Below are 56,429 nucleotides of genomic sequence, written 5' to 3'. Positions count from 1 at the left end.
AAGCCCTTGTCCCGGCACATGTCGATCCGGGCCGCCATGAGCGGCTCCAGCACGTCGGTGCGGCGGATGTCGAGCCAGCGCTCGCCCTTCCAGCCGTTGCCGCGGCCCAGGACCGACGCGGGGAAGTCACCGGCGTCCGGGCGGAACTCCTCCCAGGCGCCGGTGGACAGGTAGCAGATGACCTTGCGGCCCTCGCGGTGCAGCCGGCCGACGGTGTCCTCGGAGTGGTCGAAGCCGTCGATGTCGTAGACGGGCACGTCGACGGAGGTGTCCAGGCGGCCGCTGAGCTGCCACTGCCAGGCGGTGCCGGGGCGGGGTCGCCAGCGGGGGCCGGGCTTGTCGTCGGGGGGCGGGGTGCAGCCCGCGAGCAGCAGGACGAGCAGGGCAGTGAGCAACAGCGGGCGTCTCACGGGGCGTTCTCCAGGGTGTGCGGTAGTGTGCCCCACGGATGATCTCCGGTTCCGGGCACCGCGCAGTACACCGCCGCGCCCCGCGCCCGGGCCAGGGTCTCCGGGTCGGCGCCGCGGGGCACGTCGTGGACGAGGTGGCACAGCCGTACGTCCGGGCCGCCGGGCCGGGGCTGCGGGGGCAGGGCGCGGTACGTGTCCCAGGTGCCCTCGAAGGTGACGAGGAGGTCGGCGATGCGGGCGTAGCAGGGGTGGGGTGTCGTGCCGTGGTTGAGGACGAGGGTGCCGCAGCCGACGCCCCAGGCGGCGACCGCCAGCCGCTGGTAGTGCTCGAACGGCTCGGGCCCGGACGGGACCTGGTCGAGGAAGGCGCCGTCCGCGCGGTACCAGTCGCGGTGCCGGGCGAGGTCGCGGACGACGTCACCGGCGGGCCGGCGGCCGTAGTCGGTGTCGGCGTACCCGAGGACCCGCACGCCCGCGGCCCGCAGCCGGCCGGCCACCTCGGCGAAGGCCGCGTCGGGGCGGTCGCCGGGGCCGTCGGCCGGGTTGAGGACGACCCCGTAGAGGCGGGGTGCCGCCGCCACGATCGCGTCCCACTCGGCGGGGCGGACGGACGGGTGCTCGTAGTAGGGGACCAGAAGAGTGCTCATCGGTGGGCGGTTGCCCTTCCCAGCAGGGTGCACACCAGGGCGGTCTGCGCGACGGCGGCGGCGCCGTACACGGCGGTCGCGCTCAGGTGCGGATCGCCGGTGCGGGTGACCAGCAGCAGCGTCTGGACGAGGGCCGCGGCGCAGCACACCGCCGTCGCGCCGGTCACCGCGCCGGACGACTGGAGCAGCAGGCCCGTCCACAGGACCACACCCAGCAGGAGCAGCCCGGCCGTCCGGAAGCCGCCCGGGGCCGGAGCGTGCGGCCACAGGGCGCAGGCGGCGAGGCTCAGCGCGAGCAGGACGAGGAGGTAGCCGGCCAGACACCGCAGGACCGTCAGGACGGTGCCGCGCCGGAAGGCCCGGGCGGTGCCGCTGGAGCGCAGCCCGGCGAGGCTGTGGCCGCGGAAGCGGTACAGCAGCCACTCGGCGGGGCCCATGCTGAGGGTGAGCGCCACGGCGGCGGGCGCGGCGATCGCACCGGCCGTCTCACCGGCGAGGACGTCACCGAGGTCCGCGTGCAGCACGAGGACGCCGGTGGCGAGCCCGAACAGCGCGTACGGCACGGAACCCGTGAGCCGGGGCGCGGCGGGGCGGCGCCGGGCGGGCGGGCGGCCGAACGCGCCGAAGGGGAGGAGGGCGGCGAGGCCGGCGCTCCAGCCGTGCCCGTCCTTGAGGGCGGGTGCCACCTCGCGCAGGGCGAGCACGGTCACCGCCGCCAGGCCGGCCACGAGCAGGGCCACGCTCACGGCCTCGGGCAGTGCGGCGGCCGGGGACAGGACCGCGCCCAGCGCCATCGGCGCGAGGGCGGCCGGCAGCAGTCGCTCGCGGCCCATCACCAGCACCACCGTCGCCGCGGCCAGGTAGCAGGACTGCCCGGCGGCGAAGGCGATCACGGCCGGGGAGGCGCTGCCCGCGCACGAGAGGGCGACCAGGGAGCCGAGCAGCGCGCCCGCCGGGGCGCCGAGCAGCAGGGTCCGCCGGGCTGCGGGCCGGTCGCCCAGCCCCAGCCAGACGTAGGCCCGGTGGGCGAGGCCCTGGTTCCACGTCCAGCCGCACAGGGCGCCGGCCAGGAGGGGGATCGTGCCCGCGGGGAGGCCGAAGTCGCCGGGGCCGGCGAGCAGCGGGGCCCCGAGGACGTAGGCGAGACCGGGCAGGGCGAAGACGACGCCGCGCAGCAGACAGCCGAGCAGGCCGGCACGCCACGGGCCGGGGGGCGGGGCGTCGGGCTCGGGGTAGCGGCGCTCGACGCGTTCGTAGAGGGTCTCGGCGAGCGCGAAGGAGTTCTTCAGGCCGTACCGCTCGCGTATCTGGTCGTCGGAGAGGCCGTCGGACTCCAGCAGGGCGGCTATCTCGTCCGGGTGGACGGCCGCCGCGGTGAAGTCCTCCAGCCGGTCGGCGAGTTCGTCGACCGGGTCGGGCCGGGCCCAGCTGGGGGTGCGCTGCCGGGGGATGCCGGGGAGGGTGCCGGGGCGGGGCCCCGGGGGTGTCCGCACGCTCTCGCTCACCAGCCGGTCCCTTCCCCGGACTCCGTCCCGGGGGACCCCGGGGCGGAGGTGGACGCGTACCAGGGGTCGCGCAGTTCCAGGGTCCAGTCGTCGACGGTCTCCAGTGTGGGTTCGTACACCTCGTCGTCGCCCGCGAGTTCCTTGTAGATGGTGCGGAAGGCGTCCACCGAGCGGCGCAGGGTGAACCGGTCGATGACGCGCTGACGGGACAACTCGCCCAGGCGCACCCGCCGTTGATCGTCCTTCAGCAGGGTCAGCGCGGCGGCGGCCATCTTCTCCGGCTCGCGCGGGGGCACCACCAGGCCCGTGTCGCCGACCGCCTCGCGCACCCCGCCGACGTCCGTCGACACCGTGGTCCGGCCGCAGGACATGGCCTCGATGATGGAGAACGGGAAGCCCTCGGAGATCGACGACAGCATGACCAGGTGGCCGGCCGCGTAGGCCCGCCAGACCTCGCTGACGCGGCCCTCGAAGGTCAGCCCGTCGGTGACGCCCAGTTCGGCGGCGAGTTTCTCCAGCCTGGTGCGGTAGGCCTCGCCGCCGGGCGGGACCGGACCGAAGAGCCTCAGCCGGGTCGCCGGGATCTCCGCGCGCACCGTCGCGTAGGCCCGGATCAGGGTCTCCAGGTCCTTGATGGGGTCGACCCGGCCGCACCAGGACAGGGTCGGCACCTCCGGCTCGGGGCCGGCGTGCGGGAAGGCGGCCGGGTCGACGCCGTTGTAGACCGTGCGGATCTTGTCGGCGTCGGCGCCGCCGCGCTCCTCCCAGCGGCGGTTGTACCGGTTGCACGGGGTGATCAGGTCGGCGGCGCGGTAGCCCTGGGAGTTCAGCTCGCGGTAGAAGCCCAGCATGAACGCCTTCACGGGCCAGCGCTGGGCGCCCTGGCGGTAGCCGAGGTAGCGCTCGCGCAGGTAGATGCCGTGCTCGGTGAGCAGGAACGGCACCCCGTCCAGGTGCCGGGCGGCGAGCGCGGGCAGGGTCGCGAGGCCGCTGCTGACGGCGTGGGCGACGGTGCCCTCGGTGTCCTCGGGTATGCGGAAGCCGAGCGGGCGCAGGGCGTGCTCCAGCAGGTCGGTGGCGGTCAGCGCGTCGTGCACGGTCGGGTGGGCGGGGGCCGTCGGCAGGTGCGGCATGGTCCAGATCCACATCAGCGACCGCAGCGCGGACTCGGTGCGCAGCGCGGCCGGCAGCAGCCCGTCCCGGGCGAGTGCGGCCAGCTCGTTCAGGGACTCGCCGAAGTCGGCGTGCGAGCCGGGGTCGAGGAAGGAGAGCAGGAACCGCTCGTAGGTCTCGGTGAACCGGCGGCGGGCCCTGCCGTACGGAGGCCTGCCGCGGCCCGGGCGCGGACCCCAGGTGGGGATCGAGGTGTGCGCCTGGACGTTGGGCGGCAGCTCCCAGGTGACGGGTTCGCGGCCGCTGCCGGTGAGCGAGACGATGTGGAAGCCGACCTCCGGCATGCCCTTGACGAGCTGGTCGCACCAGGTGCTGACGCCGCCGTGGACGTGTGGGTAGGTGCCTTCCGTGAGCATGGTGACATGACGGCCTGTACGCCTCATGCGGTGTTTCCCCCTGGGTGCGGACGGCGGGCGGGGAACTGCTGCCGGATCCCGGGCGCGGGTCCGTCGTGGCTGGTCGCGCAGTTCCCCGCGCCCCTTTAGGGCAGCTTCAAGGTGAGGGCCGACTGGAGGGCGGCCGGGGTCGTCCAGGCCGAGCGGGCTCCGGCGTACGGGGTGCCGAAGGCGCTGGTGCCGACCAGGAGTTGCTTCTTGGTGCCCTCGGGGGCGGTGACCGGGATCTGGGTGCCCGACGGGGCGGTGACCGTGACCGTGTTCCCGATGCGGTACGCCGTGACGCGGTTGTCCGCCAGGGCCGTCTGCCAGGCGGCGCGGCGCTGCACCTCGGTGCCGATGGCGCTCTGCCGGGGGTTCTCCAGCGGGGTGCTGTCCGTGAACAGCGCCCGGTAGTCGGCGAGCACCTTCTCCATGACCGGGTAGAGCAGCCGGTCCTCGGCCAGGTTGGACTGGTGCGCGTAGTGCGGCCGGGGATCGCCCGCCAGGACGTGCCCGAGGGCGGTGCGCGCCTCCTGCGGGACGATGTGCCCGGTGTAGCCGGTGGTGACGTCGAGCGGCTCGTCCAGGCATGTCGAGGTGGGGTTGTCCTCGCAGACGCCGCTGCCGCCGTCGGCGCGCGAGGTGTAGATCCAGTTGTACTCGTCGGCCATCTCGGCCGCCGTGCCCACGTTGTAGTACACGTTCATCGGGTGGCGCGGGACGGTCAGGGCGCCGCCGACCGGCCGCTGTTCGGGCTCGCGGGAGTTGTCCGAGGCGATCCACTTGACGCCGGTGTCGGCGAGGGCGCCGGCCAGGTTCGGGTTGTCGTCGGGCTGCTGGGGCAGGGTCCTCAGGCCCGAGTGCTCCCCGGTGACCAGCTCCGTGCGGTCGATCGGCAGGCCCTTGCCCACGGCCCAGGTGTGGTTGTCGCGGATCTGCGCGGCGATCTCGGCGCGGCTCATGTACGCGGTCGAGCCGTCGGCCTTCCCGGCGCAGCTCCACGGCACGCGGGAGGTGTCCTGGACACAGCCCAGGAACGGGTGTGTGTAGGTGTGGTTGACCCAGCGGTACTGCGCCTTGTCCGCGAGCAGCCGGGCGGCGAGGGCGTCGGTGCCGCCGTGTTCGGTCTTCCACTCCTCGCCCGAGCCGGCGTTGAAGACCATGTCCATGGTGAAGCCGTGCTCGCGCTGCCACTGGGCGGCGTGGGCGGCGTCGTCGGCGGTCATGCGGATCGGCGCGGTGCTCTCGCCGTCGCCGCCCGCGCAGTCGAAGTCGCCCGGGGTGCAGTTGTGTTCGGTGTCCCAGCGGCTGTCGGGGGCGAACACGTCGTCGACGTGCACCGCGAAGGAGTTGCGGGTCCGGCCCAGGTGCACGCCCTGGGTGAGCCACTCGACGATGCCGCGGGCCAGCAGCCGGAACTGCTGCTGGTTGTTGTTGTAGGCGAACGTCACCACGAGTTCGCGGCGGCCGTCGTGGGCGTACTCGCCGACCAGGCTGCCCCGGCCGGTGCCGCCGGGCACCGGGAGGTCGACGTAGCTGGTGTAGCCGCTGCGGGGCCGTGCGACGTAGCCGTAACTCTCCTGCACGGCCGGGGCGTTGTCCTCGAAGCGGAACGCGCCGTCGAGGTAGCCGAACGGGCCGGTCTTCCCGGCCACGGTGACGGTCGCCTCGCGCCCGTCAAGAGTGCCCGCCCAGCCACCCTCGCTGGTGTAGTCGAGGCCGACCGCCGGGTGCGCCCAGGTGTAGGCGTCGACCTGCGGGATGCCGTAGGTGCGCTCGTAGGTCTCCAGCGCGGTCTGCTCGGCGGAGCCCGCGCCGAACGGGGTCTCGTCGGGCAGCACGACGCCCTGGTACTTGGCGCGGGGCCGGCCGTTCACGGTGTCGCTCAGGAACGCCGCCGTGATCTCCGGCCGGCCGGAGTCGTTCAGGTCGACGGTCGTGTACGGGATGCCCGTGCTCCTCAGCTGGGCGGTGACGGCCCTGACCGGGCTGTCTCCGTCGTCCACCACCAGCACCCTCAGATCGACGCGGGGTTCCCCGGCGGCCGCCGCCCCGGGCGCCGTGAACCCGGCCGTGATCATGCCGGCGGCCGTCATCGCCGCGGCCGTGTTCCGCCATCTGCGCGCACGCTGCGCCATGGTTCCTCCCCCAGAGCGGTGAGCAGGGCGCTCACCGGATCGCGATGAGTGTGACCCGGTTCACCGGTGTGAGGGATCAAGAAATGGCCACTACGCCACCGACGGGTGAACGCCCGCAGGAATGAGCGAACGGGGCCACGCGCGTAGTCTCGACGTCGAGTGTTCGACGCACCGGGGAAGGCCCCGTGGATACCGGACCCCGAGGTCGGAATAGGGTCGGCTGTCGGGCCCGGTCGACCCACACCGTTCGACCCCAGCAACTTCACATCGGAAGCGAGATTTCACCACCGTGACTGCTCTCACTCTCAGCACCGCCGCGGCGTCCGGTCTGCGGGCCGACGCGATCGTGATCGGTGTCGCCAAGGGTGCCAACGGGCCGGTCGTCGCACCGGGCGCCGAGGCCGTGGACAAGGCATACGACGGCAGGCTCGCCGGCATTCTGGAGACGCTCGGCGCCTCCGGCGGCGAGGGCGAGGTGACGAAGCTGCCGGCGCCGTCCGGCTTCAAGGCACCGCTCGTCCTGGCGGTCGGCCTGGGCGCGGCCCCGGAGAAGGACGCCGCATACGACTCCGAGGCCCTGCGCAAGGCCGCCGGTGTCGCCGCCCGCGCCCTGGCCGGCTCCAAGAAGGCCGCCTTCGCGCTGCCGCTGGCCGACGCCGCCGCCGTGGGCGCGCTCGGGGAGGGCGCGCTGCTCGGCGCGTACTCCTTCGACACCTACAAGGCCAACGGCCAGGACCCCAAGGCCAAGAACGGCAAGGCGCCCCTGGCCGAGGTCACCCTGCTCGGCGGCAAGCCCCGCGACAAGGCGTACAAGGCCGCGGTCGAGCGTGCCGTGGCCGTGTCCGAGGAGCTCAACCGCTCCCGCGACCTGGTCAACACCCCGCCGAACGACCTCAACCCCGAGTCGTTCGCCGCGATCGCCCAGGCCGCGGCCAAGGAGCACGGCATCAAGGTGCAGGTGCTCGACGAGAAGGCGCTGGTCAAGGGCGGCTACGGCGGCATCCTCGGCGTCGGGGCGGGCTCGGCGTCCGGTCCGCGCCTGGTCAAGCTGTCGTACACCTCCTCCAAGGCCAAGAAGCACCTCGCCTTCATCGGCAAGGGCATCACCTACGACTCGGGCGGCATCTCGCTGAAGCCGGCCGGTCACAACGAGACGATGAAGTGCGACATGGCCGGTGCGGCCGCCGTGTTCGCGGCGGTCGTCGCCGCCGCGCGTCTCGGCCTGGAGGTCAACGTCACCGGCTGGCTCGCCCTGGCCGAGAACATGCCCTCCGGTTCCGCGACCCGTCCGGGTGACGTGCTGCGGATGTACAGCGGCAAGACCGTGGAGGTGCTCAACACCGACGCCGAGGGCCGCCTGGTGCTGGCCGACGCGCTGTGGGCGGCGTCGCAGGAGAAGCCGGACGCGATCGTGGACGTGGCGACGCTGACCGGGGCGATGGTGCTGGCGCTGGGCAACCGGACGTTCGGGATCATGGGCAACGACGACGCGTTCCGCGCGGCGCTGTGCGAGGCCGCCGAGGAGGTCGGCGAGCCGGCGTGGCCGATGCCGCTGCCGGAGCACCTGCGCAAGGGGATGGACTCGCCCACGGCCGACATCGCGAACATGGGCGAGCGGATGGGCGGCGGACTGGTCGCCGGCCTGTTCCTGCGCGAGTTCGTGGGCGAGGGCATCACCTGGGCGCACCTGGACATCGCCGGGCCGGCCTTCAACGACGGCGGGCCGTTCGGGTACACGCCGAAGGGTGGCACGGGGACGGCCGTGCGGACGCTGGTCCGGCTGGCGGAGCTGACGGCTGCGGGCGACCTTGGCTGAGTTCGCCTCCTAGCTCGGTCTCGCCGGTTGTGCGGCGAGTGCGGGGGCGTGGGGCTGTTCGCGCAGTTCCCCGCGCCCCTTGGGCGCTGCCCTTCGGGCATCGCCGGGGTGGCTCATCTGAACGTGGGGTGTCTCACACCGCAGCCCGGCGTCTCCTTGTGTGCTGACAAGTGCGAAGATGGGGCTCGGCAGGACAGGGCCCCACCGAAGGGCCGAAGAACGAGCGGCCGGACACCAGCCGCCTGCCGGTCGTCGACGACCGGCTCACGGCGCACATGCATGGAGGACGTGACGTGGCGAACGACGCCAGCACCGTTTTCGACCTAGTGATCCTCGGCGGTGGCAGCGGTGGTTACGCCGCGGCCCTGCGCGGGGCGCAGCTGGGCCTGGACGTCGCCCTGATCGAGAAGGACAAGGTCGGCGGCACCTGCCTGCACCGGGGATGCATCCCCACCAAGGCCCTGCTGCACGCGGGCGAGATCGCCGACCAGGCGCGCGAGAGCGAGCAGTTCGGTGTGAAGGCCTCCTTCGAGGGCATCGACATCGCCGGTGTCCACAAGTACAAGGACGGCGTGATCGCCGGTCTGTACAAGGGCCTGCAGGGTCTGGTCGCCTCCCGCAAGGTGACCTACATCGAGGGTGAGGGCCGGCTGTCCTCCCCCACCTCCGTCGACGTCAACGGCCGCCGTGTCGAGGGCCGCCACGTCCTGCTCGCGACCGGCTCCGTGCCGAAGTCGCTGCCGGGCCTGGAGATCGACGGCAACCGGATCATCTCCTCGGACCACGCCCTCGTCCTGGACCGCGTGCCGAAGTCCGCGATCATCCTGGGCGGCGGCGTCATCGGCGTCGAGTTCGCCTCCGCGTGGAAGTCCTTCGGCACCGAGGTCACGATCGTCGAGGGCCTGAAGCACCTCGTCCCGGTCGAGGACGAGAACTCCTCCAAGCTGCTGGAGCGCGCGTTCCGCAAGCGCGGCATCAAGTTCAACCTGGGCACCTTCTTCGAGAAGGCCGAGTACACCCAGGACGGCGTCAAGGTCACCCTCGCCGACGGCAAGGAGTTCGAGGCCGAGGTCCTGCTGGTCGCCATCGGCCGCGGCCCGGTCTCCCAGGGCCTGGGCTACGAGGAGCAGGGCGTCGCGATGGACCGCGGCTACGTCCTGGTCGACGAGTACATGCGCACCAACGTGCCGACCATCTCCGCCGTCGGTGACCTGGTCCCGACCCTCCAGCTCGCGCACGTCGGCTTCGCCGAGGGCATCCTGGTGGCGGAGCGTCTGGCCGGTCTGAAGACCGTCCCGATCGACTACGACGGTGTCCCGCGGGTGACGTACTGCCACCCCGAGGTCGCCTCCGTGGGCATCACCGAGGCCAAGGCCAAGGAGATCTACGGCGCGGACAAGGTCGTCGCTCTGAAGTACAACCTCGCGGGCAACGGCAGGAGCAAGATCCTGGGCACCGCGGGCGAGATCAAGCTCGTCCAGGTCAAGGACGGTGCCGTCGTCGGCGTCCACATGGTCGGCGACCGCATGGGCGAGCAGGTCGGCGAAGCCCAGCTGATCTACAACTGGGAGGCGCTGCCCGCCGAGGTCGCGCAGCTCATCCACGCCCACCCGACCCAGAGCGAGGCGCTCGGCGAGGCCCACCTGGCCCTGGCCGGCAAGCCCCTCCACGCGCACGACTGACCCCTCGGTCGACGAACGCGACGACACAGACTTCCGCACTTTCCGTAAGGAGCAACCGAAACCATGGCGGTTTCCGTAACCCTTCCGGCGCTCGGCGAGAGCGTCACCGAGGGCACCGTCACCCGCTGGCTGAAGGCCGAGGGTGAGCGCGTCGAGGCCGACGAGCCGCTGCTCGAGGTCTCCACCGACAAGGTCGACACCGAGATCCCCTCCCCCGCCTCCGGCGTGCTGTCCTCCATCAAGGTCGCCGAGGACGAGACCGTCGAGGTCGGCGCCGAGCTGGCGCTGATCGACGACGGCAGCGGCGCCCCCGCAGCCGAGCAGGCCCCGCAGGCCGAGCAGGTCGCCGAGCCCGCCCCGGAGCCGGCCCCGGCCGCCCCCTCCACCGAGCAGGCCGCCCCGGCGCCCGCTCCCACCGCCGACGCCGCCGCCGGCGGCGGCTCCGCCGAGGGCACGGACGTCGTCCTGCCCGCGCTCGGCGAGTCCGTCACCGAGGGCACCGTCACCCGCTGGCTGAAGTCGGTCGGCGACACGGTCGAGGCCGACGAGCCGCTGCTGGAGGTGTCGACGGACAAGGTCGACACCGAGATCCCCGCCCCGGCCTCCGGCACGCTGCTGGAGATCGTGGTGGGCGAGGACGAGACCGCCGAGGTCGGCGCCAAGCTCGCCGTCATCGGTGAGGCGGGTGCCGCCCCGGCCGCCGCCCCCGCGCAGGAGGCCCCGGCCGCCCCGGCGCAGCCCGAGCCCGCCCAGGCCCCGGCCCCGCAGCAGGCCGCCCCGGCCCAGCAGGCTCCGGCTCCGCAGGCACCGGCCCCGGCGGCTCCGGCCCCGCAGGCTCCGTCTGCTCCCGCCCCGCAGCAGCAGACCACCCCGGCCCCCGACCCGGTCCCGGCCGCTCCGGCGCCCGCCCCGGCTCCGGCCCAGGCCCCGGCCGCTCCGGCCGCCGCCAAGCCGGCCGACGACGGCGCGTACGTCACCCCGCTGGTGCGCAAGCTCGCCGCCGAGCAGGGCGTCGACCTGGCCGCCGTCAAGGGCACCGGCGTCGGCGGCCGGATCCGCAAGCAGGACGTCGTCGCCGCCGCCCAGGCCGCGAAGAGCGCCGCCGCCGCCCCGGCCCCCGCCGCTGCCGCCCCGTCGGCCGCGAAGAAGGCCCCGGCGCTGGAGGCGTCCCCGCTGCGCGGCCAGACCATCAAGATGCCGCGGATCCGCAAGGTCATCGGCGACAACATGGTCAAGGCCCTGCACGAGCAGGCCCAGCTGTCCTCGGTCGTCGAGGTCGACGTCACCCGTCTGATGAAGCTGCGCGCCCGTGCCAAGGACGCGTTCGCGGCTCGTGAGGGCGTCAAGCTCTCCCCGATGCCGTTCTTCGTCAAGGCCGCGGCCCAGGCGCTGAAGGCGCACGCGCCGATCAACGCCAGGATCAACGAGGCCGAGGGGACCATCACCTACTTCGACACCGAGAACATCGGTATCGCGGTGGACTCCGAGAAGGGCCTGATGACCCCGGTCATCAAGAACGCCGGTGACCTCAACCTCGCCGGTATCGCCAAGGCCACGGCCGACCTGGCGGGCAAGGTCCGCGCCAGCAAGATCACCCCGGACGAGCTGTCCGGTGCGACCTTCACCATCTCCAACACCGGGTCGCGCGGTGCGCTCTTCGACACGATCATCGTGCCGCCGGGCCAGGTCGCGATCCTCGGCATCGGCGCGACGGTCAAGCGTCCCGCCGTGATCGAGACGGAGGACGGTCCCGTCATCGGCGTCCGCGACATGACGTACCTGACGCTGTCCTACGACCACCGCCTGGTGGACGGCGCCGACGCCGCCCGCTACCTGACGGCGGTCAAGGCGATCCTGGAGGCCGGCGAGTTCGAGGTCGAGCTCGGCCTCTGACCTGCGGTTCCACGGCTGATCGGTGCCCCGTCCGGATCTCCGGACGGGGCACCGTGCTACCCAAGGGGCGCGGGGAACCGCGCGAGGAGCCACGAACGGCCCGCAGCCGCCCGCGCACCGTCCGGCCCGAGCCCACACGCGCCGCACACACCATGTGCGCCTCGTCTCACCTGCGCGACAGCCCCCACGTCGGCTCCACCCGCGGAGCGAACCGGCCGTATTGTCTAAGCGTCGATCCCGACCGAGGAGCCCTCATGACCGCGCCCGTCGTCCACTCGCTGCGCGAACAGATCCGCGAGCACATCCTGGAAGGGATCATCAGCGGACGCTGGCAGCCGGGCGAGCGGATCGTCGAGCGCCGGATCGCCACCGAGCTGGAGGTCAGCCAGACCCCGGTCCGCGAGGCCCTGCGCGAACTGGAGTCCCTGCGCCTGATCGAGTCCGCCCCGAACAAGGGCGTGCGCGTGCGGAACCTGACGGCCGCCGACCTGGAGGAGAGCTACCCGGTCCGGGCCGGTCTCGAGGCCATCGCCGCGGAACTGGCCGCCCAGGGCCTCGCGTCGGACTGCTCGGCACTGGAGCCGCACGTCAGTGCCCTGTACGAGGCCGACCGCGTCTCCGATGGCACGGCCCAGGTCCGGCACACCGTCGCCTTCCACCGCGAGCTGGTCCGGGCCGCCGACAACTCCGTCCTGCTGCACACCTGGGAGGGCCTGGGCATCGAGGTGTTCACGGCCCTGTCGATCCGCTGGCTGGGCACGCAGCAGCAGTCGTACGCGGAGGAGCACGAGGAGCTCGTCGCCGCGTTCAAGCGCCGTGACCCCCGGATCGCCGAGCTCGTGAAGGCGCACGTCCTGGGCTGCGCGCCCCGGGCGTGACACCCGAGCGCACCATCGCTCAAACGCCTCCGACCTGCGAGAACCGTTCGAAAACGGGTCACCCCGTGCCACTGCGGGAGGCACCGCGTGCCTACTTTCTCGTGATCAAGAGGTTTTACGCCTCAACCCTTTGATCGATCATCGATCAGAGAGTTACAGTCGCCGACGGGCTTCCACCCGAGCCCCGCGCCCTGTCCTGCCAAAGACCAAGGGCACCCCCGAACCCTTACCGATGAGGGAACCCCCTTCGACTGAGGAAGGCGGCGACATGACCGACCCCAACGCCATCCAGCCGAGCGAGCTCGACCAGCTCCCCGACCGGGACCCGGAGGAGACCGCCGAATGGCAGGCCTCCCTGGACGCGGTCACCAAGGCTGCCGGGCCGCACCGTGCCGCATACCTGATGCGCCGCACGCTGGAGCGCGCCGAGGGCGCCGGCATCGCGCTGCCGAAGCTCCTCGAGACCGACTACGTCAACTCCATCCCCACCGCCGCCGAGCCGGACGTGCCCGGTGACGAGGCGATGGAGCAGCGGATCACCGCGTGGAACCGCTGGAACGCGGCCGCGATGGTGACCCGGGGCAGCAAGTACGGCGTCGGCGGCCACATCGCCACCTTCGCCTCCGCCGCCTGGCTCTACGAGACCGGCTTCAACCACTTCTTCAAGGGCAAAGAGGCCGACGGCTCCGGCGACCAGCTCTACATCCAGGGCCACGCCTCCCCCGGCATCTACGCCCGCGCGTTCCTCGACGGCCGTCTGAACGAGGAGCAGCTGGACAACTTCCGCCGGGAGACGGGCGGCAACGGCCTGCCCTCCTACCCGCACCCGCGCCGCCTGCCCTGGCTGTGGGAGTTCCCGACCGTCTCCATGGGCCTCGGCCCGCTGTCGGCGATCTACCAGGCGCGCTTCAACCGCTATCTGACCAACCGCGGCATCAAGGACACCTCCGCCTCGCACGTGTGGGCGTTCCTCGGCGACGGCGAGATGGACGAGCCCGAGTCGACGGCGGCCCTGGCGCTGGCGGCCCGTGAGGAGCTGGACAACCTCACGTTCGTCATCAACTGCAACCTCCAGCGCCTCGACGGCCCGGTCCGCGCCAACTTCAAGATCGTGCAGGAGCTGGAGGCCCAGTTCCGCGGCGCCGGCTGGAACGTCGTCAAGACGCTGTGGGGCACGGCCTGGGACGAGCTGTTCCAGCTCGACACCACCGGCGCGCTGGTACGCCGCCTGCGCCAGGTACCCGACGCGCAGATCCAGACGTACCAGACCCGCGACGCGGCCTACATCCGCCAGGACTTCTTCGGCGCCGACCCGGCGCTCGTGGAGATGGCGAAGCTGCTGAGCGACGACAAGATCCTCGAGTGCTTCCACCTCTCGCGCGGTGGTCACGAGTCCCGCAAGGTGTTCGCCGCGTACAAGGCGGCCGTCGAGCACAAGGGCGCGCCGACCGTGATCCTGGCCCAGACGGTCAAGGGCCACACCCTCGGCGAGGGTTTCGCGTCGAAGAACGCCAACCACCAGATGAAGAAGCTCTCGGTGGACGAGTTCAAGAACATGCGCGACCTGCTGGAGCTGCCGATCAAGGACAGCGACTTCGTCGACGGCGTGGTGCCCTACGGCCACCCGGGCGCCGACTCCCCCGAGGTCCGCTACCTCCAGGAGCGCCGTGCCGCCCTCGGCGGTCCGGCCCCGGCCCGGCGCGTGCACCCGGTCGCCCCGCTGCCCGCCCCGGCCGAGAAGGCGTTCGCCTCCTTCGACAAGGGCTCCGGCTCGCAGAACGTGGCGACGACGATGGCGTTCGTCCGCCTGGTCAAGGACCTGGTCCGCGACAAGGAGACCGGCAAGCGCTGGGTGCCGATCGTCCCGGACGAGGCGCGCACCTTCGGCATGGAGTCGCTGTTCCCCTCGCTCGGCATCTACTCGCCGAAGGGCCAGACGTACGAGCCGGTCGACCGCGACCAGCTGATGTACTACAAGGAGGCCAAGAACGGCCAGATCCTCAACGAGGGGATCACCGAGGCCGGTTCGATGGCCGACTTCATCGCCGCTTCGACGTCGTACGCGACGCACGGCGAGGCGATGATCCCGTTCTACATCTTCTACTCGATGTTCGGCTGGCAGCGCACGGCCGACCAGATGTGGCAGCTCGGCGACCAGCTCGGCCGCGGCTTCCTCGTCGGCGCCACGGCGGGCCGTACGACGCTGACCGGTGAGGGCCTGCAGCACGCCGACGGCCACTCCCCCGTCATCGCCGCGACCAACCCGGCGGCGCTGACGTACGACCCGGCGTTCGCCTACGAGGTCGCGGTCATCGTCAAGGACGGTCTGCGCCGGATGTACGGCGAGGCGGCCCCGGGCGAGGACCAGAACGTCTTCTACTACCTGACGGTCTACAACGAGCCGCTGCCGCAGCCCGCGAAGCCGGCCGTGCAGGGCATCGACGAGGGCATCGTCAAGGGCCTGTACCGCTTCAACACGGCCGAGTCGGCGGGCATCACGCCCCCGGCCGACGCCCCGCGGATCCAGCTGCTCGGCTCCGGTACGGCGATCCACTGGGCGCTCAAGGCGCAGCGGCTGCTCGCCGAGGAGTGGGGCGTGGCGGCCGACGTGTGGTCGGCGACCTCCTGGAGCGAGCTGCGCCGGGACGCCCTGGAGGCGGACGAGGCGCTGCTGCGCGGCGAGGAGCGGGTGCCGTTCGTGCGGCAGGCGCTCCAGGGGGCCGAGGGCCCGGTGCTGGCGGTCTCCGACTACATGCGCCAGGTCCCGGACCAGATCGCGCAGTGGGTCGAGCAGGACTGGTCCTCGCTGGGCGCCGACGGCTTCGGCCTGTCGGACACCCGTGAGGCGGCCCGCCGCCACTTCGGTGTGGACGCCGAGTCGATCGTCGTCGCCGCCCTGGCCCAGCTGGCCAGGCGCGGTGAGGTCAAGGCGGCGTCCGTGAAGGAAGCGCGCGAGAAGTACGGTCTGTAAGGACCGCCGACCGGCAGGCCCCCGCCACGGCGGGGGCCTGCTGCATGATGTGCTGCATGCGTGCTGCCCGGCTGATCAAGATGGTGCTGCTGCTCCAGTCCCGGCCCTCCATGACGGCCGCCGAGCTCGCCCGGGAGCTGGAGGTGTCGGAGCGCACGGTGACCCGGGACGCGCAGGCGCTGTCGGAGGCGGGCGTGCCGGTGTACGCGGACCGGGGCCGGGCCGGTGGGTACCGCCTGGTCGGGGGGTACCGGACGCGGCTGACCGGGCTGCACCGCGGCGAGGCCGAGGCGCTGTTCCTGTCCGGGGTGCCCGGGGCGCTGCGCGAGATGGGCCTGGAGGACGCGGCCTCGGCGGCGCGGCTGAAGGTGTCGGCGGCGCTGCTGCCCTCCTTGCGGGACGCCTCCCGGACGGCCGCCCAGCGGTTCCATCTGGACGCGCCGAACTGGTTCAGGGAGCCCAGGACGCCCGCGCTGCTGCCGGCCGTCGCCGACGCGGTGTGGGACGACCGGCGGATCAGGGCGCGCTACCGGCGCGGGGAGGACGAGGTCGTCCGCGTGCTGGAGCCGTACGGGCTCGTGCTGAAGGCGGGCGTGTGGTACCTGTGCGCCCGGGTGGCCGGGTCCGAGTCCTTCCGGGTGTACCGGATCGACCGGTTCACGGCGGTGGACGCGGAGGCCGAGCGCTTCGAGCGGGAGCCGGACTTCGACCTGCCCGCGTTCTGGGAGGAGCGGGCGGAGCAGTTCGCGCGGTCCCTCCTGCGGGCGCGGGTCGTGGTGCGGCTGTCCCCCGACGGAGTACGGGCCCTGCCGTACGCCCTGGACTCTTTCATCGCCCGGGAGGCGCTGGCGGACGCGGAGGATGCGGACGGCGACGGCTGGGTGACCGTGCCCCTGCCGGTGGAGTCCGAGGAGGTCGCGCACGCGCAGCTGGCGGCGCTGGGCCCGGAGGTGGAGGTGCTGGCGCCGGAGAGCCTGCGTGAGCGGTTCGCGGCGGACGCGGCGCGGCTGGCCCGGCTGTACCGGCCCCGGGACGGCGCATAACGATCCCGCGCACTCCGGGTGCGCCCCTGTGTCCCAGGGCCGATGCTTGTCCCGTGATGGACGAGACGGAGTTCTGGGAGCTGGTGGACGAGGCCCGGGAGGCCGCCGAGGGTGACCCGGAGGAGCAGGCCGACCTGCTCGTGGACCGGCTCGCCCAGCTGGACCCGGACTCCGTCCTGGACTTCGCCCGGCACTTCGAGTCCCGCTACAACCGCGCCTACCGCTGGGACCTGTGGGGGGCGGCGTGGGTGCTGCTCGGCGGGGCGAGCGACGACGCCTTCGACTTCTTCCGGTGCTGGCTGATCGGCCAGGGCCGGGAGGTGTTCGAGGGCGCCGTGCACGACCCGGACGCCCTCGCCGAGCTGCTGGACGACTTCGACGAGGAGATCGACGGCGACGGCGAGGAACTGGGCTACGCGGCGGACGAGGCCTACGAGCAGCTCACCGGCGTGGTCGCGCCCGATCTGGAGATCGCGCCACCGCCTGCCGAGCCCGAGGGCACGCCCCTCGACTTCGAGAACGAGGGGCTGCTCGCCGAGCGCTACCCCCGGCTGTGGCGGCGCTTCGGGGGCTGATCGGACGGCCCTGGGGCGGCTCGGTCCGGACGCCGGGTACGGGTGCGTCCGGTCGGTCCGCACGGTGTGGTGCATCGGGGCCGCGTGGGCCTGGCCGAGGGCGGAGGCGGTGATTGCGACGACCGCAGGGGGCCGGGACCTCAGGACGCCGCGCGTTCGCTGTGGCCTTGCCGTGGACCGTCCGGCCGGCCCTGGAGACGGGCGGCGAGCTGTCTGATCTCGGGCAGGCGGGCGTGCAGGGCGGCGCCCGGGCAGCTGGTCATGTAGCCGTCGTTGTGGCCGGCGAGGGCGGGCAGCCGGGCGGTGGTGCCGGCCGCGTACCGGCTGAGGCCGTTGCTGGAGACCAGACGGACGTCCGAGCGCGGGTCGGTGCCGGTCAGACCCAGCTTCCAGGCGGCCAGGGCGGCGATCGCGCGGATCATGGGCCGGGGGACGGGCACGCCCTCGGTGAAGGTGCCGAGGGCGGCGACGCCGGTGGTGCGATGGTTGAAGCCCTGGGTGTGGGCACCGGTGACGGCACGCTCCACGCCTCCGGCGCGGCCCTCGTAGACGGTGCCGCAGCGGTCGACGACGAAGTTGTAGCCGATGTCGTCCCAGTCGCGGCCGCCGGTCTGGCCGGTGTACAGGTCCCGGATGATGCGGGGGGCGTCGGTGCAGTCGTAGCCGTTGGGCGAGTCGGTGTGGTGGACGAAGACCGCGGCGACCCGGTCGTCGTAGCGGGGGCGGGGCTGGGCGCGGCCGGCGTCGCCGAGCCAGCGTGCCCGGGGCACGATGGGCGGGCGGGGAGCGGTGTGGGGCGTGTCGGCGGCCCGGGCGGGCGCGGCGCCCGCGCCGGTCCCGGCGGCGTTCTCGACGCCGTGGGCGCACAGCACCAGCGCCGCGACGGCGGCGACGCCCGGCACGCAGCCGAGCACCACCCGGGCCGCGCGGGGCAGGCCGGTCGTGCCGCCGGGTGTCCCGGCGGCGGGATGCCCGCGTGCGCCCCGCCGTCTTCGCAAGACACGCATGGTCCCACTGTCGGCCTGTTCCGGTCCGTCCGCGATGTGTGATGTGCCACCCGGTGGAACCATCGTCACGGTCCGCGACGTTTCTCCGAGTGCACGCCCGGCGTGGCCGATTCCGATCATCCGCGGGCGTGTGACTGATCACCGGGCCCTCCCCCCGCGTATTAAGGGGTTCCGAGAGAAAGGCGGCGTGCGTGGACCTGCTCGACATCCTGCTGTTGCTGGTCGTCCTGGCCTACGCGGCGTCCGGGTACCGGCGCGGCCTGGTGGCCGGCTGTGTGTCGCTGGCGGGCTTCGTGGGCGGCGCGGTCGTCGGGGTGTGGATCCTGCCCTGGGTCATGGACCTGGTGGAGCCGGGGACGACGCGGGCGACGGTGGCGGCGGTGTTCACGGTGCTGCTCCCGGCGGTCGTGGGGCACGAGCTGGCCGGGCGCCTCGCGCTGCGGCTGCGGCGGGAGCTGGACCGGGGGCCGCTCAGAGTGGCGGACGGGATCGGCGGGGCCGTGGCCAACGCGGTGGCCGTGCTGATCGTGGCGTGGGTGGCCGCGAGCGTCCTGGGCGTGTCCTCGTCACCGCTGGTCACCTCGGCGATCCGGGACTCACGACTGCTCGACGCGGTGCAGCGGACGATGCCGGACACGACCCCGGCCTGGTTCTCGGGGGCCACGTCGGCGCTGACGCAGGCGGGCTTCCCGCAGGTCTTCAACCCCTTCGAGAACGAGTCGACGGCCGAGGTCGCGAGGCCCACCGGCGACAGTGTCACGGCGGCGGCCACCGAGGCGGCCAAGCGGAGCACGGTGAAGGTGGAGGGCGTCACCGGCACGCAGGGCCGTGAGGGCAGCGGGTTCGTGTACGCGCGCGAGCACGTGATGACCAACGCGCACGTGGTGGCCGGCATCGACGAGCCGACCGTGCAGATCGGCGGGGTCGGCCGGACGTACGAGGCGCGGGTGGTGCTCTTCGACCCGCAGAAGGACGTGGCCGTGCTGTACGTGCCGGGGCTCCGGGCGCCCGTGCTGCGGTTCGACGACGACGCCGACCGCGGTGACTCCGCGGTCGTCGCGGGTTATCCGCAGGACGGCGACCTGGACCTCCAGGCGGCGACGGTCGCGAACCGGGTGCGGGCGACGGGCCAGAACATCTACAACGACGGGACGGCCGTCCGTGAGATCTACTCGATCCGCTCCACCGTCCGCCCCGGCAACTCCGGCGGCCCGCTGCTCACCACGGACGGCCGGGTGTTCGGCGTGGTCTTCGCCCGCTCCACCTCGGACGCCGAGACGGGCTACGTCCTGACGGCGGACGAGGTCGCCTCCGACGCGCGCGGCGCCGCGGACGCGACGGCGCCGGTGGACACCGGCGATCCGGTCACGTCGTAGGGCCGGCTCACAGCGAGCGCCCCATGAGCACGTCGTCGACGTACGCCCCGTCGAGCAGGAACTCCTCCGGCAGGATCCCCTCGACGGCGAACCCCTGGGCCTCGTAGAGCGCCCGGGCCGGGGTGTTGTGCCCGAGCACCCGCAGGGTGATGCGGCGGGCACCGCGCCGGCGGGCCTCGTCGACGGCGGCCCCGACCAGCGCCCGCCCCACCCCGCGGCCCCGCGCCTCCTCGGCGACGGCCAGTCCCTGGATCTGGCGCACGTGCCGGTTCGACTCCAGCGGAGTGGGGAAACCGAGGAGGACATAGCCCACGAGACGGTCGCCGAGTTCGGCCACCAGACAGTCCTCGGGGGCGTGCCGCTCGCTGAAGAAGGGGGCGTACGGCGGCTGCGGTGCGGGCGTCACCGCGTGCAGGGGCGACCAGGAGAGCCGGTCGAGCAGGGCCAGCTCGCCGTCGTCCTCGGGCCGGGCGGCGCGGATGCGCGGTGCGGGGAGCTCGGGCATGGGCGTCACCCTACGGCGAGTGGATCGAGAGCTTGCAGGGGTTTTACGGAGCCGCGCGGCAGGATGGGTTCATGGAAAAGATCGCGGTGGCGGGTGCCTCCGGCCTCATCGGCGGCGCCCTGGTGCGTTCCCTGACCGCCGACGGTCACGAGGTGGTGCGCCTGGTGCGTGGCACGCCCCGGGCGGCCGGAGAGGTCCGCTGGGACCCCGAGGGCGGGCGCGTGGACGCGGCCGGGCTCGCCGGGTGTCACGCGGTGGTGAACCTGGCGGGAGCCGGAGTCGGCGGCCGGCGCTGGACGGAGGCCTACAAACAACGGATCCGCGACAGCCGGGTGAAGGGCACGGCGGCCCTCGCCGAGGCGGTCGCCTCGCTGGAGGGCGAGGACCGGCCGCGGGTCTTCGTGAACGGCAGCGCCATCGGCTACTACGGGGAGACCGGCGAGCGGACGGTCGACGAGAGCGCGCCCCCCGGCCGGGGGTTCCTGCCCGAGCTGTGCGTGGAGTGGGAGGCGGCCGCCGCACCCGCCCGGGAGGCCGGTGTGCGCACGGTGTTCACCCGGACCGGGCTGGTCGTCTCCCGTGAGGGCGGGGCCTGGCAGCGGCTGTTCCCGCTGTTCCGCGCGGGGATGGGCGGCCGGATGGGCGACGGACGGCAGTACTGGTCGTACATCGCGCTGCACGACGAGGTCGCCGCGATCCGCCATCTCATCGACACCGACGGCCTGTCGGGGCCGTTCAACGTCACCGCCCCGAACCCCCTGACGAACCGTGAGATCACGGCGGCGATGGGACGCGTGCTGCGCCGTCCGACACCGTTCGCGGTGCCGGCGTCCGTCCTGCGCGGTGTGCTCGGCGAGATGGCCGGGGACGTCCTCGGCAGCGCCCGGGTGCTGCCGACGCGGCTGCTGGAGTCCGGCTTCCGGTTCGCGTTCCCGGAGATCGAGGGGGCGATCCGGGCGGCGCTCTGACGGCCCGCACCGCACGGGAACGGGCCGGCGGGGTGCGGACCGGCCGCCTGTCCGAGATCCGACCGGCACGTCCCGGACAGCTTCTCGACCCGCGCACGAGCCTCCTGCGACCACTTCATGCCCACCAGGCGTCCGTATGCGACCACCGTGCGACCGTGCCCTGCTCATGCGCGACTCCCGCTGACCGATCACGGCCCTACCCTCGACCAGAACTCGCGTATCCCTGCGGCCTGTTGAGGGCATGACGTCTCCAGCGCCCGCGCAACCTCGAGGAGGGGCACGTGTCTGAGCCCGCGTACCAGGCGGACGTGGTCGTCGTGGGGGCCGGGGTCGCCGGACTCTCGGCCGCGCACCGACTCACCAGCGCAGGAGTGACGACCATGGTCCTGGAGGCCGCCCACGGGGTCGGCGGCCGGATGGCGACGGAGAAGGTCGACGGCTTCCGGCTCGACAGGATCGGCCAGTTGCTGTCGACGGCGTATCCGGAACTACGGCGGACGCCGGGTCTCGGCGATCTGGTGCTGCGGCCCTTCGCGCCCGGCGTCCTGCTGCACGGCGACGGACGCCATCACCGCGCCGGTGTCCAGCCGGGCGCAGGGGGCGCACGGGGCGCACTGCACGCGGTACGCGCGCTGGCGAGTGCTCCCCGGCCGCCGTCCGCGCCGCGTCCGCCTCGGCGGCCGGTGGCCGTGCCGGGCCGGCAGGTCTCCGTTCCGCGGAGCCGGTCCGGTGCTCCGCTGGGCACGGCCGTCGACCAGGCCCGGCTGGGTGCCGCCCTCACCCGGCTGGCGGGCACCCCGGCCGAACGGCTGCTGGCCCGTCCCGAGTTGCCCGCCGGACAGGCCCTGGCGGCGCGCGGTCTGCCCGCCCGCACGATCGACGGTTTCCTGCGTCCGCTGCTCGCCGCTCTGCTGTGCGACCCGGGCCTGACGACGTCCAGCCGGTGCGCGGACCTCGCGCTGCACTCCTTCGCACGGGGCCGGCTGTGCCTGCCGGAGGGCGGGGCCGAGGCCCTGCCGGAGCTGCTGGCCCGCAGGCTGCCGCCGGGCAGCGTGCACACGGGCGTGCGCGTCACCTCCGTCTCGACGACGTCGGTGACCACCGCCGAGCACGGGGTGATCCGGTGCCGGGCGGTCCTGGTGGCCACGGGCGCGCGCGCCGCCGCCGGGCTGCTGCCCGGGCTGCGGGTCCCGGACTTCCATCCGGTGACGGTGGTGCACCACACGACCGACGAGCCCCCGGGGACGGGCGTGTCGCTGCTGCTCGACGCGGACCTCGGCGGGCCGGTCGCGCACACGGCGGTGGTCAGTGACGTCGATCCGTCCCGGGCTCCCGCGGGGCGGGCCCTGGTGTCCTCGACGGTGCTCGGGCGGCTTCCCGGGAATGTCGACACCGAGGTGCGGATGCATCTGGCGCGGCTGTACGGGATGTCGACGGCCCGGTGGGAGACGCTGGCCGTGCACCGGACGCCGGAGGCGGTGCCCGCGATGCGGCCGCCGCATGATCTGCGGCGGCCGGTGCGGCTGCTCGCGGGCCTGTACGTGTGCGGGGATCACCGGGACACCAGCACGGTCCAGGGCGCTCTGCACTCCGGGCATCGGGCGTCGGCGGCGATCCTGGCGGACCTGGGGGCGGGGCGGTCTCTGCATGTCGCCGAGCCCGTGCCGACGGTGCCCAGGGCCGCGTAGGTGATCTGGCGGATGCGGGCGCGTGGGGGCTGGCCGCGCGGTTCCCCGCGCCCCTCGGAACCTCACCCCAAGGCCGACACCCTGTCCCGGTACGTCCGCACCGGCGCCGCGTCCTTGTAGGGCTCCAGGCGGCGCTCGAAGTCGCGCACGTACTCCACCGCCCGCACCGAGCGCATCTCGGCAGCCTGGCCCGCCGCCTCCGCGGCCAGTTGGCAGGCCTGGTCGAGTTCGCCGAGGCCCAGGCGGGCGGTGGCGAGGACGATCCGGCAGAAGAGGCGGCTGCGGGCGTAGGAGGGGGCCCGCAGCTGGAGTGAGCGTTCCGCGTGCTGGGCGGCGGCGCGGAACTGCTGGAGGTCGCGGTGGCAGTGCCCGAACTCGTCGGCGAGCTGGGCCTCGTCGAAGAACTTCGCCCAGTGCGGTACGTCGTCGCCGGGCCGTGCCGTCTCCAGGGCCCGCTCGGCGCGGACCAGGGCCGCGGTGCAGGCCCGGACCTCGCCGAGCACCCCGTGCCCGCGCGCCTCGGAGGCGTGCAGCAGGGCCTGGACGACGGGCGGGCCGGAGGTGCCGACGCCCTGCTGGGCCACGCGGGCGAGCTGGACGGCCTCCCGGCCGTGCCCGAGGTAGACGGCCTGCCGGCTCATGGTGACCAGCACATAGGCCCCGTACGCCCGGTCCCCGGCCGCCTGGGCGAGCCGCAGCGCCTGCACGAAGTAGCGCTGGGCGAGACCGTGCGCGGCGATGTCGTACGAGGTCCAGCCCGCGAGGCGGGTCAGGTCGGCGGCGGCGGCGAAGAGGCGGCGGCCGGTCTGCTCGCCGTACGTGCCGCGCAGCATGGGCTCGCACTCGTGCTCCAGGTAGCGCACGAGGGCCTGGCGGGCGTGGCCGCCGCCGTAGGCGTCGTCGAGGGTGCGGAACAGCTCGCCGACCGAGCGCAGGGCGGCGATGTCACCGGCGGTGACCTTCTGGCCCGGTCCGCGCTCGGCCTGGCCGCGCTGACGGGGCAGGGGCGGCACGCCCGGCTCGGCCGAGGGGCGCAGGGCGGGGCGGCCCTGCGCGGGGATGCGGGCGGGGGCCGGCTCTCCCCGGGCGACCTTCTCGTCGGCCCGGCCGATCAGCCAGTCCCGGCTGGGCACGACGAGCCCGGCCGGAGTGAAGGCGATCTTGCGCAGCTCGGCGTGGCTGCCGGAGTCCTTGCGCCACAGCCCGCTGACGATGTCGACGGCCTCCTCGGGGGTGGCGGCGAACTCCAGCCCCGCGTAGACGGGGGCGCAGGCGTCCAGGCCGAGGTCCTGGGCGGTGAGGCGGCGGCCCAGGCGCCGGGTGAAGACCTCGGCGATCAGGGCGGGCGTGGTACCCCTGGGCTGCTGACCGCGCAGCCACCGGGTGACGGAGGTCTTGTCGTATCTCAGGTCGAGCCCGTGTTCGAGACCGAGCTGGTCCACGCGACGGGCGAGTCCCGCGTTGGAGAACCCCGCTTCTGCGATGAGCGCGGCGAGCTGTCGGTTGGGGGTGCGCTGCGCGGGTCGTTCCGTCATGGTGCGGTGCGGTCTCCTGCCTTCCGGGTTGGTGATGTGCCGGATTGCCTGTGAGCAGGCCTTTTGGCTTGCTGAACGGCGCGAATGTAGCGGAGAGTAAGCACCCCATCACACCTTTTCACGGACATTCATCCGATCGTGTGAGGATTGCCCCCGGGACTGACGCGTGAGGGCCGGACGTACAGTGGCTTGGGCGCGTTATGTGCCTGACACACCCGTCCGAGGGAGGCGCTTGCCGTGAGTGAGTTGCGGTTCGTCCGCATGGGGTTCGGTGACCAGGCCGTCGAGTACCAGGAGGCGTGGGACGAGCAGCGCCGGGTGCACGCGGCGCGCTTCGCCGACGAGATCCCCGACACCGTACTGCTCCTGGAGCACCCTCCGGTCTACACGGCCGGGCGGCGTACGGCGGACAGCGAGCGGCCCCTCGACGGCACGCCGGTCATCGACGTGGACCGCGGCGGCAAGATCACCTGGCACGGCCCCGGCCAGCTGGTGGGCTACCCGATCCAGAAGCTCCCGCGCCCGGTGGACGTCGTGGCGCACGTACGCCGCCTCGAGGAGGCCCTGATCCGGGTCTGCGCGGAGTTCGGCCTGGAGACGAGCCGGGTCGAGGGCCGCAGCGGCGTGTGGGTCCTGGGCGACCCGGTCGAACAGCGCCCCGCGCTCGGGGGGCTGTCGCTGGACTTCGACCCCCGGCTGCACGACGAGGAGTTCGACCCGCGCATGAACGGCCCGGAGTACGCGCCGTCCAACGCGGGCCAGCGCCGGGAGGACCGCAAGATCGCCGCGATCGGCATCCGGGTGGCCAAGGGCGTGACCATGCACGGCTTCGCGCTCAACGTGAACCCCGACAACAAGTGGTTCGACCGGATCATCCCCTGCGGCATCCGCGACGCGGGCGTCGCCTCCCTGGCCGGCGAGCTGGGCCGGGACGTGACGATCGAGGAGGTCCTGCCGGTGGTCGAACGGCATCTGCGGGACGTCCTGGAGAACGCCGAGCTGAAGCCGCGGGAGATCGAGAAGACCCCGGCGGCATAAATCGGCCCGTGGCGGAGCTGGAGGGGTAGCCACCCGCACAGGCTTTCAAATCAACGGGCGTACCCTTGAGGACGCCGAAGAATCAATCGCTAGGGAGCCGGTCGTGTCCGCAGTCGCACCCGACGGACGCAAGATGCTGCGCCTGGAGGTCCGCAACAGCCAGACCCCCATCGAGCGCAAGCCCGAGTGGATCAAGACCCGGGCGAAAATGGGCCCCGAGTACACCGCGATGCAGAAGCTCGTGAAGAGCGAGGGCCTGCACACGGTCTGCCAGGAAGCCGGCTGCCCCAACATCTACGAGTGCTGGGAGGACCGCGAGGCGACCTTCCTCATCGGCGGCGACCAGTGCACCCGGCGCTGCGACTTCTGCCAGATCGACACCGGCAAGCCCGAGGCGCTCGACCGCGACGAGCCCCGCCGCGTCGGCGAGTCCGTGGTCACCATGGACCTGAACTACGCCACCATCACCGGCGTCGCCCGCGACGACCTGGAGGACGGCGGCGCCTGGCTGTACGCCGAGACCGTGCGCCAGATCCACGGGCAGACGGCGGACCGCGCGGACGGCCGCACGAAGGTCGAGCTGCTGGCCCCCGACTTCAACGCGATCCCGGAGCAGCTGGAGGAGGTCTTCTCCTCCCGGCCCGAGGTCTTCGCCCACAACGTCGAGACGGTCCCGCGGATCTTCAAGCGCATCCGCCCCGGCTTCCGCTACGAGCGCTCCCTGAAGGTGATCACCGAGGCCCGCGACTACGGGCTGGTCACCAAGTCGAACCTCATCCTCGGTATGGGCGAGACCCGCGAGGAGGTCAGCGACGCCCTGAAGCAGCTGCACGACGCGGGCTGCGAGCTGGTCACCATCACCCAGTACCTGCGCCCCTCCGTGCGTCACCACCCGGTGGAGCGCTGGGTCAAGCCGCAGGAGTTCGTGGAGCTGAAGGACGAGGCCGAGCAGATCGGCTTCTCCGGTGTGATGTCCGGGCCGCTGGTGCGCTCCTCGTACCGCGCCGGGCGCCTCTACCAGATGGCCATGGAGAAGCGCGACGGGCACGTCGCGGCCCAGGCCGTCTGACGGGGCGTCACCACTCCTTCCCCGTACGGGTGCGGACAAGCGTGTGAATTCGCGCACAAGAGACTACCCGCCGGTAGCGGCCGATTCGACGCGGTCCTGACCGTCCTCGCAGATGAGGGCACATGTCAGGACCGCGTCGGCGTTCCACCACTCCCCGTCGGCCCTTCATGGGTGTTTGACCGGCCGGACACGCCCTGGTAACACCAAACAGTGACGCTGAACTCACAGCACGTACACCCGCACCGAGGGGGGACCTCACCCATGCAGGCCGCGCCGCCCGTCCGCGCCACCGCGATCCCGTCGTTCACGACCGCCCTGCGCGCCGTCGAGTCGCTGCTGATGAGCAGCGGTCAGCGCACCGCCCGCCGCAACGCCTGGACCTCCGTGCTGGAGGACCGCCGTCGCGCCAAGGACCGGGTCGAGGCGCAGCGCGTCATCGAGCAGTCCCTGGCCGTCCGCCCCTGACTCCCGGCCCTCCCCAGGGCGCCCGCGGGCACTGCCGTCGTCGGCGCTTGTGGGGCCACGTAGACTTCGTGGCATGGCGAGGAAGGAACCTGCAGCGGACGCTGCGAACCCCGGGCGACTGAAGCAGATCGCTCTGACCTACAAGATGACCCGCAAGGCCGACAAGAAGATCGGTCTTGTACTCGCGGCAGTCGGAATCGTCACCCTCGGTGTCTTCCTCGCGATCGGTTTCTTGATCGGTCACCCCATCTATCTCGGCATCCTGGGCCTCCTGCTCGCCTTCCTCGCGACGGCGATCGTGTTCGGGCGCCGGGCCGAGCGGGCCGCCTTCGGGCAGATGGAAGGCCAGCCCGGTGCCGCGGCCGCGGTGCTCGACAACATCGGCCGGGGGTGGACGACGACCCCCGCGGTGGCGATGAACCGCAACCAGGACGTGGTGCACCGTGCGGTCGGCAAAGCGGGCATCGTGCTGGTCGCCGAGGGCAACCCGAACCGGGTGAAGACCCTCCTGGCCGCCGAGAAGCGGAAGATGAACCGCATCGTCGCGGACGTCCCGGTGCACGACCTGGTCGTGGGCACGGGCGAGGGCCAGGTCGAGCTGAAGAAGCTGCGCACGACCATGCTGAAGCTCCCGCGCGTGCTGACCGGACCGCAGGTGACGGCCACCAACGACCGGCTGCGTGCGCTCGGTGACCTGATGAGCAACATGCCGCTGCCGAAGGGGCCGATGCCCAAGGGCATGCGCATGCCGAAGGGCCGCTGACTCCGCAATCCCGACATGAAGGAGGGGCGCCCGACGTGATCCGGGCGCCCCTCCTTCATGCCGTACGGGTCTGTCGGGCGGGTCAGATGCGGACCTCGACCGTGCCCGCCAGCCGGTCGTGCAGCCCGCGCCCGTCGCGGTCCCAGATCAGGGCCGGAATCGCGAGGAACAGCAGGACCGTGCGCAGGGCGGCGCGCCAGGGACTGATCCGGCCGGTGGCGAGGGCGAGCACCCGAAGGCCGAACAGGCGCTTGCCCGGGGTGAAGCCGACCGTGCCGAGCGTGAGGACCATCAGCGCGAACATGATGAGCGGCGCCCAGACCTGGGCCGCCTGGTTGTAGCTGTGCGTGATGAGACCGTATGCGATCACGAGGCACAGGCCCCAGTCGACGGCGAGGGCGCCGAGCCGCCGGCCCGGGCGGGCGATCGAACCGGGCCCTTCCTCGGGCAGACCGAGCTGCTCGCCCCGGTATCCGAAGTCGACACCGGCCTCTTCCGCTGCCGCGCGGGGGCCGGAGAGCCACGATCCGAGTGCTTGCCTGTTGTCCACCCGTCCACGGTACTGCGCCCGTATATGACCAGGGCGCGGCGGGGTGTGTCCGGGCTACGGTGGAGGGTGAGCCGGTTAACTTGTGCGAAACAAATGGGTCACGCCCGAGAAATCACCCGTCCCTAGGGTCGAGGTCAGCGTGTGCCACCCGCACTGGCCGCACGAACGAACTACCACCCCGGCGGGACGGTCGGGAGTAGGAGGAGCTGGATGTTCCAGAACGCCGACGAGGCCAAGAAGTTCATCGCGGACGAGGACGTCAAGTTCATCGACGTCCGCTTCTGCGACCTCCCGGGCGTGATGCAGCACTTCACGGTGCCTGCGGAGGCGTTCGACGCCGACGAGGAGCTGGCCTTCGACGGCTCCTCGATCCGGGGTTTCCAGGCCATTCACGAGTCCGACATGGCGCTGCGCGCGGACCTCTCGACCGCCCGGGTCGACCCGTTCCGCCGTGACAAGACGCTGAACATCAACTTCTTCATCCACGACCCGATCACGGGCGAGCAGTACTCCCGTGACCCGCGCAACGTGGCGAAGAAGGCCGAGGCCTACCTCGCGTCGACCGGTATCGCCGACACCGCGTACTTCGGTCCCGAGGCCGAGTTCTACGTCTTCGACTCCGTCCGCTTCGCGACCAGCGCGAACGAGTCCTTCTACCACATCGACTCCGAGGCGGGTGCCTGGAACACCGGTGCCCTGGAGGACAACCGTGGTTACAAGGTCCGCTACAAGGGCGGCTACTTCCCGGTCCCGCCGGTCGACCACTTCGCCGACCTGCGCGCCGAGATCTCCCTGGAGCTGAACAGGGCCGGCCTCCAGGTCGAGCGCCAGCACCACGAGGTGGGCACCGCCGGCCAGGCCGAGATCAACTACAAGTTCAACACGCTGCTCGCCGCGGCCGACGACCTCCAGCTCTTCAAGTACATCGTGAAGAACGTGGCCTGGCGCAACGGCAAGACCGCGACCTTCATGCCGAAGCCGATCTTCGGTGACAACGGCTCGGGCATGCACGTCCACCAGTCGCTGTGGACCGGCGGCCAGCCGCTCTTCTACGACGAGGCCGGTTACGCGGGCCTGTCGGACACCGCCCGCTACTACATCGGCGGCATCCTCAAGCACGCCCCGTCGCTGCTGGCCTTCACCAACCCGACGGTGAACTCGTACCACCGCCTGGTGCCGGGCTTCGAGGCGCCGGTCAACCTGGTGTACTCGCAGCGCAACCGCTCCGCCGCGATGCGTATCCCGATCACGGGCTCGAACCCGAAGGCCAAGCGCGTCGAGTTCCGCGCGCCCGACGCCTCCGGCAACCCGTACCTGGCCTTCTCGGCGCTGCTGCTCGCGGGCCTGGACGGCATCAAGAACAAGATCGAGCCGGCCGAGCCGATCGACAAGGACCTCTACGAGCTGGCTCCCGAGGAGCACGCGAACGTGGCGCAGGTCCCGACCTCCCTCGGCGCGGTCCTGGACCGCCTGGAGGCCGACCACGAGTTCCTGCTCCAGGGCGACGTGTTCACCCCGGACCTGATCGAGACGTGGATCGACTTCAAGCGCGCCAACGAGATCGCGCCGCTCCAGCTGCGTCCGCACCCGCACGAGTTCGAGCTGTACTTCGACGTGTAAGAAGCGGGGTTCGGGTGTCATGGGCCCAGGCCCGTGAGCACAGTCCGATCCGACGCAGCGCACGAGGGCCGCTATCCCGATCACGGGGTGGCGGCCCTCGCCGGTCCCGCGGCCGTCCGGGCAGGGCCGGTCGGGCAGGGCGGTCGGGCACGGCCGTCCGGGCAGGGCCGGTCGGGACGGCACAATTCACCTATGAGCACGCCGAGTTCCGCCCCGGGCCCGACCCGGCAGAGTTCCGCCGCGCCACCGGACCCGGGGCCCGCGGGCCCGGCCGGGCTCCCCTTCAACCGCCACGTCCACGTCGTCGTCACGGTCCTGGACCGCCCCGAGGAGGTGGACCTGCTCCAGCAGGTGTGCGAGGCGATGGGGTGGCCCGTCCGCGAGCCGTTGGCCGGCGAGACCGCGGTGACCACGGACGCGGGCTGGACGCTGCGCACGATAGAGGTGCGCATCCGCGGAGTTCGCGAGACAGCGGTCGAGCAGGCGGTGTCCACCCTGGACACGCTGGCCCAGAACGCCGAGCTGTCCCTGTACTGCCGCGATGCCACCCTCGTCGAGCGCGTGCACCGGCCGCAGATCGAATGGCATCTGCGGGGCAGGCGCACCACGGTGCGCCACCGCATCCGGCACACCCTCCACATGGCCGCCCGGACCGGTGATCACGATCCGCACGCGGGCACGGTCCGGCTGATCCGGGTACCGACCGAACTCGACGAATCCCGGCCGCGCCGACTGGCCCGTACCCGGCGCGCCGCTCGGGCCGAGTTCGCCCACCATGCGATGCCGCTGCGACGGCTGGACCCGGACCTGCACGAGGTCGGCAGGCCTTCGGCGTCCCGGGGCGGGCACGTGCTGGCCACACTGGCCTTCGTCTTCGCCGCGACCGTCATCAGCCTGCTCGGCGCCGGGCTCTGGCCGGCGGTCGGTGCGGACAGCCCCCGGGTCGGTGCCCCGCTCATCGTCCTGACCGGGAGCTACCTGTTGGGCGGAACGCTTCTGGCGGTGCGGCGCACCCCCACGCATCGTGCCCTCCCGTGGCTCGTCCCCCTGGCCGTCCCCCTCGCCCTTCCCTTGGTGCCCTGGCTCGGGACGCTGGTCCAGCGGGCGTACCTGTCCCCCTTCGGGCTGCGTCCCGCTCCCACAAGCGACGGGCTGGGTGCCGTCCAGGCAGGGCTGTGGGTGCTGTGTGTGTTCGTCGCCGGAGCCCTGCTGCCCGTGGCGTACCTGGGGTGGACACGATTCGTGGCCCCCTCCCTGCGCGTACGGGGCCCGTGGCTGTCCTGGGCTCCGGCGATGAGCGCGGGCATGGGGCTGGGCCTGCTGTTCAGCCTGCTCATCCTCCACACGGCGGCGAGCAGCGGCACCGAGCACCGCGCGCTCGCTGCGGCGGGCCGGGACGTCCCGGAGTACTTCGGCGTGCGTGCCGAGTACGCCTGCGTGGAGCCGATCTCCCGTGAGGTCCCGTACTACGGGGCTCCGCCTCCCCCCGGCAGGCCCGTGGTGATCTTCGGGCAGAGCGGCGACCGGGTCGACTTCTGGAACCCCACCGCCCGGCAGCGGACCAGCATCCGCCTGGAGGACGCCCGCATCAGGATCGTGCCGCACAGCCACTCGGCGTGCACGGGGGGTGCCCGGTAGCGCGCTCGGGCGGGTCGATACCGGGGACTCCGGCTTCACAGACGGGGCGTGCAGGCGGGATCATTGACGGTGACACTGTTGTTCGAGAGAGGGAACGGGGATGTCCGAGCGGGACGAGAACGAGCGCGAGTTCGACCTCAGATGGGCGGACGCGGCCGAGCACAAGGAGCCCTCCGCCCGGGCCCGTATGCTCGCCGCGCGCTGGAAGCACAACCCTCCCGGGCCCGTGCCGTTCCGTGCCGACCCGGACTACGTGTCCTCCCGCCGCAGCCGCTCCTCCTGGATCTCGACCGCCGTGGTGCTGGGCTGCGTGGCGGCGGTGATCGTGCTGCTGGGGTACGCCGACTTCCGCGCGCCGTACTAGGCGTGGACGAGGACATCCGGGGTGGGGAAGCGGCCGCGGCGCGGCTGGTACGGGGGGCGCCGCTCGGCGAAGTGATCGACCTCGCCGATCCGGCCGCCTGGACCGGGCTCGACGTGGGGGTGCGGGCGTGGGGCCCGGTACCGGTTCGGGGACCTGCCGGACACGGCGTGGGGTCGGCACGGAGCGTGGCTGCTAGCGTCCGCCGATGTGAGTGACAGCGTGTACGTGGGCAACGCCGGTGCGGACGCCGCCCTGGACCGGGGATGGATCCTCGGGCATTTCAAGGACGCCGCAGATCCGCGGCACAGCGAGGCCGTGGAGATCAAGTGGGGTGTGCATCCTCGCGGGGACGAGCGGGCCGAGTGGGTCAGGGGCGAGGAGCGGACCGCGCTGCTGGTGCTCGTCAGCGGGCGTTTCCGTGTCGAACTCCCCGGGCGCAGTGTGCTGCTGGAGCGACAGGGTGACTACGTCGTGTGGGGGCGCGGTGTCGATCACTCGTGGGTCGCGGAGGAGGAGTCGGTCGTGCTGACGGTGCGGTGGCCGTCCGTGCCGGGGTACGCGGTGGCCGGGGGCGGCTGACGGGCTTTGCCGGTCCTGGAGACGGTCACGACCCGTTCATGGGGAGCACCGGGTGCACACTGGCTGTGGGACGAGTGCGTGACTGCGGGGTGATGCAGATGCACAGCCGCTTCCGGGCCGACCGGCGGTTGACCACCCGTATGGGGGTGACGCTGTTCCTGCTCGGGTTGCTGTACGTGGGGTTCGTCGCCGCGTTGATCGTGCTGCTGAAGTCGTGGGTGCTGGTCGTGGTGGTCGCGGCGGCGCTGCTCGGCGCGCAGTACTGGTTCTCCGACCGGGTCGCGCTGTACGCGATGCGCGGACGGGTCGTGGAGCGGGAGGAGTATCCCGAGCTGCACGCGGTGATCGACCGGCTGTGCGCCCTGGCCGACATGCCCAAGCCGGTGGTGGCGGTGTCGGTTATGGACATGCCGAACGCGTTCGCGACCGGGCGGAGCCCCGACCACGCGGTGGTCTGTGTGACGACCGGGCTGCTGCGGCGGCTGGAGCCGGCCGAGCTGGAGGGTGTGCTCGCGCACGAGGTGTCGCACGTGGCGCACAAGGACGTCGCCGTGATCACCGTCGCGTCGTTCCTGGGGGTGATCGCGGGGCTGGTCGTGCGGTTCGCCTTGTACTCGCAGCTGTTCGGCTCGGGCCGCAGGGACCAGAACACCGCCGCCGTCTTCGCCGCGGTGATGGGCGTGTCGGCGGCCGTGTACGCGATCAGCTTCCTGCTGATCCGGGCCCTGTCCCGCTACCGGGAACTGGCGGCGGACCGGGCGGCCGCCCAGCTCACCGGCCGGCCCTCGGCGCTGGCCTCCGCGCTCACCAAGGTCTCGGGCGACATCGCCCGCATCCCGGCCAGGGACCTGCGCACCGCACAGGCCTTCAACGCCTTCTACTTCACGCCGGCACTGGGCCGCGAGCCCGGCATCGCGCGGCTCTTCTCGACCCACCCGAGCCTGGAGCAGCGGCTCGACCAACTGGGCCGGATCTCCGCCGAACTCGGCGAGGCGGCGGCACCCGGAGGGGTGTGATCGACGCATGGGGCTGCTGGACATCCTGCTCGGCCGGACGAAACCGGTCGTGGCGGATCTCGACCGGCTCTTCGCGCTGCCCTCTGCGGCCGTGACGCTGGAGGCCGCCGCGGGCTTCACCCCGACCGGGCGGGGCGCGGTCTGCTTCGCCACCGTCGAGGGCGCTGCCTTCGAGCAGTCCCACCGCGAGGTGCAGGCCCTGCTGGACGCCGACACCGACCGCGACGGCCCGCCGGTGGAGTTGCGGCTGGACGAGTACGGCTACTCCTGGCTGGTCTCGCGCCGGACCCCCGGTCAGCTCGCCGCGCTCGTGAACGACCTGCACGCCGTGAACAGCCAGATGGAGGTCAACGGCTTTGGCCCCCAACTGCTGTGCTCCCTGGCCGGGTTCGAGGACCCCGCCGGCCGGCGGCTCGCGCTGGTCTACCTCTACAAGCGCGGCACGTTCTATCCGTTCGCGCCCCTGCCGGACGGCACGCAGCGGCGCGACAACGCACTCGAACTCCAGGTGCGGGCCGCGCTCGCCGGTGATCTGCGCATCGAGCAGGATCTGAGCCGCTGGTTCCCGGTGTGGGGAGCCCCGGGTCTGTGAACGCCCGCGGGGGCGGCGGGCCGCGTGAGTCAATGGCCGCATGAGTGAGCCGGTTCCCTTCACCCACACCGTCGGCGGCGAACGACTCGATGGGCTGTCCGCCGGAGCCGGCCTGCCGGCCCGGGCCACGGTCGTGCTGCTGCACGGGGCGGGCAACGGCTGCAAGGAGCGGCTGGTGCCGCTGCTTGTGGAGTTCGCCGCGCACAGCTGTCATGCTCTCGCCTTCGACTTCTCGGGGCACGGGGAGAGCACCGGCCTGTTGCGGGAGCTGAGTCTGCGCCGCCGCTTCGAGCAGGCCGTGTCCGTGATCGACGCCCACGCCCGCGGGGACGGGCCGCTGGTCCTGGTGGGGTTCAGCATGAGCGGCCAGACCGTGGCCGACCTCGTCCGGCACTACGGGGACCGGGTGGCGGCCCTCGGGCTGTGCGCGCCGGCGGTGTACGCGGCCGAGGCGTGGGACGTGCCGTTCGGCACGGGGGACGGACGGTTCAGCGAGATCATCCGCGGGCCGGGGAGCTGGCGCACGGCCCCCGCGTTCGACGTCCTGCGGGCCTACGAGGGGCGGGCGGTGCTCGCGGTGCCGGGGACGGACGAGGTCATCCCGCCCGCCGTGACGCAGGCCCTGTCGCAGGCGCTGGCCCGGCGCGCGCAGTTCACCCACTGGGAACTCCCCGAGGCGGAACACCGGTTGGGCCTGTGGTTCCGCGACCACCCAGGTGACCGGCGGGCGTTCGTCACCGCCGTCCTGACCGGACTGGGCGAGGGGGGCTGGACGGCGACGCGCGCGTGGGTGGCCGGGCAGCTCCCGGCGGGCCGTACGGTGGCCGCCTCGTCCTTCCTGGCCGGTGGCTGGAGCGCCCAGATGCGGCGGCTCACCCTCGACGACGGCACCCGGCTGGCGCTGCGGACTTTCGTGCAGCCGTTCTTCCGGCGGCACGCGCCCGGGCTGTTGGCCCGCGAGGCGGGGGTCCTCGCGCTGCTGGCCGGGCAGGAGGGTGTGCCGGCCGCCGAGCTGATCGGCGTCGACGCGACCGGCGAGCACTGCGACCATCCGTCCCTGCTGATGTCCGTGCTGCCGGGGCGGGTCCGGGTCGACGAGGAGGAACTCGACGCGCGGGTGGACCTGCTGGCGGACCAGCTGGCCCTCATCCACCGGGTCGTTCCCCGGGAGCGTCCGCGTGCGTACCAGGCGTGGACGTCTCCGGCGACGGTCCCGCCGGGCTGGGAGCGGGCGGTGGACGTCATCCGGCGTGAGCCCCCGCCGTACGAGGGCTGTTTCCTGCACCGGGACTTCCACCCCGGGAACGTGCTGTTCACCGGTTCGGGCGCCGGGCTGCGGGTCAGTGGTGTCGTCGACTGGGTGGAGACCTCGTGGGGGCCCGCCGACCTGGACGTCGCCCACTGCTCCACGGCACTGGCGCTGCTGCACGGACCCGAGTACGGCCTCGGTTTCCGGGAGCGCTACGAGGCCCGGGGCGGGCGCCGCCTGGCCGACGGCCCGGAGCATCTGTACTGGCGGCTGCTCGACGCCCTGGCCTACGTCCCCGACGGGGCGCGGTTGGCAGAGCCGTGGCGGGAGCTGGGCCGGGCCGATCTGACGCCGGAGGTGCTGGCCGGACGGCTGGAGGCATATGTGGCGGGGCTGCTGGAGCGGTACTCCTGAGGCGTTCGGTGAGGTGAATGTCAGTGGCGTCCGCGATGATGCGGTCCGGTCGGGGCATGCGACGAACGGAGGCCGGCATGGGTGCGCAGCGGTACATCGACGTGGCCGAACGGCGGGCCCGGCTCGCGCTGCGGCAGCGGCTCGCGCGGCAGGCCCGGGCGGGGACGCCCGAGGAGGTGGCCGACGCTCTGGTCGCGCTGCACGGCACGGACCCGGCGACGGTGTACCTGGCCGTGGGCGCCCGGCTCGCCGACCCCGCCGGGACCGTCGGGGAGACGAGCCGGGCCCTGTACGAGGACCGTTCCCTGGTGCGGATGCACGGCATGCGGCACACGGTGTTCGTGTTCCCGACCGAGCTGACCGCCGTCGTGCACGCCTCGACGGGGCTGGCCGTCGCCGCCCGGGAGAGGGCCTCGCTGCTCAAGCACATGGCGGCGGCGGGCGCGCCGGACGCGGCCTGGCTGAAGGAGGTCGAGGAGTCGGCGCTGGCGGCGCTCGCCCGGCGCGGGCAGGCGACCGCGGCCGAACTCGCCGAGGACGAACCGCGGTTGCGGGAGCAGTTCGTGTACGCGGCCGGGAAGAGCTACGAAGGGGTGCACACGGTCTCGACCCGGCTGCTGAGGGTGCTGGGCGTCGAGGGGAAGGTCGTGCGCGGCCGACCGCTCGGCTCCTGGACGTCCAGCAAGTTCCGCTGGGCCGTGGCGCCCGAGCATGCCGAGCTGGACACGGCCGGTGCGCAGGCGGAGCTGCTGCGGCGGTGGCTCACCGCGTGCGGTCCGGCGACCGAGGCCGACCTGAAGTGGTGGACGGGGTGGCGCGTGACCGAGGTCCGCAGGGCCCTGGCCGCGATCGGCGCGGAGCCGGTGTCGCTGGACGAGGGCACGGGGTACGTGGCCGAGGGCGACGCGGGCCCGGTGGCCTCCCCCGACGAGCCCTGGGCCGCGCTGCTGCCCGGCCTCGACCCGACGGCCATGGGGTGGCAGCAGCGCGACTGGTATCTCGCCCCCGGGCTGCGGCCCCGGTTGTTCGACGGCAGCGGCAACGTCGGGCCGACGGTGTGGTGGAACGGACGGGTGATCGGCGGCTGGGCCCAGCGGCCCGACGGGGAGATCACCTGGCGGATCCTCGACGAGGAGGGCGTCGGCCGGGAGGCCCGCGCGGCGATCGGGGCGGAGGCGGAGCGGCTCACCGGATGGCTGGGGACGACGAGGGTCACACCGCGCTTCCGCACACCGCTGGAGAAGGAACTCGCGGCGGGCTGAGGAGCGGCCCCCTGGAGACCCTCCTTAGGTCTTCCTCCCCCGGTCCGTGACGTACGCCCCCGCCCGCGCCGCCGTCACCGCCGCCCCGGCGGCCCGGTCGGCCAGGGCCTCGTCCAGCCGGACCCCGCTGATCAGCAGGTGGTAGTAGAGCGGGGCGGAGACCGCCCGGACCACCTCGTGCGCGTCGGTGCCCTCGGGCACCTCGCCCCGCTCGACGGCCTGCCGGACGCAGGGTGCCCATTCCCGGACGCGGACGTCGTAGAAGCGGTGCAGGGCCGCGGCCGTCTTCACATCACCCGTGGCGGCGGCGATCAGGGCCTTGAACAGCGGCGCCTGCCGGGGATCCGTCAGCGTGCGCAGCACCAGGCGGGCGTTGGCCGTCAGGTCGCCGAGCAGCGAGCCGGTCTCGGTGCGCGGCGCCGACTGCTCGGCCATGTCCTCCAGGAGGTCCGCGACCAGGCCGGTCACCGTCCCCCAGCGGCGGTAGACGGTCGTCTTGCCCACCCCGGCGCGGCGCGCGACGTCGGCCAGGTCCAGGCCGGTGAAGCCCTGCTCGGTCAGGGCGTCCTCGGCCGCCCGCAGGACGGACTCCCGCACGCGCGCCGTGCGTCCCCCGGGCCGGACGGTCCCCGGGTCTCCTCCATCAGGCATAACGGCACTCCTGTTCCATTAGCGGCTCCACCCTGCTACCTTAGTGACTGCTAACGGAACTACAGGCCCGTTAAGGCGGGTGACTCCCGAAAGGGGCCCGACATGGAATACAGACGGCTGGGCGCGTCCGGACTGATGGTCCCCGCGCTGAGCTTCGGAGCCGGCACCTTCGGCGGGCGGGGCCCGCTCTTCGGCGCGTGGGGCACGACCGACGCCCAGGAGGCACGCAGGCTGGTGGACATCTGCCTGGACGCGGGGATCACGATGTTCGACACCGCCGACGTCTACTCCGCCGGCGCGTCCGAGGAGGTGCTCGGACAGGCGATCAAGGGCCGCCGGGACCAGGTGATCGTCTCCACCAAGACGAGCCTGCCGACGGGTGACGGACCGGGCGACGCGGGTTCCTCCCGCTCCCGCCTGATCCGCGCCTGCGAGGACGCCCTGCGCCGCCTCGGCACGGACCACATCGACCTCTTCCAGCTCCACGCCTTCGACGCCGGCACACCGGTGGAGGAGGTGCTGGCCGCACTCGACTCACTGGTCCGGGCGGGCAAGGTGCGCTACACCGGCGTCTCCAACTTCTCCGGCTGGCAGGTGATGAAGTCCCTCGCGGCCGCGGAACGGCACGGCCACCCGCGTTATGTGGCCCACCAGGTGTACTACTCCCTCGTCGGCCGCGACTACGAGTGGGAACTGATGCCGCTCGCCCTCGACCAGGGCCTCGGCGCGATCGTCTGGAGCCCGCTGGGCTGGGGGCGGCTCACCGGCAAGGTCCGCCGCGGCGCCCCGATCCCGCCCGGCAGCCGGCTGCACCGCACCGCCGACTACGGCCCGCCCGTCTGCGACGAGCACCTCTACGACGTCGTCGACGTACTGGAGGAGATCGCGCGGGAGACGGGCAGGGCGGTCCCGCAGATCGCTCTCAACTGGCTGCTCCGGCGGCCGACCGTCTCCTCCGTCCTCATCGGCGCCCGGGACGAGCGGCAACTGCGCCAGAACCTCGGCGCCGTCGGCTGGAGCCTCACCCCCGAGCAGGTGGCCAGACTCGACGCGGCGAGCCACCGCCCGGCGCCGTACCCCTACTTCCCCTACGAGCGGCAGGAGGGCTTCGCCCGTCTGAACCCGCCGGTGTTCCCGCCGCCCGGCCGGGCGGCATGAGCGAGCGCCGGGCACCCCGCGACCATCCGCGGGGCACCCGGCGCTCGGACCGGTGTGGTTCAGCGGGCGTAGCGCATGAGCGCCCGCACCATGTGGCAGGTCGTGTCCGACGGCGGGTGGACGCCGATCAGTTCCGCCGCGTCGCGGATCGTCTCGTCGCGGGCCTGGTTCGGCATGTAGACGCCCGAGTCGAGCAGGGCGATGGCCAGGCGCATCGCCTTGAGGCGGCGGTTGTGCGTCACGTACCACTCGCGCGGCCGGCCCGGCGGCAACGGCCGCTTCTCCACGGGCGCATAAGGCAGGTCGAGCAGGACGGGGCGCTTCGCGGTGGACTGGGTGGGCAACGGCTTCGACTTCAGGGCGGCAGCGGGCACAGGCATCCTCCTGTCGCGGTCGGGCGGCTCACCGAAGACGTCGGCATCCCCGGCGCCACCCTCGAACACTGCTTACAGTCTACCGCCGGGCACTGACAACGGGGAGTCCGCCGAGTCCGCCAAAAGACCAGGTGAGCACGGGAATTGGCGCCACGTCACGGCAGCTCCGAGAGGGGCGCGAGGGGCGCCAGAAAATCGAACAAGGCGGTCGGCGCGTACCGTGTACACATGGAGATCTGGATCAATCCCGCGTGTTCGAAGTGCCGCAGCGCCCTGACGCTGCTCGACGCCGAGGGCGCCGACTACACCGTCCGCCGCTACCTGGAGGACGTGCCGAGCGAGGACGAGATCCGCGGCGTGCTCGATCGCCTCGGTCTCGAACCCTGGGACATCACCCGCACCCAGGAGGCCGACGCCAAGGAGCTCGGGCTCAAGGAGTGGCCGCGCGAGGCGAGTTCGCGCGACCGCTGGATCTCGGCACTGGCCGAGCACCCGAAGCTGATCCAGCGCCCGATCATCACCGCGGACGACGGCACGGCGGTGGTGGGCCGGACCGACGAGGCCGTGCGGGACGCCCTGGCGCGCTGACCGGCCGCCGGACCCGTGTGGCGCAGGTCACTCGAGTGACTTCCACACCCGCTGAGTAGCCTCGTTCGGTATCTCGTACATAGCGGCGTACGCTCCCCTACCTCTTTCAGGAGGCGCGCATGTCGCGCAGGAGAACGCTCGGCACGAAGAAGAAGCTCGCACTGCTGGTGAGCGCGGCGACGGTGGCGGGAGGCGGGGCCTTCGTCATGGCGAGCACGTCGAACGCCGCACCGACCCCCAAGTCGGCGTCGGAATCGACGGTCTGCCTGGGTCTCGCCACCGCCCTGGGCAACAACCAGAAGTTCATCGCCGACCAGCGGGCTGCCCCGGACGCGCAGTCCGAGGCACGGATCGCCAACCGCGAGGCGGTCGTCGCGGAGATCAAGCGGAAGCAGGAGGCGTCGGGGTGCGCCGTCGGGGAGTCGGCTCAGGACTCCCAGACCGCGCAGCCGTCGCAGCCCGCCCCTCCGGCCCAGCCGCCCGCAGCTTCGGCCCGGCCGTCGCAGCCCGCCGCGTCCGCTCCCGCGGGAAACACCGGCGGCGGCGCCGCTGCCGGACAGCAGGTGTGCAACGGCTCGACCGTCACCCTGTCCGGCGAGGGCGGTGCGCCCGCCGCGTCCAGCAACCAGTTCCCGGCCGGCACCAAGCTGAAGGTCACCAACCTGGACAACAACAAGTCCACGACGGTGGAGGTCACTTCGGTCTCCGGCAGCTGTGCGCTGCTGAACAACGCCGCCTTCGAACAGGTCCGTGAGCCCGGCAAGTTCTTGATCCGCCGGGCCCTGATCGAGAAGGTGGGGTGAGGCCGTACGACCGACTGAACGGATGAGGCGGCGGCCACCCCCTCGGCCGCCCCTCGTACGTGTCCCCGGTCCTGCCGCCCCCGGCCGGGGGCGGCAGGACCGGCGCGTCCGGGCCCCGCGGCGCCCGTCACCGGCTCGACGGAGGGGAGCCGGTGAGGGGCGCCGGTGAAGGGCGCCGGTGAGGGGCGCCGGTGAGGGGCGCCGCTCCGGCGGGACGCCCTCTCCGCGGTGAAGTACGGCACAGCGCCGCCAGGTAACACGGGGTTCACATGCGAGCAATGGCCGGGTAATCGCCTGTTGCCAGGCTGCCGGGCAGCAGACGCGGCGCACCGGTGCCGCAGCGCCGCAGCACCCGCGATACGCGCCCAGACACACCCCCGAAGGATGTGGCCCGTGACCTTCAAGGCTGAGTACATCTGGATCGACGGCACCGAGCCGACGGCCAAACTGCGTTCCAAGACCAAGATCATCACGGGTGCACCCGCCGGTCTGGACGCGCTGCCGATCTGGGGCTTCGACGGGTCTTCCACCAACCAGGCCGAGGGGCACTCCTCGGACTGCGTCCTCAAGCCGGTCTTCAGCTGCCCGGACCCGATCCGCGGCGGCGACGACGTCCTGGTGCTGTGCGAGGTCCTGAACATCGACCTCACCCCGCACCCCACCAACACCCGGGCCGCGCTGGCCGAGGTGGCGGAGCGCTTCGCGGCGCAGGAGCCGGTCTTCGGCATCGAGCAGGAGTACACGTTCTTCAAGGACGGCTACCCGCTCGGCTTCCCCAAGGGCGGCTTCCCGGCGCCCCAGGGCGGCTACTACTGCGGTGTCGGCGCGGACGAGATCTTCGGCCGTGACGTCGTCGAGGCCCACCTCGACAACTGCCTGAAGGCGGGCCTCGGCCTGTCCGGCATCAACGCCGAGGTCATGCCCGGCCAGTGGGAGTTCCAGGTCGGCCCGCTGTCCCCGCTGGAGGTCTCCGACCAGCTGTGGGTGGCCCGCTGGCTGCTCTACCGCACCGCCGAGGACTTCGACGTCGCCGCCACCCTCGACCCCAAGCCGGTCAAGGGCGACTGGAACGGTGCCGGCGCGCACACCAACTTCTCCACCAAGGCGATGCGCGAGGGCTACGACGCGATCATCACCGCGTGCGAGTCGCTCGGCGAGGGCTCCAAGCCGCTCGACCACGTCAAGAACTACGGCGCCGGCATCGACGACCGCCTGACCGGTCTGCACGAGACCGCCCCGTGGAACGAGTACTCCTACGGTGTCTCCAACCGCGGCGCCTCGGTCCGCATCCCGTGGCAGGTCGAGAAGGACGGCAAGGGCTACATCGAGGACCGCCGCCCGAACGCCAACGTCGACCCCTACGTGGTGACCCGGCTGATCGTGGACACCTGCTGCTCGGCGCTGGAGAAGGCCGGCCAGGTCTGATCCCCACGCCTTCCCGGAAGGGGCGCCTGCCGTCTTGGCAGGCGCCCCTTCCGCGTACGCACTGTCCTTCTTCCTCCGGCAGGCGGACGGGCGGTACCCGTTCGCGATGATGGACCGGGCGAGCGAACTCGGCCCCGCGGCCGCGCCGTTGCTGCCGTTCATCGAGCCGTCCCTGACCGGCGACGGCTCCTCCCTCGCCGCGCTGGCGGTCTGGCGCATCACGGGCCGGACCGAGGACACCGTGGGCCGCCGGCCCGGCGGGCACTGAAGGGGGAGCGGTTCTACGGCGGCGGCCCCACCCCGTGGAGACGCTCGGCGAGGCGCGGCACCGGATCGTCCACGACCTCATGTCCGGTGACGGCCCGCACCCGGACGACGTCGTCCGCAGCGCCGTGCGCGGCCTGCTGGAGACCGCCCGGATCGTGGAGTGAGGCCGGCTGACCGCCGGAAAACGTCCAAGCAGTGAGAGGACCCTGCTGTGACGGGCGTGTGTCTGCTTCAATGGGCCCATGGCCAGCCACCAGAAGCTCACCGCGACGGGTCGCCATGACCTCGAGCCCTTCTGGCCGTCCCGCCAGGACCACGACTTCGACCGGGTGTGTTGCCGCGCGATGAACGCGCCGGCCCTCTGAAGCCGTACACCCCGGCCCTCGGCCAGCGCGCACCGCGTACGTCCCTCGGCGAGCCCGCCCACGCATCGCGGCCGTCGAACTCCCCGACGAACTCCTCGCGCGAAAGAGCTGACCTCTCATGGCGATCACTCGTTCTCTGTCCACCGCCGCTCCCCTCGCCCCCTCCGTGGCCCCGAGTCCACGGCACCGGCTGCGTGCCGTCGACCGGGACGAGGTGGTGACCGTCGCGGACCTGCTGCCGCCCGGTGCCACCTGGATGCCGGCCCCGCAGCACGCCCTGCCCGTCCTGCCGGGCCGCCCGGCGATGGTCGGCTACCTGGTGCTCGTCCCGGCCGACCAGCAGCCGCCGTTCCCGGTGGCGGTGCCGGAGCGGCCGGGGCCCGCCGGCCCGGACACCGCCACCGAGCCGGGCGGCGATCCGCTGATCCGGGTCGACACCGTGCAGCGCACCGCCCGGGTGGACGGCCGGCCGCTCGACCTCACCTACCTGGAGTTCGAACTGCTGGCCCACCTGGTGGCGCACCCGGGCCGGGTGCACACCCGCGACCAGCTGGTCGGCACGGTGTGGGGCTACGGGCACGTGGGAGACGGCCGTACGGTCGACGTGCACATCGCCCGCCTGCGCCGCAAGCTGGGGGCCGAGCACCGCGACACGATCCGCACCGTGCGCCGCGTGGGCTACAAGTACGTGCCCCCGACGGCACGTTGAGGCGCCCCGGCACGGCTGTGCCGCGCGGCGTCTGCTGACAGCAGATCCCCGTTCCCTCTCCTCGTCCCACCGGGCAGAGTCACCGGCATGAGGCTTCTGATGCTGGGCGGTACGGAGTTCGTGGGGCGGGCCGTCGTGGAGGCGGCGCTGGGGCGGGGCTGGGAGGTGACCGTCTTCCACCGGGGGCGGCACGAGGCGCCGCCGGGTGCGCGGTCGCTGCTCGGCGACCGCACCGCGCCCGGCGGCCTGGCCGCCCTCGCCGACGAGCCGGGCGAGTGGGACGTCGTCGTCGACACCTGGTCGGCGGCGCCGAGCGCGGTGCGGGACACGGCGCGGCTGCTGCGGGGCCGCGCCGGCCGGTACGTGTACGTGTCGAGCTGCTCGGTGTACGCGTGGGCCCCGCCCGCCGGGTACGACGAGGACGCGCCCCTGGTCGAGGGGGCGTCGGCCGACGCGGAGCAGACCGACTACGCCCGGGACAAGAGGGGCGGCGAGCTGGCCGTGCTGGACGCCTTCGGCGCGGACCGGTCGGTGCTCGTCCGGGCCGGGCTGATCCTCGGCCCGTACGAGAACGTCGGCCGGCTGCCGTGGTGGCTGACCCGGATGGCCCGCGGCGGCCCCGTCCTGGCGCCGGGGCCGCGGGACCTCCCCCTGCAGTACGTCGACGTCCGGGACCTGTCGCAGTGGCTCCTCGGCGCGGCGGAGCAGGAGCTGAGCGGGCCGTACAACCTGATCAGTCCGCAGGGGCACGCCACGACGGGGACGTTCCTCGACGCGTGCGCGCGGGTCACGGGCGGTGCGGCCGAACTGCGCTGGACCGAACCCGGGGTGATCCTGGAGGCGGGCATCGAGCCGTGGACGGAGTTGCCGGTGTGGGTGCCGCCGGGCAGCGACCTGCACGACGCCCTGCACAGCGCGGACGTCTCCCGGGCGGTTGGGACCGGCCTGGTCTGCCGGCCCGTCGGGGAGACCGTGGCCGACACCTGGCAGTGGCTGCGCGGCCTCGGCGGTGTCGCGCCCCAGCGCCCCGACCGGACGCGCAAGGGCCTGGACCCGGAGGTGGAGGCGAAGGTCCTCGCGGCCGGAACCGGCGCGTGAACACCGCGCGTTCGCCCCTCGGGTGTACGTAGCACCACCCCCGGGCCGGGTGCCCGGCCCCGTGACCCGGCACGTCCGCTCGGCGAGACTGACGCCATGACCATGGACACGAAGAACGGCACCGGGCGGACGACAGGGCGGGGCATCGGGCTCGCGGCGGTGCGGGGGCTGGCGCTGGCCCTCGTCTCCCTGCCGGGGGCGGTGCTGTGCTTGTGCCTGTCCCTGGTCTCGATCGCGCTCATCCCCATCGGGGTCGGCATCGTCACCACGCCCTACGTGCTGACGGGGGTGCGGGCGTTCGCCGACGCGCGGCGGCTGCTCGCGGCGGAGTGGGGCGGGGTGCGGATCCCACCGGCGTACCGGCCGCTGCCCGAGGACGCCAACCCCTGGGCGCGCACCTTCGGGATGCTCCGCGACCCGGCGACCTGGCGGGACCTGCGGTGGCTGCCGGTCGACATGACCGCTGGGTTCGTCACCGCGCTGCTGCCGGCGGTGCTGCTCCTCTATCCGCTGGAGGGGTTCGCCCTCGCGCTCGGGCTGTGGCGGGTCTTCCCCGACGGGTACTGGTACGGCTTCGTGCCGGTCACCGACCAGACGTCCGCGTTCGGTGCGGCCGCCCTGGGTCTGGTGCTGCTGTTCCTCGCGCACTTCCTCACCCCGCGCCTGCTGGGCGTCCACTTCCGGCTCACCCGGGCCGTGCTCGGCAGCGACCAGGGGGAACTGGCCGAGCGGGTACGGGTGCTGACCGAGACGCGGCGCGACGCCGTCGACACCTCCGCCGCCGAACTGCGGCGCATCGAGCGGGATCTGCACGACGGGGCCCAGGCCCGGCTGGTCGCCGTCGGCATGGACCTCGGCACCATCGAGGCGCTCCTCGACAAGGACCCGGCCCAGGCCAGGAAGCTGATCGCGCAGGCCCGTAAGTCCTCGGTGGAGGCTCTGACGGAACTGCGCGAGCTGGTGCGGGGCATCCATCCGCCGGTCCTGGCCGAACGCGGCCTGGGAGACGCCGTGCGGGCGCTGGCGCTGCGGCTGCCGGTGGCCACCGAGGTGAGCGTGGACCTGCCCGGGCGGGCCGAGGCGCCGGTGGAGTCGGCCGCGTACTTCGCGGTGAGCGAGGTGCTCACCAACGCCGTGAAGCACTCGGGCGCCGACCGGATCTGGGTCGACCTGCACCGGGCGGACGGCATGCTGCGGGCGACCGTCACGGACAACGGCAAGGGCGGCGCGGTGATCGGAGCCGGTTCGGGGCTGGCCGGGGTCGAGCGGCGACTGGGTACATTCGACGGCGTCCTGGCCGTCAGCAGCCCCGCGGGCGGCCCCACCATGGTCACCATGGAGATCCCTTGCGCGTAGTCCTGGCCGAAGACCTCTTCCTGCTGCGCGACGGCCTGGTCCGGCTGCTCCAGGCGCACGGCTTCGAGATCGTGGCGGCCGTCGAGTCCGGTCCCGAACTGGCCGCCGCGCTGGCCGAGCTGGACCCGGACGTCGCCGTGGTCGACGTCCGCCTGCCGCCCACGCACACCGACGAGGGCCTGCAGTGCGCGCTCGACGCCCGCCGCGCGCGGCCCGGGCTGCCGGTGCTGGTGCTCTCCCAGCACGTGGAGCAGCTGTACGCGCGTGAGCTGCTCGCCGACGGCAGCGGCGGGGTCGGCTATCTGCTGAAGGACCGGGTCTTCGACGCCGAGCAGTTCGTGGACGCCGTACGGCGGGTCGCCGCCGGGGGCACGGCGATGGACCCGCAGGTCATCCAGCAGCTTCTGGCCCGCCGTTCGGGCGACGACCGGCCGCTGGCGCGGCTGACGCCCCGGGAGCGGGAGGTGCTGGAGCTGATGGCGCAGGGCCGGTCCAACGCGGCGATCGCCGGGAAACTGGTCGTGACGGAACGGGCGATCGCCAAACACACCGCGAACATCTTCGGCAAACTGGGCCTTGAGGTCTCGGACGACGACAACCGCCGCGTGCTGGCGGTTCTCGCGTATCTCGACCACGGCCGGTGAAACCGGACCCGTCTTCTCACCCCCTGTGGACGATCCGCAACTCCCGGTGCGCCAGCGGCTGTTGAGAACACAGAGTCCTCACGAATCTCGCATCAATTTCCGGTACCCCTGAACACCCGTGGGACGCACTGCGTATGGAAGGGAGCCGCTTCACTCCTGTCGGGCGCCTCGATGCCCCCGAAAAAGGAAGTCAGAGGAGTTCCATGGGACGCAACACAAGAAAACGCCGTACGCCGCTGGCCACCAAGGCCATTGCCGCATCGGCGGCCCTAGCGCTCGGTGGGGGCGGGCTGATCTGGGCAAACTTCTACGCCTCGGCGCACGAGGAGAACTCGGCGAACCAGACGAAGTCCGCGGGCGCGCAGATCGCCACGATCCAGTGCCCGGACGTCGGACAGAAGCTGACCGATGTGCCGGACGGCGCCCGCCAGGGGGTGGACAAGGAGCTGGCCAACCTCGACAAGCAGATCAGCGAGGCGTACACCCGGCTCGCCTCCACGCGCCAGGCCCAGGCCGGTGACGCCGGCTTCGTCAACAACGCCATCCTCGGCCCGCTGAAGTCGAAGCGGGTCGCGGCCATCGACCGGATCGGCATCAACATCCGGCGGGTGGGCGGGCAGGCCCCGGGCAACCTGGAGCAGCTCGCCGAGTGCAAGGGCATGGCGGCCGACATCAACACCAACGACGGCCAGGCCGGAGGCGGTCAGAACAACGACGGCCAGAACAACGGCGGTCAGAACGACGGCGGTCAGGACCAGGGTCAGGACAACGGCGGCCAGGACAACGGGCAGGGCCAGGGCGGCAACGGCGGGCAGGCCGGCAACGGCCCGGTGGCGGACGACTTCATCAAGATCGAGGACGTCCAGCCTAACTCCCGCAACCTGCCGAACGGTCTCGCGGCGAACGGCGACGGCGGTTCCACGGGGTCGTTCACCACGATCTGTGGCACCAACCAGAACGAGAACCGCAACTCGGACAACGTGATCGTGGCGCCGGGTGTCTCCAACGGCGCGAAGCACCAGCACGACTACGTCGGCAACCAGAGCAACAACGCCTTCGCGAGCGACGAGGACCTGGCGAACGCCGACACGTCCTGCCAGAACCAGGGCGACAAGTCGTCGTACTTCTGGCCGGTCATCCGCCTCCAGGACGGTTCGCAGGACATCGACCAGGGCAAGCCCGGCGGCGGCCAGGACGGCAACGTCGGCAAGATCGTCGAGCCGGCCGAGGCCCAGCTGAAGTTCGTCGGCAACCGCACCAGCGACGTCGTCGCCATGCCGAAGGCCCTGCGCATCATCACCGGTGACGCCAAGTCCTTCACCAACGGCCTGAACAACGCCAACACCGCATGGAGCTGCACCGGCTTCGAGGACCGGCAGGTGACGGACAAGTACCCGATCTGCCCCGAGGGCAGCTCCGTGGTGCGCACGTCCAACTTCCAGAGCTGCTGGGACGGCCAGAACATCGACAGCGCCAACCACCGCACCCACGTGGACTTCGTGGAGGCGGACGGCACCTGCTCGAACGGCTTCAAGGCCATCCCCCAGCTCCAGGTCCGGCTGGTCTACGACATCCCGGCGCCGCAGATCGACAACGGGCAGCTGCAGGGCGCCTTCGCGGTGGACTCCTTCCCGGAGCAGCTGCACAAGGCGATCACCGACCACAACGACTTCATCAACTTCTTCGACGAGAACGTGATGAACAAGATGGTCCAGTGCATCAACGACGGCCAGGACTGCAAGTAGCCCTGACCAGGTGACGCGGAAGGCCGGCGGTGGGAATTCCCACCGCCGGCCTTCCGCCGTCGTGGCCCGCGCGTTCAGCCGTGGTGGCCGCTGCCGCCGTCGTGCCCGCCGCTGTTGTGGCTGCCGCCGGGGTTCATGTGCTCGGAGCCCTCTTCCATGGTCCCGCCGAGGGCGCCCTGGAGCGCCGTGACCGTCTTCTGCTGACCGACGGCGACCCACTTGCGGCCGACGAGGTAGTAGCCGCCGTAGTCCTTGGCGCTGTTCAGCCACTCGCGCTGGCCGCGGTCGGTGGCGAAGGTGGCGAGGACGTACTTCTCCTTGCCCTTCTCGCACAGGGCCTGGCGGATGGTGTCCGCGTCGGTCTGCATGTTCGGCTTGCAGTCGGCCTCGGCCGCGATGTGCTCCAGGCTGCCGCTCACCTCCTTCGGAACGGCCGCCTCGTCCTTGTCGCCGGATCCGCCGCAGCCGGTCAGCGCCAGTATCGCCACCGCGCCGCTCAGCGCGAGCATCGGTCGGGTCACCCTCATCTGTTCCTCCGGTCCTTGTCACGGCACGGTCCTTGTCACGGCACGATCCGGACGCATGCCGCACGGAGCCCCGGCAGAGGCTCTCGCCCTCGATACGGCTGCGGAGCCCGCCGTGCTCAACATTCCGCTGCCCGGGTGTGCACTCCTGTGCGAGGGTGGGCCCGTGGATCAGGACTGGGAAGAGCGTATGGCCGCCCTGTGGGACCGTTTCGACGACTACGCCGAGACGGAGGAGGGCGGGGCACGCTTCCGCTCCGACGTCGACGCGCTCGTCGCCGAGCTGCCGGAGGGCAGCCCGCTCGGCCTGTTCGAACAGGGCTGCGCCTGGGACTCCACAGGTGACTCCGACAAGGCGGTCCCCCTGTACCGGGAAGCGCTGGAGAAGGGCCTCGCCGACATCAGCCCCGACAAGGCCCGCCAGACGAAGATCCAGCTGGCCAGCTCCCTGCGGAACACCGGCCGGGCCGAGGAGGGCGTCGCCCTGCTGACGCCCGAGCTCCTCGCCCCGTCCGACGAACTGGACGACGCCGTACGGGCGTTCCTCGCGCTGTGCCTGTCGGATCTCGGCCGTGACCGGGAGGCCCTGGCGCTGGTCCTGGGTGCCCTGGCCCCGCACCTGCCGCGCTACCAGCGGTCCACGGCGAACTACGCCCGGCTGCTCGTGGAACCCGGGGCCCACCCGGGGGCGTGACGCTCCGCAGCCAGGTGACCATCCAACGATTCGCTCGTTCTGCTGAACGTGCAGTCACAGGATGTCGCCCAGCGCCCCGCACCCTCCTCCGTGGCCGGCCCGGTCGTCGACGTCGAGCAGGCCGAGGCCGCGCTCGTCGAGCACTACCCGCGGCTCGTCCGGCTGGCCTACCTGGTGCTGCCACCCGGGACGGGCCGCAGCCGCCGCGTCCTGACCGCGCACGCGCTCACCCAGCGGGCACTCCCCCGCAGCCGCACCCCGGCCCCGGTGATCCCGGCCCAGAACGGGGGTGCCCCCTTCTCGGGCGAAGCCGAGAGCCTGGGGGACGGCCGGCACCGCGACCCGGGGTACGCCCTGGTCCGTCTCCAGGTGCTGCGCACGGCGCTGGAGGCGGGGCTGCCGCTCACGGCGAAGGCGTGGCCCAAGAGGGCCCAGCTGCCGCCGCTGCTGCCGCACGTGTGGGGCCTGAAACTGTTCCCGCGCTCCGGTGGCGCCGACGAACTCGCCCTGGACCAGCGGCTGTCCACCCTGTCGGGCCCGGCCCGGGCCGCGTACGCGCTGCGCGGCCTGGAGCGGCTCACGGACGCCGAGGTGTGCGAGGTCCTCGCGGCGGCGGGCGTCGCGGACCCGGAGGGCGCGGTGCTGGAGGCCGACGGGATCCCCGCCCGGTACGGGCTGCTCGACTCCCCCGAGTTCGATCCCTGCTCGCTCCAGGCCCGCCCCACCGACCTGATGCGCCGCCGCCAGCACCTGAAGGCCGCCCTGGCCGCCGGTGCCGCCCTGCTGGTGTGCGGGGCGCTGCTCGGGCTGCCCGGTGAGGGCTGGGGCCCCGAGGGCGCCGCGGCGCCCCCGTACGCGCGCAACCCCGCCGCGCAGGCCGCCCTGGACCCGGCGAAGCTGACCCGGGTCCCGCCCACCGCGTGGCGCGGCTCGGACCGCGTCGACTTCTCCGTCTGGCCGGCCCGCGGCGACCGCACCGGCGACCGGGCCCTGCTGCGCCGCGCCCTGGCCGTGTGGGCCCGCCCCGGCGAGACGGTCCAGGTGTCGGCGACGCCCGGCACGCTCTCCGGCGGCCCGGCCGGACCGCCCCAGCTGCTGTACGCGGGGACGGTCGACGCGGCACGCGTGGTGATCCTCTACGACGGTCTGCGCATCGCCCGGTACGCCGAGCCGAAGGACGGCACGCAGGGCGCCGCCCTCGACTTCGCACGGGTCGACGGGGCCGGCCGGGCCGAGGCGGGCGCGGTGGTCCTCGGCCGCTCCGACGGCAACGTCCGCTATCTGCTGGCCCCCTGGGTGAAGAAGGCCGGGGAGCGGGACCTGATGAAGCCGGGCTCCGGCGCGATGGACCTCACGCTCACCGGGGGTGTGACCGCGCCGCTGGCCAGCCCTGCCCTGCGCTCGGGTCCCTGCACCTCGTGGAACGTGCTCCAGGTGGCCGACGGCGGCAGGACCCGGCTGCTGACCGACCTCGGTGAACTGGTCCCGGCCCGGCTCACCACCGGACGGCCGGGCTCCCCCGGCGAGGTGTCCGGCGCCGCCGCGCTGCACACCTGGCAGCCGTTCGCCTGCTCGCTGGGCACGGTGCGCTCGGCGGGGGTACGCCAAGTCAACGCCTGGGCGTTCAACGAGCAGCCGCTGCCCGACGCGAGCGGCACCGCGGCGTGGGTGTGCACCCGGGCCGAGACCTGGCGGGGCGGCGGGCCGCGGGTGCTGGCGCAGTTCCACACGCCCGGCGGTGCGTACGGGGCGGTGGCGGCGAAGGCCGAGAACGTCCCGGCGTGCGGGGAGCGTGACCCGCATGTGCTGGCCGGCGTGCTGTGGAAGTCGAAGGGCGGGGACTGGTACCTGCTGGCCGCCGGCAGCCGGGAGACGGCGTCGATCCGGGCGACGGGCGGGGTGGACGGGTCCGCGCGGAGCAGTCTGCTGACCGTGCCGGCCGAGCAGGGAGCGCAGGCTCAGCTCAAGGGGACCCTGAAGGACGGGCGTTCGCTGCGCGGGCTGCGCTGAGGGGCTCCTCCCGTGCCCGCCCGAGGGCCCCGGAGGCAGCTCCGCGATCGATCCGGCCCGTTCGAGGCCGGAATCGATCGGTAAGGTGTTCGTATGACTACCGGGGTTCGCCGCAGAATGGGAGTCGAGGAACGGCGGCAGCAGTTGATCGGCGTCGCCCTCGAACTGTTCAGCCGCCGCTCACCCGACGAGGTCTCCATCGACGAGATAGCGTCGGCCGCGGGCATCTCACGCCCGCTGGTCTACCACTACTTCCCCGGCAAACTCAGCCTGTACGAGGCGGCGTTGCAGCGGGCCTCGGACGATCTGGCGGGCCGGTTCGTGGAGCCGCACGAGGGTCCGCTGGGGGCGCGGCTGCTGCGGGTGATGCGCCGCTACTTCGATTTCGTGGACGAGCACGGGCCCGGTTTCTCCGCCCTCATGCGCGGCGGCCCGGCGGTCGGCTCTTCGACGACCAACGCGCTCGTCGACTCCGTGCGGCAGGCCGCGTATGTCCAGATCCTTTCGCACCTGGGCGTGACCGATCCGCCCGCGCGCCTCGAACTGGTCGTCCGTTCCTGGATCTCGCTCGCCGAGTCGACGGCCCTGATCTGGCTGGACGGCCGGCGCATCCCGCGCGAGGAGCTGGAGCCCCAGCTCGTCAACGACTTCGCGGCGCTCGCCGCGGTGAGCGCCGCCTACGACGAGGAGATGGCCGCGCTGCTGCGCGAGGTGATGAAGGACGAGCCGGCCGACGGCCCGTTCGCGCTGCTGGCCGGCCGGCTCATCGCCCTGGCGAGCTGAGCGGGCTCAGCTCTCGAACTTCGCGTACGACGGGTCCAGGTCACGGACCTCGGCGGAGGCGTGCAGAGCGCGCCCCTCGGGCTGCTTCAGATAGGTCCCCAGCAGCTCCAGCGCGGCCTGGGTGAGCCGCGCCTTGGTCTCCTCGGTGCGGCCGGCGAGCAGCGCGATGTGGATGTGCACATGAGCGTGCCCCTCGGCCTCGGGCCCGACGACGATGTCCTCGGTCGGGCGGAACCGGCTCTTGCAGGCCGGCGGCTTGGCGGCCGCGATCTCGACGGTGGCCTCGTGCAGCGCCTTGGCGAATCCGGGCCGGTCGAATCCGTCCGCGAGGTCGGCGGAATAGTCGACGGTGATCTGCGGCATCAGCACTCCTGTTCCCAGTCGGTGGGCTCACCCTAGCCGCAGCGGGGGCGGGCCGCCGGTCGCGGTCCGCCCCCGCTGACCGGGTGCGTTAGCCCGCGGTCCGGGTGAAGACCGCGACCGTGCGCGCCGGCACGGTGAACGTGCCGGAGGCCCGCGCGTAGGCGGAGGACTTCACGGTGGCGTCGGCGCCCGCCGCCTGCACCGGGTGCAGCCGGTAGCCGGTCCCGGCGAGTGCGGGGACGGTCTGCTCCTGCCGCTCGGGGGTGGCGTTGAAGACGACGACGAGGTCACCGAGCCGCATGGTGATCACGCCGGGCGTCTCGTCCTCGCCGGACAGCGGGAAGGAGAGCCGGGACTGCACCCGCTCGGCCGTGCCGAGGGAGAAGTCCTTCTCGGTGCTGCGGATCCGCAGCAGGTCGCGGTACGCGGCCGAGGTGCCCTCGATCTGCTCGCAGCCCACGGCGACCTTGGTCAGCAGCGGTGTGGCGTACGGCCACTTGCCGGCGTTGTCGGCCGCCATGGGCAGTCCGCGCCCGAACCCGTTGCCGTCCTCGCACCTCCAGTGGACGGCGTTGAACCAGTCGCCGCTGTCGTAGGAGTTGCGGTCCAGGGACTTGGAGCGCAGCAGGTCGGTGCCCGCCTGGGAGAGGGCCGGGCCCTGCGAGAGGGTGGCCGTCGCCATCGCGAGGACCTGCATCCGGGCCCGGTCGGACGCGCTCGTCGCGGCGGGCAGCTTGAAGGCGAGCGCGTCGAACAGGGACTCGTTGTCGTGGGCGTCGGCGTAGGCGAGGGCGTCGCCCGGGGCGTCGGCGTATCCGGCGGGGGCGCCGTTGTAGTCGACCTCGGAGCCCTTGACCTCCGTGCCACCGGTGCCGGTGAACCGGTAACCGGCGAGGTTGCCGGTCAGACCGACCTTGATGAGGTCCTGGTAGTGCAGCAGGCGGGCCTTCTGCTCGGCCTCGGTGCCGTTGTTCTTCGAGGAGTTGGGGTCGGTGTACAGACCGGAGGCGAAGCCCTGGACGCCGGGGTCCTCGTCGAAGGGGCCGCCGCCGCGCACCGCGTCACGGGCCCGGTCGGAGAAGGTGGCGATGCCGGTGCCGGCCATGTTCTTCTGCGTGGCCTGGACGAACCGGGCGTCGTCGGCGACCTCGCCGAAGTTCCAGCCCTCGCCGTACAGGATGATCTTCTTACCGTCGACGCCGTCCCGGTCGAGGGTCAGCGCGTCGAGGGCCTTCCTGACGGCCAGGATGTTGGCCTTCGGGTGGTGGCCCATGAGGTCGAAGCGGAAACCGTCGACCTTGTACTCCTTGGCCCAGGTGACGATCGAGTCCACGACGAGCTTGCCCATCATGGCGTTCTCGGTGGCGGTGTTGGCGCAGCAGGTGCTGTTCGCGACCGAGCCGTCGGCGAGGAGCCGCTGGTAGTAGCCGGGCACGATCCGGTCCAGGACGGAGGTGTCCGCCTGGCCGCTCGCGGCGGTGTGGTTGTAGACGACGTCCATGACGACCCGCAGTCCGTCGTCGTTGAGGGCCTTGACCATCCTGCGGAACTCGACCGTGCGGGCGGTGCCGTCCGGGTCGGTGGCGTAGGAGCCCTCGGGGACCGTGTAGTGGTACGGGTCGTAGCCCCAGTTGTAGGCGTCCTTCGCGGCGATCTTGCCGACGCACTCCTGCTGCTTGTCGGAGTCGGCCGGGAAGGATGCCAGGTCGCAGCCGGGCGTCGCCTGGTCGGCCTTGCGCTCCGGGATGGTGGCGATGTCGAAGGCGGGCAGCAGGTGGACGTAGGAGGTGCCCGCCTCGGCCAGCTCGCGCAGGTGCCTGCTGCCGTCGCTCGCCTTGTCGGTGAAGGCGAGGTAGGTGCCGGGGTGCTTCGCCGTGCGGTCCTCGACGGAGAAGTCCCGGATGTGCAGCTCCTGGATCTGGGCGTCCCGCAGGGGCACGGCCCTGGGCTTGGTGTACGACGACCAGCCGGACGGCTTCAGCGCCTTGTCGTCCAGGTCGGCGACCAGGCTGCGCTTCGAGTCGGTGGTGAGGGCGACGGAGTAGGGGTCGGTGACCTTGTTGGTGACGACCTTGCGGACGCCGGGCGCCCAGACCTTCACGACGTAGCGGTAGGGCTTGCCCTTCCAGGACGCGGGGCCGGTGACGGACCAGACGCCGGTGGCGGAGTCGCGGCGCATGGCGACGGCCTTGCCGTCGAGTTCCAGGGCGACGGACTGCGCGGTCGGCGCCCACACGGACAGGGTGGGGCGGCCCTTGGCGAACGTCGGTCCGAGGGCGGCCTTGGTGGCGCCGGGGTACAGGTCGTCGAGGACGCCGGCGATCTGGACGCCGGTGGCCGCGAGCACGGCTCCGTTGGCCGCTCGCTGGGTGGCGACGACCTGGCCGCGCAGGGCCTCGCGGACCCGGTCGCGGTCGCGGGGGTCGACGGTCCAGGCGTCGTACTCCTTCAGGTGCGGGAACTTCGCCTTCTGGGCGTCGGTCAGCTCCCCCTTCGCCAGGCGCAGCCACTGGGCGTCGCCGGTCAGGGCGCCGTCCTCGGCCTTGATCGAGCCGTCGCGGGAGTACAGCAGCTGGGTGGAGGCGGCGGCGTCGGAGCCGTTCCAGGCGAGGGTGTTCCGGTCGATCCAGATCGCCTTGGAGGTGGTCGGGTCCAGGGCGGCGGCAGAGCCCGCGGGCTGCGGGAGCAGGTACTTCTCCTGGCCGTTCACCAGCCACACCTCGTGGCCGTTCGCCTTGAGGTCGAGCGACTGGTCGGTGGGCAGGTCCTTCTCGTCGCCCTTGTGGAGGATGTAGCTGAGGCTGGTGGCTCCGTCGGTGAGCGGTACCTCGAAGACTGCGCCATAGGTATCAGTCTCGACCGGCTTGAGGGGGTTCGACCAGTCGGTCGGGTTCGCGGCTCCGGTCCAGACGTGCAGGCCCCAGCCGTCGTAGTTCCCGTCGGCCCGGTGGTAGTGCAGGACGGCCTTGCTCTTGTCGGGCGCCGGATATGCGGGGCGCTCGGTGGTGACGGTGTCCTTGCCCTGCTCGATCCAGATCTCGCCGGTCTTGGTGACGTCGATCGTGCGGTCGGTGGAGACGTCCTTGGTGCCGTCCTTGTCGATGACGAGGAAGCCGACGTTCGAGGCGCCGGGCTTGAGCTTGACCCAGGCGAAGGCGCCATAGGCGTCCCGGCCGGTGAACGGGTGGCTCTTGGGCCACTCGGTGGCCTCGCCCTCGGCGAGGTCGCCCCAGGCGTACAGGCCCCAGTCGGCGTAGTCGCCGTCCGCGCGCTTGTAGTGGACGATCGCGTAGTCGCGGGAGGAGGCGGTGGGCGGTTCGGGGGCGGGCGGGGTGCCGGTGGTGGAGGTGGCCAGCGCGCTCGCGGTGTGTCCGGCCGAGTCGATGACGACGGCCTTGTAGCGCAGGGCCGTACCCGGTGCCACGTCCTTGCCGAGGGTGTGGGTGACCTTGTAGGGGGCGTGGTCGGCGGAGCCGAGGACCCGCCACTTCCCGTTGCCGGTCTGCGCGGCGAAGACGACCCGGTTGAGCTGTCCCCCGTCGACGTCGGCGGTGACCTCGACGGTGCCGGTGGCGCCGGCGGCCGGGGCCTTCAGGGTGAGGGTCGGTGCGGTGGCGGGCTTCGCGAGCTTTCCGGCCGCCTTGAGGACGATCGCCGAACCGGCCGGGACCGTCACGGTGAGCTTCTTGCCGCCGTCGCTGGTCAGGGTCGCGTCGGTGCCGTGGATGCCGCGGAAGGTCATGCCGGCCGAGCCGGTCGCGAAGGTCGCGGTCTTCTTCTCGGCGGCGTTGTTGAAGGCGACGACGTACTCGGTGCCGGCCTTGGCGTCCGTGCGGGAGAAGGCGTAGACGCCCGGGCCGTCGGCCGCGTACCGCTCCTGCTGGACGCCGTCGGTGAGCGCCGGGTTGGCCTTGCGGAGCTCGGCGAGGGCGCTGATCTGCCGGTACAGGGGCGCCTTGGTGTCGTAGGCGTCCTCGGCGTGGGTGCGGTCGGTGCCGATCAGGTCGTCGTCGAGGTAGTCGGAGGTGCGCGAGGCGAACATGGTCTGCCGGGCGTCCTTGTCGCC

The 56,429-nt window shown here is 72.5% G+C and carries 51 protein-coding genes (2 of these 51 cut by a window edge); 37 read left to right on the top strand and 14 right to left on the bottom strand.

The window, feature by feature from the left end; translation table 11 throughout:
• From AC0665_RS09155 to AC0665_RS09135, 5 genes are all read right to left on the bottom strand, one after another.
• Positions 1 to 410, bottom strand: the 5' portion of a protein-coding gene (locus AC0665_RS09155; RefSeq protein WP_468413654.1) for an endo alpha-1,4 polygalactosaminidase. 370 nt of this gene lie to the left of the window's left edge; only the first 410 of its 780 coding nucleotides appear in the window; its start codon is at positions 408 to 410; the stop codon falls past the left edge of the window.
• A complete protein-coding gene (locus AC0665_RS09150) occupies positions 407 to 1,057 on the bottom strand; it encodes a spherulation-specific family 4 protein (RefSeq protein ID WP_478602753.1) in 651 nt (216 codons plus the stop codon). Before AC0665_RS09150 ends, AC0665_RS09155 begins: the two co-directional genes overlap by 4 nt.
• Positions 1,054 to 2,562 carry a hypothetical protein gene (locus tag AC0665_RS09145; protein WP_478602751.1) on the bottom strand — a complete coding sequence of 503 codons (1,509 nt, stop codon included), beginning with the start codon at positions 2,560 to 2,562 and terminating at the stop codon, positions 1,054 to 1,056. Before AC0665_RS09145 ends, AC0665_RS09150 begins: the two co-directional genes overlap by 4 nt.
• Positions 2,559 to 4,118, bottom strand: a complete 1,560-nt coding sequence (pelF, locus tag AC0665_RS09140; protein ID WP_478602749.1) for a GT4 family glycosyltransferase PelF — start codon at positions 4,116 to 4,118, stop codon at positions 2,559 to 2,561. Before pelF ends, AC0665_RS09145 begins: the two co-directional genes overlap by 4 nt.
• Positions 4,119 to 4,216: 98 nt before the next feature.
• Positions 4,217 to 6,250, bottom strand: coding sequence for a hypothetical protein (locus AC0665_RS09135; protein WP_478704701.1), 2,034 nt, complete (start codon positions 6,248 to 6,250; stop codon positions 4,217 to 4,219).
• Between the two features lie 289 nt (positions 6,251 to 6,539).
• Between AC0665_RS09135 and AC0665_RS09130 the strand changes: the two genes are divergently transcribed.
• From AC0665_RS09130 to AC0665_RS09100, 7 genes are all read left to right on the top strand, one after another.
• Positions 6,540 to 8,066 (top strand): leucyl aminopeptidase, encoded by a 1,527-nt coding sequence (locus AC0665_RS09130; RefSeq protein ID WP_468413646.1) that lies wholly within the window; start codon positions 6,540 to 6,542, stop codon positions 8,064 to 8,066.
• Between the two features lie 293 nt (positions 8,067 to 8,359).
• Positions 8,360 to 9,748, top strand: coding sequence for a dihydrolipoyl dehydrogenase (gene lpdA / locus AC0665_RS09125; protein WP_468413644.1), 1,389 nt, complete (start codon positions 8,360 to 8,362; stop codon positions 9,746 to 9,748).
• Positions 9,749 to 9,811: 63 nt separating this feature from the next.
• Positions 9,812 to 11,641, top strand: a complete 1,830-nt coding sequence (gene sucB, locus AC0665_RS09120) for a 2-oxoglutarate dehydrogenase, E2 component, dihydrolipoamide succinyltransferase (RefSeq protein ID WP_478602745.1) — start codon at positions 9,812 to 9,814, stop codon at positions 11,639 to 11,641.
• Between the two features lie 254 nt (positions 11,642 to 11,895).
• Positions 11,896 to 12,519 (top strand): GntR family transcriptional regulator, encoded by a 624-nt coding sequence (locus AC0665_RS09115; protein WP_478602743.1) that lies wholly within the window; start codon positions 11,896 to 11,898, stop codon positions 12,517 to 12,519.
• Positions 12,520 to 12,787: 268 nt separating this feature from the next.
• Positions 12,788 to 15,490, top strand: coding sequence for a pyruvate dehydrogenase (acetyl-transferring), homodimeric type (aceE, locus tag AC0665_RS09110; RefSeq protein WP_468638002.1), 2,703 nt, complete (start codon positions 12,788 to 12,790; stop codon positions 15,488 to 15,490).
• Positions 15,491 to 15,546: 56 nt separating this feature from the next.
• Entirely contained in the window at positions 15,547 to 16,533 is a 987-nt protein-coding gene (locus AC0665_RS09105) for a helix-turn-helix transcriptional regulator (protein WP_478704700.1), read from the top strand.
• Between the two features lie 56 nt (positions 16,534 to 16,589).
• Complete coding sequence (locus tag AC0665_RS09100; RefSeq protein ID WP_363120877.1) at positions 16,590 to 17,108, top strand: DUF4240 domain-containing protein; 519 nt, start codon at positions 16,590 to 16,592, stop codon at positions 17,106 to 17,108.
• A gap of 140 nt (positions 17,109 to 17,248) precedes the next feature.
• Here AC0665_RS09100 and AC0665_RS09095 read toward each other — a convergent pair whose 3' ends face one another.
• Positions 17,249 to 18,025: a peptidoglycan recognition protein family protein gene (locus AC0665_RS09095; RefSeq protein WP_478508165.1), complete on the bottom strand. Its 777-nt coding sequence runs from the start codon at positions 18,023 to 18,025 to the stop codon at positions 17,249 to 17,251.
• Between the two features lie 281 nt (positions 18,026 to 18,306).
• On the opposite strand from AC0665_RS09095, the gene AC0665_RS09090 reads away from it, so the two are divergent.
• Positions 18,307 to 19,491 (top strand): MarP family serine protease, encoded by a 1,185-nt coding sequence (locus AC0665_RS09090; protein ID WP_363120837.1) that lies wholly within the window; start codon positions 18,307 to 18,309, stop codon positions 19,489 to 19,491.
• A 7-nt stretch (positions 19,492 to 19,498) separates the two neighbouring features.
• Here AC0665_RS09090 and AC0665_RS09085 read toward each other — a convergent pair whose 3' ends face one another.
• Entirely contained in the window at positions 19,499 to 19,996 is a 498-nt protein-coding gene (locus tag AC0665_RS09085; protein ID WP_478704699.1) for an N-acetyltransferase family protein, read from the bottom strand.
• A 71-nt stretch (positions 19,997 to 20,067) separates the two neighbouring features.
• Here AC0665_RS09085 and AC0665_RS09080 point away from each other — a divergent pair, with 71 nt between their 5' ends.
• Positions 20,068 to 20,964 (top strand): TIGR01777 family oxidoreductase, encoded by an 897-nt coding sequence (locus AC0665_RS09080; RefSeq protein ID WP_478704698.1) that lies wholly within the window; start codon positions 20,068 to 20,070, stop codon positions 20,962 to 20,964.
• Positions 20,965 to 21,245: 281 nt separating this feature from the next.
• Positions 21,246 to 22,652: an NAD(P)/FAD-dependent oxidoreductase gene (locus tag AC0665_RS09075; protein WP_478704697.1), complete on the top strand. Its 1,407-nt coding sequence runs from the start codon at positions 21,246 to 21,248 to the stop codon at positions 22,650 to 22,652.
• A 62-nt stretch (positions 22,653 to 22,714) separates the two neighbouring features.
• Here AC0665_RS09075 and AC0665_RS09070 read toward each other — a convergent pair whose 3' ends face one another.
• The gene (locus AC0665_RS09070; RefSeq protein WP_468638007.1) at positions 22,715 to 24,187 is read right to left on the bottom strand and encodes an NsdA family TPR-like regulatory protein; all 1,473 of its coding nucleotides are present in this window, start codon (positions 24,185 to 24,187) and stop codon (positions 22,715 to 22,717) included.
• Between the two features lie 237 nt (positions 24,188 to 24,424).
• Between AC0665_RS09070 and lipB the strand changes: the two genes are divergently transcribed.
• The 4 genes from lipB (at position 24,425) to AC0665_RS09050 (ending at position 27,522) form a co-directional block, all read left to right on the top strand.
• Complete coding sequence (lipB, locus tag AC0665_RS09065) at positions 24,425 to 25,225, top strand: lipoyl(octanoyl) transferase LipB (protein ID WP_468413629.1); 801 nt, start codon at positions 24,425 to 24,427, stop codon at positions 25,223 to 25,225.
• 103 nt (positions 25,226 to 25,328) lie between these two features.
• Positions 25,329 to 26,294, top strand: coding sequence for a lipoyl synthase (gene lipA, locus AC0665_RS09060; RefSeq protein WP_468413627.1), 966 nt, complete (start codon positions 25,329 to 25,331; stop codon positions 26,292 to 26,294).
• Between the two features lie 261 nt (positions 26,295 to 26,555).
• Complete coding sequence (locus tag AC0665_RS09055) at positions 26,556 to 26,759, top strand: SCO2195 family GlnR-regulated protein (RefSeq protein WP_468413625.1); 204 nt, start codon at positions 26,556 to 26,558, stop codon at positions 26,757 to 26,759.
• Positions 26,760 to 26,832: 73 nt separating this feature from the next.
• On the top strand, positions 26,833 to 27,522 hold the full coding sequence (locus AC0665_RS09050; protein WP_363120830.1) for a DUF4191 domain-containing protein: 690 nt from the start codon (positions 26,833 to 26,835) through the stop codon (positions 27,520 to 27,522).
• Positions 27,523 to 27,604: 82 nt separating this feature from the next.
• Here the strand turns inward: AC0665_RS09050 and AC0665_RS09045 are convergent, their stop codons facing one another.
• Positions 27,605 to 28,072: an RDD family protein gene (locus AC0665_RS09045; protein ID WP_478704696.1), complete on the bottom strand. Its 468-nt coding sequence runs from the start codon at positions 28,070 to 28,072 to the stop codon at positions 27,605 to 27,607.
• A gap of 210 nt (positions 28,073 to 28,282) precedes the next feature.
• Here AC0665_RS09045 and glnA point away from each other — a divergent pair, with 210 nt between their 5' ends.
• The 8 genes from glnA (at position 28,283) to AC0665_RS09005 (ending at position 36,806) form a co-directional block, all read left to right on the top strand.
• On the top strand, positions 28,283 to 29,692 hold the full coding sequence (glnA, locus tag AC0665_RS09040) for a type I glutamate--ammonia ligase (protein WP_363120828.1): 1,410 nt from the start codon (positions 28,283 to 28,285) through the stop codon (positions 29,690 to 29,692).
• 192 nt (positions 29,693 to 29,884) lie between these two features.
• Positions 29,885 to 31,330, top strand: coding sequence for a hypothetical protein (locus AC0665_RS09035; protein ID WP_478704695.1), 1,446 nt, complete (start codon positions 29,885 to 29,887; stop codon positions 31,328 to 31,330).
• A gap of 100 nt (positions 31,331 to 31,430) precedes the next feature.
• Positions 31,431 to 31,694 (top strand): SCO2583/SCO2584 N-terminal domain-containing protein, encoded by a 264-nt coding sequence (locus AC0665_RS09030; RefSeq protein ID WP_468413623.1) that lies wholly within the window; start codon positions 31,431 to 31,433, stop codon positions 31,692 to 31,694.
• A gap of 207 nt (positions 31,695 to 31,901) precedes the next feature.
• The gene (locus AC0665_RS09025; protein ID WP_468413621.1) at positions 31,902 to 32,273 is read left to right on the top strand and encodes a cupin domain-containing protein; all 372 of its coding nucleotides are present in this window, start codon (positions 31,902 to 31,904) and stop codon (positions 32,271 to 32,273) included.
• Between the two features lie 98 nt (positions 32,274 to 32,371).
• Positions 32,372 to 33,289: a zinc metalloprotease HtpX gene (gene htpX / locus AC0665_RS09020; RefSeq protein WP_478704694.1), complete on the top strand. Its 918-nt coding sequence runs from the start codon at positions 32,372 to 32,374 to the stop codon at positions 33,287 to 33,289.
• 7 nt (positions 33,290 to 33,296) lie between these two features.
• Positions 33,297 to 33,881: a PspA-associated protein PspAB gene (gene pspAB, locus AC0665_RS09015; protein WP_478602733.1), complete on the top strand. Its 585-nt coding sequence runs from the start codon at positions 33,297 to 33,299 to the stop codon at positions 33,879 to 33,881.
• 40 nt (positions 33,882 to 33,921) lie between these two features.
• Positions 33,922 to 35,544 (top strand): alpha/beta fold hydrolase, encoded by a 1,623-nt coding sequence (locus tag AC0665_RS09010; protein WP_478704693.1) that lies wholly within the window; start codon positions 33,922 to 33,924, stop codon positions 35,542 to 35,544.
• A gap of 77 nt (positions 35,545 to 35,621) precedes the next feature.
• Complete coding sequence (locus AC0665_RS09005; protein ID WP_478704692.1) at positions 35,622 to 36,806, top strand: winged helix DNA-binding domain-containing protein; 1,185 nt, start codon at positions 35,622 to 35,624, stop codon at positions 36,804 to 36,806.
• 24 nt (positions 36,807 to 36,830) lie between these two features.
• Here the strand turns inward: AC0665_RS09005 and AC0665_RS09000 are convergent, their stop codons facing one another.
• A complete protein-coding gene (locus AC0665_RS09000; RefSeq protein ID WP_478704691.1) occupies positions 36,831 to 37,457 on the bottom strand; it encodes a TetR/AcrR family transcriptional regulator in 627 nt (208 codons plus the stop codon).
• A gap of 102 nt (positions 37,458 to 37,559) precedes the next feature.
• On the opposite strand from AC0665_RS09000, the gene AC0665_RS08995 reads away from it, so the two are divergent.
• On the top strand, positions 37,560 to 38,615 hold the full coding sequence (locus AC0665_RS08995) for an aldo/keto reductase (RefSeq protein ID WP_478704690.1): 1,056 nt from the start codon (positions 37,560 to 37,562) through the stop codon (positions 38,613 to 38,615).
• 59 nt (positions 38,616 to 38,674) lie between these two features.
• Here the strand turns inward: AC0665_RS08995 and AC0665_RS08990 are convergent, their stop codons facing one another.
• Positions 38,675 to 38,989, bottom strand: coding sequence for a hypothetical protein (locus AC0665_RS08990; protein ID WP_478602723.1), 315 nt, complete (start codon positions 38,987 to 38,989; stop codon positions 38,675 to 38,677).
• A 228-nt stretch (positions 38,990 to 39,217) separates the two neighbouring features.
• Here AC0665_RS08990 and AC0665_RS08985 point away from each other — a divergent pair, with 228 nt between their 5' ends.
• From AC0665_RS08985 to AC0665_RS08935, 11 genes are all read left to right on the top strand, one after another.
• Positions 39,218 to 39,577 (top strand): arsenate reductase family protein, encoded by a 360-nt coding sequence (locus AC0665_RS08985; RefSeq protein ID WP_478704689.1) that lies wholly within the window; start codon positions 39,218 to 39,220, stop codon positions 39,575 to 39,577.
• Between the two features lie 119 nt (positions 39,578 to 39,696).
• On the top strand, positions 39,697 to 40,380 hold the full coding sequence (locus AC0665_RS08980) for an RlpA-like double-psi beta-barrel domain-containing protein (RefSeq protein WP_468638020.1): 684 nt from the start codon (positions 39,697 to 39,699) through the stop codon (positions 40,378 to 40,380).
• 393 nt (positions 40,381 to 40,773) lie between these two features.
• Positions 40,774 to 41,805, top strand: a complete 1,032-nt coding sequence (gene glnII / locus AC0665_RS08975) for a glutamine synthetase (protein WP_468413606.1) — start codon at positions 40,774 to 40,776, stop codon at positions 41,803 to 41,805.
• A 34-nt stretch (positions 41,806 to 41,839) separates the two neighbouring features.
• A complete protein-coding gene (locus AC0665_RS08970; RefSeq protein ID WP_478602719.1) occupies positions 41,840 to 42,073 on the top strand; it encodes a hypothetical protein in 234 nt (77 codons plus the stop codon).
• Between the two features lie 34 nt (positions 42,074 to 42,107).
• A complete protein-coding gene (locus AC0665_RS08965) occupies positions 42,108 to 42,236 on the top strand; it encodes a hypothetical protein (RefSeq protein WP_478602717.1) in 129 nt (42 codons plus the stop codon).
• 78 nt (positions 42,237 to 42,314) lie between these two features.
• Positions 42,315 to 42,437 (top strand): hypothetical protein, encoded by a 123-nt coding sequence (locus AC0665_RS08960; protein ID WP_363120811.1) that lies wholly within the window; start codon positions 42,315 to 42,317, stop codon positions 42,435 to 42,437.
• A gap of 118 nt (positions 42,438 to 42,555) precedes the next feature.
• Entirely contained in the window at positions 42,556 to 43,146 is a 591-nt protein-coding gene (locus AC0665_RS08955; protein WP_478704688.1) for a winged helix-turn-helix domain-containing protein, read from the top strand.
• 87 nt (positions 43,147 to 43,233) lie between these two features.
• Positions 43,234 to 44,244: an SDR family oxidoreductase gene (locus AC0665_RS08950; protein WP_478704687.1), complete on the top strand. Its 1,011-nt coding sequence runs from the start codon at positions 43,234 to 43,236 to the stop codon at positions 44,242 to 44,244.
• A 96-nt stretch (positions 44,245 to 44,340) separates the two neighbouring features.
• Positions 44,341 to 45,600: a sensor histidine kinase gene (locus AC0665_RS08945; protein ID WP_478704686.1), complete on the top strand. Its 1,260-nt coding sequence runs from the start codon at positions 44,341 to 44,343 to the stop codon at positions 45,598 to 45,600.
• Positions 45,591 to 46,244 (top strand): LuxR C-terminal-related transcriptional regulator, encoded by a 654-nt coding sequence (locus AC0665_RS08940; RefSeq protein ID WP_468413596.1) that lies wholly within the window; start codon positions 45,591 to 45,593, stop codon positions 46,242 to 46,244. Before AC0665_RS08945 ends, AC0665_RS08940 begins: the two co-directional genes overlap by 10 nt.
• Positions 46,245 to 46,447: 203 nt before the next feature.
• Positions 46,448 to 47,989 (top strand): DUF1996 domain-containing protein, encoded by a 1,542-nt coding sequence (locus AC0665_RS08935; RefSeq protein WP_478704685.1) that lies wholly within the window; start codon positions 46,448 to 46,450, stop codon positions 47,987 to 47,989.
• A gap of 74 nt (positions 47,990 to 48,063) precedes the next feature.
• Here AC0665_RS08935 and AC0665_RS08930 read toward each other — a convergent pair whose 3' ends face one another.
• Complete coding sequence (locus tag AC0665_RS08930) at positions 48,064 to 48,516, bottom strand: hypothetical protein (RefSeq protein ID WP_478507605.1); 453 nt, start codon at positions 48,514 to 48,516, stop codon at positions 48,064 to 48,066.
• Positions 48,517 to 48,679: 163 nt separating this feature from the next.
• Here AC0665_RS08930 and AC0665_RS08925 point away from each other — a divergent pair, with 163 nt between their 5' ends.
• From AC0665_RS08925 to AC0665_RS08915, 3 genes are all read left to right on the top strand, one after another.
• The gene (locus AC0665_RS08925; RefSeq protein ID WP_468638026.1) at positions 48,680 to 49,207 is read left to right on the top strand and encodes a tetratricopeptide repeat protein; all 528 of its coding nucleotides are present in this window, start codon (positions 48,680 to 48,682) and stop codon (positions 49,205 to 49,207) included.
• A 48-nt stretch (positions 49,208 to 49,255) separates the two neighbouring features.
• Positions 49,256 to 51,217 (top strand): hypothetical protein, encoded by a 1,962-nt coding sequence (locus AC0665_RS08920; RefSeq protein ID WP_478507607.1) that lies wholly within the window; start codon positions 49,256 to 49,258, stop codon positions 51,215 to 51,217.
• 93 nt (positions 51,218 to 51,310) lie between these two features.
• Positions 51,311 to 52,000 carry a TetR/AcrR family transcriptional regulator gene (locus AC0665_RS08915; protein WP_363120802.1) on the top strand — a complete coding sequence of 230 codons (690 nt, stop codon included), beginning with the start codon at positions 51,311 to 51,313 and terminating at the stop codon, positions 51,998 to 52,000.
• Positions 52,001 to 52,006: 6 nt separating this feature from the next.
• Here the strand turns inward: AC0665_RS08915 and AC0665_RS08910 are convergent, their stop codons facing one another.
• Both AC0665_RS08910 and pulA read right to left on the bottom strand, forming a co-directional pair.
• Positions 52,007 to 52,363 (bottom strand): 5-carboxymethyl-2-hydroxymuconate Delta-isomerase, encoded by a 357-nt coding sequence (locus AC0665_RS08910; RefSeq protein WP_468413586.1) that lies wholly within the window; start codon positions 52,361 to 52,363, stop codon positions 52,007 to 52,009.
• Between the two features lie 88 nt (positions 52,364 to 52,451).
• A protein-coding gene (gene pulA / locus AC0665_RS08905) for a pullulanase-type alpha-1,6-glucosidase (protein WP_478704684.1) crosses the window boundary here: on the bottom strand, positions 52,452 to 56,429 show its 3' portion. Its footprint extends 1,449 nt past the window's final position; only the last 3,978 of its 5,427 coding nucleotides appear in the window; the start codon falls outside the window, past its right edge — the gene reads right to left on this strand; its stop codon occupies positions 52,452 to 52,454.

The organism is Streptomyces sp. NPDC043685, from assembly GCF_056436585.1.
Note: the sequence above shows the minus strand (reverse complement) of the source record. Positions and strands in the feature narration are given on the sequence as shown.

Excerpts from the sequence above, each read along its gene's own strand:
- AC0665_RS09150 (WP_478602753.1), bottom strand. The coding sequence starts at position 1,057 with ATGAGCACTCTTCTGGTCCCCTACTACGAGCACCCGTCCGTCCGCCCC.
- pelF (WP_478602749.1), bottom strand. The coding sequence starts at position 4,118 with ATGAGGCGTACAGGCCGTCATGTCACCATGCTCACGGAAGGCACCTAC.
- AC0665_RS09135 (WP_478704701.1), bottom strand. The coding sequence starts at position 6,250 with ATGGCGCAGCGTGCGCGCAGATGGCGGAACACGGCCGCGGCGATGACG.
- sucB (WP_478602745.1), top strand. The coding sequence starts at position 9,812 with ATGGCGGTTTCCGTAACCCTTCCGGCGCTCGGCGAGAGCGTCACCGAG.
- AC0665_RS09115 (WP_478602743.1), top strand. The coding sequence starts at position 11,896 with ATGACCGCGCCCGTCGTCCACTCGCTGCGCGAACAGATCCGCGAGCAC.
- aceE (WP_468638002.1), top strand. The coding sequence starts at position 12,788 with ATGACCGACCCCAACGCCATCCAGCCGAGCGAGCTCGACCAGCTCCCC.
- AC0665_RS09105 (WP_478704700.1), top strand. The coding sequence starts at position 15,547 with ATGCGTGCTGCCCGGCTGATCAAGATGGTGCTGCTGCTCCAGTCCCGG.
- AC0665_RS09100 (WP_363120877.1), top strand. The coding sequence starts at position 16,590 with ATGGACGAGACGGAGTTCTGGGAGCTGGTGGACGAGGCCCGGGAGGCC.
- AC0665_RS09085 (WP_478704699.1), bottom strand. The coding sequence starts at position 19,996 with ATGCCCGAGCTCCCCGCACCGCGCATCCGCGCCGCCCGGCCCGAGGAC.
- AC0665_RS09080 (WP_478704698.1), top strand. The coding sequence starts at position 20,068 with ATGGAAAAGATCGCGGTGGCGGGTGCCTCCGGCCTCATCGGCGGCGCC.
- AC0665_RS09070 (WP_468638007.1), bottom strand. The coding sequence starts at position 24,187 with ATGACGGAACGACCCGCGCAGCGCACCCCCAACCGACAGCTCGCCGCG.
- AC0665_RS09055 (WP_468413625.1), top strand. The coding sequence starts at position 26,556 with ATGCAGGCCGCGCCGCCCGTCCGCGCCACCGCGATCCCGTCGTTCACG.
- AC0665_RS09050 (WP_363120830.1), top strand. The coding sequence starts at position 26,833 with ATGGCGAGGAAGGAACCTGCAGCGGACGCTGCGAACCCCGGGCGACTG.
- glnA (WP_363120828.1), top strand. The coding sequence starts at position 28,283 with ATGTTCCAGAACGCCGACGAGGCCAAGAAGTTCATCGCGGACGAGGAC.
- AC0665_RS09035 (WP_478704695.1), top strand. The coding sequence starts at position 29,885 with ATGAGCACGCCGAGTTCCGCCCCGGGCCCGACCCGGCAGAGTTCCGCC.
- AC0665_RS09030 (WP_468413623.1), top strand. The coding sequence starts at position 31,431 with ATGTCCGAGCGGGACGAGAACGAGCGCGAGTTCGACCTCAGATGGGCG.
- htpX (WP_478704694.1), top strand. The coding sequence starts at position 32,372 with ATGCACAGCCGCTTCCGGGCCGACCGGCGGTTGACCACCCGTATGGGG.
- pspAB (WP_478602733.1), top strand. The coding sequence starts at position 33,297 with ATGGGGCTGCTGGACATCCTGCTCGGCCGGACGAAACCGGTCGTGGCG.
- AC0665_RS09010 (WP_478704693.1), top strand. The coding sequence starts at position 33,922 with ATGAGTGAGCCGGTTCCCTTCACCCACACCGTCGGCGGCGAACGACTC.
- AC0665_RS09005 (WP_478704692.1), top strand. The coding sequence starts at position 35,622 with ATGGGTGCGCAGCGGTACATCGACGTGGCCGAACGGCGGGCCCGGCTC.
- AC0665_RS09000 (WP_478704691.1), bottom strand. The coding sequence starts at position 37,457 with ATGCCTGATGGAGGAGACCCGGGGACCGTCCGGCCCGGGGGACGCACG.
- AC0665_RS08995 (WP_478704690.1), top strand. The coding sequence starts at position 37,560 with ATGGAATACAGACGGCTGGGCGCGTCCGGACTGATGGTCCCCGCGCTG.
- AC0665_RS08985 (WP_478704689.1), top strand. The coding sequence starts at position 39,218 with ATGGAGATCTGGATCAATCCCGCGTGTTCGAAGTGCCGCAGCGCCCTG.
- AC0665_RS08980 (WP_468638020.1), top strand. The coding sequence starts at position 39,697 with ATGTCGCGCAGGAGAACGCTCGGCACGAAGAAGAAGCTCGCACTGCTG.
- AC0665_RS08960 (WP_363120811.1), top strand. The coding sequence starts at position 42,315 with ATGGCCAGCCACCAGAAGCTCACCGCGACGGGTCGCCATGACCTCGAG.
- AC0665_RS08955 (WP_478704688.1), top strand. The coding sequence starts at position 42,556 with ATGGCGATCACTCGTTCTCTGTCCACCGCCGCTCCCCTCGCCCCCTCC.
- AC0665_RS08950 (WP_478704687.1), top strand. The coding sequence starts at position 43,234 with ATGAGGCTTCTGATGCTGGGCGGTACGGAGTTCGTGGGGCGGGCCGTC.
- AC0665_RS08945 (WP_478704686.1), top strand. The coding sequence starts at position 44,341 with ATGACCATGGACACGAAGAACGGCACCGGGCGGACGACAGGGCGGGGC.
- AC0665_RS08935 (WP_478704685.1), top strand. The coding sequence starts at position 46,448 with ATGGGACGCAACACAAGAAAACGCCGTACGCCGCTGGCCACCAAGGCC.
- AC0665_RS08930 (WP_478507605.1), bottom strand. The coding sequence starts at position 48,516 with ATGAGGGTGACCCGACCGATGCTCGCGCTGAGCGGCGCGGTGGCGATA.
- AC0665_RS08915 (WP_363120802.1), top strand. The coding sequence starts at position 51,311 with ATGACTACCGGGGTTCGCCGCAGAATGGGAGTCGAGGAACGGCGGCAG.
- AC0665_RS08910 (WP_468413586.1), bottom strand. The coding sequence starts at position 52,363 with ATGCCGCAGATCACCGTCGACTATTCCGCCGACCTCGCGGACGGATTC.